The organism is Pseudoxanthomonas sangjuensis (assembly GCF_010211755.1).
In the GTDB taxonomy this organism is placed as follows: domain Bacteria; phylum Pseudomonadota; class Gammaproteobacteria; order Xanthomonadales; family Xanthomonadaceae; genus Pseudoxanthomonas_A; species Pseudoxanthomonas_A sangjuensis.
Genome location: NZ_PDWR01000007.1, coordinates 1 through 56,925, shown reverse-complemented (window position 1 = coordinate 56,925; position 56,925 = coordinate 1). Strand labels below are relative to the sequence as shown.

At 70.1% G+C, this 56,925-nt stretch carries 50 protein-coding genes, 2 pseudogenes and 1 riboswitch (1 of these 53 only partly in view); of the genes and pseudogenes, 39 read left to right on the top strand and 13 right to left on the bottom strand.

All coding sequences use genetic code 11. The features are described 5' to 3' along the window. The 5 genes from CSC71_RS05185 to CSC71_RS05165 all read right to left on the bottom strand — a co-directional run. A protein-coding gene (locus tag CSC71_RS05185; protein WP_162373289.1) for a LacI family DNA-binding transcriptional regulator crosses the window boundary here: on the bottom strand, window positions 1-348 show its 5' portion. 702 nt of this gene lie to the left of the window's left edge; only the first 348 of its 1,050 coding nucleotides appear in the window; its start codon is at window positions 346-348; the stop codon falls past the left edge of the window. A gap of 73 nt (window positions 349-421) precedes the next feature. After that, window positions 422-1,705 carry a TRAP transporter large permease gene (locus CSC71_RS05180; RefSeq protein WP_162373288.1) on the bottom strand — a complete coding sequence of 428 codons (1,284 nt, stop codon included), beginning with the start codon at window positions 1,703-1,705 and terminating at the stop codon, window positions 422-424. Window position 1,706: 1 nt separating this feature from the next. Next, window positions 1,707-2,222 carry a TRAP transporter small permease gene (locus CSC71_RS05175; RefSeq protein ID WP_162373287.1) on the bottom strand — a complete coding sequence of 172 codons (516 nt, stop codon included), beginning with the start codon at window positions 2,220-2,222 and terminating at the stop codon, window positions 1,707-1,709. A gap of 8 nt (window positions 2,223-2,230) precedes the next feature. Further along, complete coding sequence (locus CSC71_RS05170) at window positions 2,231-3,232, bottom strand: TRAP transporter substrate-binding protein (RefSeq protein WP_162373286.1); 1,002 nt, start codon at window positions 3,230-3,232, stop codon at window positions 2,231-2,233. Window positions 3,233-3,266: 34 nt separating this feature from the next. Then, on the bottom strand, window positions 3,267-4,085 hold the full coding sequence (locus CSC71_RS05165; RefSeq protein ID WP_162373366.1) for a 2-keto-4-pentenoate hydratase: 819 nt from the start codon (window positions 4,083-4,085) through the stop codon (window positions 3,267-3,269). Window positions 4,086-4,245: 160 nt separating this feature from the next. On the opposite strand from CSC71_RS05165, the gene CSC71_RS05160 reads away from it, so the two are divergent. After that, window positions 4,246-5,607, top strand: a complete 1,362-nt coding sequence (locus tag CSC71_RS05160) for a pectate lyase family protein (protein ID WP_211367874.1) — start codon at window positions 4,246-4,248, stop codon at window positions 5,605-5,607. Further along, entirely contained in the window at window positions 5,607-7,196 is a 1,590-nt protein-coding gene (locus CSC71_RS05155; protein WP_162373285.1) for a carboxylesterase/lipase family protein, read from the top strand. Before CSC71_RS05160 ends, CSC71_RS05155 begins: the two co-directional genes overlap by 1 nt. A 20-nt stretch (window positions 7,197-7,216) precedes the next feature. Here the strand turns inward: CSC71_RS05155 and CSC71_RS05150 are convergent, their stop codons facing one another. Beyond that, entirely contained in the window at window positions 7,217-8,563 is a 1,347-nt protein-coding gene (locus CSC71_RS05150; protein WP_162373284.1) for a pectate lyase family protein, read from the bottom strand. A gap of 173 nt (window positions 8,564-8,736) precedes the next feature. Further along, window positions 8,737-11,505, bottom strand: a complete 2,769-nt coding sequence (locus CSC71_RS05145) for a TonB-dependent receptor (protein WP_162373283.1) — start codon at window positions 11,503-11,505, stop codon at window positions 8,737-8,739. 240 nt (window positions 11,506-11,745) lie between these two features. Between CSC71_RS05145 and CSC71_RS05140 the strand changes: the two genes are divergently transcribed. Together CSC71_RS05140 and CSC71_RS05135 are read left to right on the top strand one after the other, a co-directional pair. Next, a complete protein-coding gene (locus tag CSC71_RS05140; protein WP_162373282.1) occupies window positions 11,746-12,765 on the top strand; it encodes a sugar kinase in 1,020 nt (339 codons plus the stop codon). A gap of 10 nt (window positions 12,766-12,775) precedes the next feature. After that, window positions 12,776-13,663: a ribokinase gene (locus tag CSC71_RS05135; RefSeq protein ID WP_162373281.1), complete on the top strand. Its 888-nt coding sequence runs from the start codon at window positions 12,776-12,778 to the stop codon at window positions 13,661-13,663. Window position 13,664: 1 nt separating this feature from the next. Here the strand turns inward: CSC71_RS05135 and CSC71_RS05130 are convergent, their stop codons facing one another. Next, entirely contained in the window at window positions 13,665-15,059 is a 1,395-nt protein-coding gene (locus CSC71_RS05130) for a M28 family peptidase (protein ID WP_246192003.1), read from the bottom strand. A gap of 85 nt (window positions 15,060-15,144) precedes the next feature. Then, window positions 15,145-16,983, bottom strand: coding sequence for a dihydroxy-acid dehydratase (ilvD, locus tag CSC71_RS05125; RefSeq protein WP_162373280.1), 1,839 nt, complete (start codon window positions 16,981-16,983; stop codon window positions 15,145-15,147). A gap of 397 nt (window positions 16,984-17,380) precedes the next feature. Here ilvD and ilvC point away from each other — a divergent pair. The 10 genes and pseudogenes from ilvC to glpK form a co-directional block, all read left to right on the top strand. Next, window positions 17,381-18,412: pseudogene (gene ilvC / locus CSC71_RS05120) on the top strand (ketol-acid reductoisomerase); the annotation flags it as partial. Then, window positions 18,409-20,133, top strand: a complete 1,725-nt coding sequence (ilvG, locus tag CSC71_RS05115) for an acetolactate synthase 2 catalytic subunit (RefSeq protein ID WP_162373278.1) — start codon at window positions 18,409-18,411, stop codon at window positions 20,131-20,133. The pseudogene ilvC and the gene ilvG, both read left to right, overlap by 4 nt. Next, entirely contained in the window at window positions 20,117-20,380 is a 264-nt protein-coding gene (locus CSC71_RS05110; RefSeq protein ID WP_162373277.1) for an ACT domain-containing protein, read from the top strand. The genes ilvG and CSC71_RS05110 overlap by 17 nt, the downstream gene beginning before the upstream one ends. Before the next feature lie 72 nt (window positions 20,381-20,452). Then, window positions 20,453-21,586 carry a threonine dehydratase gene (locus CSC71_RS05105; protein ID WP_162373276.1) on the top strand — a complete coding sequence of 378 codons (1,134 nt, stop codon included), beginning with the start codon at window positions 20,453-20,455 and terminating at the stop codon, window positions 21,584-21,586. Beyond that, the gene (locus tag CSC71_RS05100) at window positions 21,583-23,154 is read left to right on the top strand and encodes a 2-isopropylmalate synthase (RefSeq protein ID WP_246192001.1); all 1,572 of its coding nucleotides are present in this window, start codon (window positions 21,583-21,585) and stop codon (window positions 23,152-23,154) included. Before CSC71_RS05105 ends, CSC71_RS05100 begins: the two co-directional genes overlap by 4 nt. A 149-nt stretch (window positions 23,155-23,303) precedes the next feature. Then, window positions 23,304-24,722, top strand: coding sequence for a 3-isopropylmalate dehydratase large subunit (leuC, locus tag CSC71_RS05095; protein WP_162373275.1), 1,419 nt, complete (start codon window positions 23,304-23,306; stop codon window positions 24,720-24,722). After that, window positions 24,722-24,895, top strand: coding sequence for a hypothetical protein (locus tag CSC71_RS05090; RefSeq protein ID WP_162373274.1), 174 nt, complete (start codon window positions 24,722-24,724; stop codon window positions 24,893-24,895). The genes leuC and CSC71_RS05090 overlap by 1 nt, the downstream gene beginning before the upstream one ends. Continuing rightward, window positions 24,892-25,467, top strand: a complete 576-nt coding sequence (gene leuD / locus CSC71_RS05085) for a 3-isopropylmalate dehydratase small subunit (RefSeq protein WP_162373273.1) — start codon at window positions 24,892-24,894, stop codon at window positions 25,465-25,467. Before CSC71_RS05090 ends, leuD begins: the two co-directional genes overlap by 4 nt. 50 nt (window positions 25,468-25,517) lie before the next feature. Continuing rightward, on the top strand, window positions 25,518-26,564 hold the full coding sequence (leuB, locus tag CSC71_RS05080) for a 3-isopropylmalate dehydrogenase (protein WP_162373272.1): 1,047 nt from the start codon (window positions 25,518-25,520) through the stop codon (window positions 26,562-26,564). A 70-nt stretch (window positions 26,565-26,634) separates the two neighbouring features. Next, window positions 26,635-28,131, top strand: coding sequence for a glycerol kinase GlpK (gene glpK / locus CSC71_RS05075; protein ID WP_162373271.1), 1,497 nt, complete (start codon window positions 26,635-26,637; stop codon window positions 28,129-28,131). A gap of 155 nt (window positions 28,132-28,286) precedes the next feature. Here glpK and CSC71_RS05070 read toward each other — a convergent pair whose 3' ends face one another. Both CSC71_RS05070 and CSC71_RS05065 read right to left on the bottom strand, forming a co-directional pair. Next, window positions 28,287-31,451: an efflux RND transporter permease subunit gene (locus CSC71_RS05070; RefSeq protein WP_162373270.1), complete on the bottom strand. Its 3,165-nt coding sequence runs from the start codon at window positions 31,449-31,451 to the stop codon at window positions 28,287-28,289. A gap of 4 nt (window positions 31,452-31,455) precedes the next feature. After that, complete coding sequence (locus CSC71_RS05065) at window positions 31,456-32,538, bottom strand: efflux RND transporter periplasmic adaptor subunit (RefSeq protein WP_162373269.1); 1,083 nt, start codon at window positions 32,536-32,538, stop codon at window positions 31,456-31,458. 76 nt (window positions 32,539-32,614) lie between these two features. Here CSC71_RS05065 and CSC71_RS05060 point away from each other — a divergent pair, with 76 nt between their 5' ends. The 25 genes and pseudogenes from CSC71_RS05060 (at window position 32,615) to CSC71_RS04945 (ending at window position 55,578) form a co-directional block, all read left to right on the top strand. Beyond that, window positions 32,615-33,265, top strand: a complete 651-nt coding sequence (locus tag CSC71_RS05060; protein WP_162373268.1) for a TetR/AcrR family transcriptional regulator — start codon at window positions 32,615-32,617, stop codon at window positions 33,263-33,265. Between the two features lie 151 nt (window positions 33,266-33,416). Next, a complete protein-coding gene (locus CSC71_RS05055) occupies window positions 33,417-34,073 on the top strand; it encodes a protein-L-isoaspartate O-methyltransferase family protein (protein ID WP_162373267.1) in 657 nt (218 codons plus the stop codon). A gap of 29 nt (window positions 34,074-34,102) precedes the next feature. Further along, window positions 34,103-35,464: pseudogene (locus tag CSC71_RS05050) on the top strand (TolC family outer membrane protein); the annotation flags it as partial. 19 nt (window positions 35,465-35,483) lie between these two features. Then, complete coding sequence (locus tag CSC71_RS05045; RefSeq protein ID WP_343037673.1) at window positions 35,484-36,383, top strand: beta-ketoacyl synthase chain length factor; 900 nt, start codon at window positions 35,484-35,486, stop codon at window positions 36,381-36,383. Further along, the gene (locus CSC71_RS05040; RefSeq protein WP_162373266.1) at window positions 36,376-37,170 is read left to right on the top strand and encodes a lysophospholipid acyltransferase family protein; all 795 of its coding nucleotides are present in this window, start codon (window positions 36,376-36,378) and stop codon (window positions 37,168-37,170) included. The genes CSC71_RS05045 and CSC71_RS05040 overlap by 8 nt, the downstream gene beginning before the upstream one ends. Further along, complete coding sequence (locus tag CSC71_RS05035) at window positions 37,151-37,429, top strand: phosphopantetheine-binding protein (RefSeq protein WP_162373265.1); 279 nt, start codon at window positions 37,151-37,153, stop codon at window positions 37,427-37,429. Before CSC71_RS05040 ends, CSC71_RS05035 begins: the two co-directional genes overlap by 20 nt. A gap of 6 nt (window positions 37,430-37,435) precedes the next feature. After that, a complete protein-coding gene (locus tag CSC71_RS05030) occupies window positions 37,436-37,690 on the top strand; it encodes an acyl carrier protein (RefSeq protein WP_162373361.1) in 255 nt (84 codons plus the stop codon). A 19-nt stretch (window positions 37,691-37,709) separates the two neighbouring features. Next, complete coding sequence (locus CSC71_RS05025) at window positions 37,710-38,276, top strand: COG4648 family protein (RefSeq protein WP_162373264.1); 567 nt, start codon at window positions 37,710-37,712, stop codon at window positions 38,274-38,276. Next, a complete protein-coding gene (locus CSC71_RS05020; protein WP_162373263.1) occupies window positions 38,269-39,930 on the top strand; it encodes an ApeI family dehydratase in 1,662 nt (553 codons plus the stop codon). The genes CSC71_RS05025 and CSC71_RS05020 overlap by 8 nt, the downstream gene beginning before the upstream one ends. Next, on the top strand, window positions 39,923-40,696 hold the full coding sequence (locus CSC71_RS05015) for a glycosyltransferase family 2 protein (protein WP_162373262.1): 774 nt from the start codon (window positions 39,923-39,925) through the stop codon (window positions 40,694-40,696). Before CSC71_RS05020 ends, CSC71_RS05015 begins: the two co-directional genes overlap by 8 nt. Then, a complete protein-coding gene (locus CSC71_RS05010; protein WP_162373261.1) occupies window positions 40,693-41,640 on the top strand; it encodes a lysophospholipid acyltransferase family protein in 948 nt (315 codons plus the stop codon). Before CSC71_RS05015 ends, CSC71_RS05010 begins: the two co-directional genes overlap by 4 nt. Continuing rightward, window positions 41,621-43,174 (top strand): HAL/PAL/TAL family ammonia-lyase, encoded by a 1,554-nt coding sequence (locus CSC71_RS05005; protein ID WP_162373260.1) that lies wholly within the window; start codon window positions 41,621-41,623, stop codon window positions 43,172-43,174. The genes CSC71_RS05010 and CSC71_RS05005 overlap by 20 nt, the downstream gene beginning before the upstream one ends. Then, window positions 43,164-43,583: an acyl-CoA thioesterase gene (locus CSC71_RS05000; protein ID WP_162373259.1), complete on the top strand. Its 420-nt coding sequence runs from the start codon at window positions 43,164-43,166 to the stop codon at window positions 43,581-43,583. The genes CSC71_RS05005 and CSC71_RS05000 overlap by 11 nt, the downstream gene beginning before the upstream one ends. Before the next feature lie 8 nt (window positions 43,584-43,591). Then, window positions 43,592-44,203: an outer membrane lipoprotein carrier protein LolA gene (locus tag CSC71_RS04995; RefSeq protein WP_246191996.1), complete on the top strand. Its 612-nt coding sequence runs from the start codon at window positions 43,592-43,594 to the stop codon at window positions 44,201-44,203. Further along, entirely contained in the window at window positions 44,196-46,571 is a 2,376-nt protein-coding gene (locus CSC71_RS04990; protein ID WP_425501922.1) for an MMPL family transporter, read from the top strand. The genes CSC71_RS04995 and CSC71_RS04990 overlap by 8 nt, the downstream gene beginning before the upstream one ends. Then, window positions 46,568-47,803 carry an NAD(P)/FAD-dependent oxidoreductase gene (locus tag CSC71_RS04985; RefSeq protein ID WP_162373256.1) on the top strand — a complete coding sequence of 412 codons (1,236 nt, stop codon included), beginning with the start codon at window positions 46,568-46,570 and terminating at the stop codon, window positions 47,801-47,803. The genes CSC71_RS04990 and CSC71_RS04985 overlap by 4 nt, the downstream gene beginning before the upstream one ends. Continuing rightward, window positions 47,791-48,366: a DUF3261 domain-containing protein gene (locus tag CSC71_RS04980; RefSeq protein WP_246191994.1), complete on the top strand. Its 576-nt coding sequence runs from the start codon at window positions 47,791-47,793 to the stop codon at window positions 48,364-48,366. Before CSC71_RS04985 ends, CSC71_RS04980 begins: the two co-directional genes overlap by 13 nt. After that, complete coding sequence (locus CSC71_RS04975) at window positions 48,363-49,553, top strand: beta-ketoacyl-ACP synthase (RefSeq protein WP_246191992.1); 1,191 nt, start codon at window positions 48,363-48,365, stop codon at window positions 49,551-49,553. The genes CSC71_RS04980 and CSC71_RS04975 overlap by 4 nt, the downstream gene beginning before the upstream one ends. A 14-nt stretch (window positions 49,554-49,567) precedes the next feature. Beyond that, complete coding sequence (locus CSC71_RS04970) at window positions 49,568-50,026, top strand: hotdog family protein (RefSeq protein WP_162373253.1); 459 nt, start codon at window positions 49,568-49,570, stop codon at window positions 50,024-50,026. Then, window positions 50,023-50,754: a 3-ketoacyl-ACP reductase FabG2 gene (locus tag CSC71_RS04965; RefSeq protein ID WP_162373252.1), complete on the top strand. Its 732-nt coding sequence runs from the start codon at window positions 50,023-50,025 to the stop codon at window positions 50,752-50,754. The genes CSC71_RS04970 and CSC71_RS04965 overlap by 4 nt, the downstream gene beginning before the upstream one ends. Beyond that, the gene (locus CSC71_RS04960; RefSeq protein WP_162373251.1) at window positions 50,751-52,010 is read left to right on the top strand and encodes a beta-ketoacyl-ACP synthase; all 1,260 of its coding nucleotides are present in this window, start codon (window positions 50,751-50,753) and stop codon (window positions 52,008-52,010) included. Before CSC71_RS04965 ends, CSC71_RS04960 begins: the two co-directional genes overlap by 4 nt. Window positions 52,011-52,051: 41 nt before the next feature. Further along, window positions 52,052-52,573 (top strand): hypothetical protein, encoded by a 522-nt coding sequence (locus tag CSC71_RS04955; RefSeq protein WP_211367871.1) that lies wholly within the window; start codon window positions 52,052-52,054, stop codon window positions 52,571-52,573. Between the two features lie 57 nt (window positions 52,574-52,630). Continuing rightward, window positions 52,631-52,728: riboswitch (TPP riboswitch) on the top strand. A 72-nt stretch (window positions 52,729-52,800) separates the two neighbouring features. Further along, window positions 52,801-54,678 carry a phosphomethylpyrimidine synthase ThiC gene (gene thiC, locus CSC71_RS04950; RefSeq protein ID WP_162373249.1) on the top strand — a complete coding sequence of 626 codons (1,878 nt, stop codon included), beginning with the start codon at window positions 52,801-52,803 and terminating at the stop codon, window positions 54,676-54,678. A 50-nt stretch (window positions 54,679-54,728) separates the two neighbouring features. Further along, window positions 54,729-54,899: a hypothetical protein gene (locus CSC71_RS15395; RefSeq protein ID WP_170295386.1), complete on the top strand. Its 171-nt coding sequence runs from the start codon at window positions 54,729-54,731 to the stop codon at window positions 54,897-54,899. 1 nt (window position 54,900) lies between these two features. Further along, complete coding sequence (locus CSC71_RS04945; protein ID WP_162373248.1) at window positions 54,901-55,578, top strand: ion channel; 678 nt, start codon at window positions 54,901-54,903, stop codon at window positions 55,576-55,578. Window positions 55,579-55,631: 53 nt separating this feature from the next. On the opposite strand, the gene ppa is transcribed toward CSC71_RS04945, so the two are convergent. Together ppa and CSC71_RS04935 are read right to left on the bottom strand one after the other, a co-directional pair. Then, entirely contained in the window at window positions 55,632-56,165 is a 534-nt protein-coding gene (gene ppa / locus CSC71_RS04940; protein WP_162373247.1) for an inorganic diphosphatase, read from the bottom strand. A 70-nt stretch (window positions 56,166-56,235) separates the two neighbouring features. Further along, window positions 56,236-56,898, bottom strand: coding sequence for a murein L,D-transpeptidase catalytic domain family protein (locus CSC71_RS04935; RefSeq protein WP_246192011.1), 663 nt, complete (start codon window positions 56,896-56,898; stop codon window positions 56,236-56,238). Window positions 56,899-56,925 lie beyond the last annotated feature (27 nt).

Sequence of the window (56,925 nt, the reverse complement as noted above, 5' to 3'; positions counted from 1 at the left end):
GCTGTCGCAGGGGTGCACCACCAGCTCGAAGCCGGAGCCGCGCAGGTGGTCGAGCGCGCCGTACTGCATGTCGACGATGAACTGCGCGGTCGGGTTGTCGTAGACCATGCCGATCAGGAACGACTTGCGGAACGCCAGCGCGCGCGCCATCGGGTCGGGCGCGTAGCCGACCTCGCGCATCAGCGCCTCGACCCGCTCGCGGGTGTCCTTCCGCACCAGCGGCGAGTTGTTGATGATCCGCGAGACGGTCTTCTTCGACACCCCGGACAGGCGCGCGATGTCGTTGATCGTGGCGGCCTTGCCGGAAGCGGCGGTGGCGGGCGTCGTGGTCTTCTTGCGTCCTGGCATGGTCGTCGCGCCGTGGGTATGGGGGGGATTCTAGAGCCTGCGGCCTACCGGGGGACAACCCGCCCCGCCCGTCCTACGACTTCAGCAGCGCCGGCAGCCACAGCGACAGCTGCGGGAAGAACGCCACGACCAGTAGCACGGCCAGGCCGGCCAGCCAGAATGGCCAGATCGTGCGCAAGGCCTGGCCGATGCCGATCTTGCCGATCGCGGCGCCGATGAACAGCACGCTGCCCACCGGCGGCGTGACCAGGCCGAGGCCGCCGGCCAGCACCAGCACCAGGCCGAAGTGGATCGGGTCGATGCCGTAGGCCTTCGCCACCGGCAGGAAGATCGGCGTGCAGATCAGGATCAGCGGCGCCAGGTCCATGAAGGTGCCCAGCAGCAGCAGCGAGACCACGATCAGCAGCAGCACGGCGGCCTTGTCGTCGGCGACCGACTGCAGCGCCTGCACCGTCGCCGCCGGCACCTGAAGGTAGGCCAGCAGCCAGCCGAACGCCGCCGCCGCCGCGATCACGAACAGGATCGCGCCGGAGGTGCGCGCGGCGTGGGTTACCGCGGCGATGAATTCGGCGCCGCGCAGTTGCCGGTACAGCAGACCGGTGACGGCGAGCGCGTAGACCACGGCGATCGCCGCGCTTTCCACCGCGGTGAAGATGCCGGCGCGGATGCCGACGAAGATCAGCGCGACCAGGCCCAGGCCGGGCAGCGCCGACACCAGGCGCAACAGCAGCGCGCGCATGCCGGGAAAGGGTTCGACGCCATAGCCGCGGCGGCGCGCGACCAGGTAGCCGGTGAGCATCAGCACCACGGTCATCAGCAGCGCCGGCACGATGCCGGCGGCGAACAGGTCGGCGATCGACAGGCCGCCGCCGGCCGCGGCTGAGTACAGGATCAGGTTGTGCGAGGGCGGCACCAGCAGGGCGACCAGCGCCGCGGTGATGCTGACGTTGACGGCGAAGTCGCGGTCGTAGCCGCGCTTGACCATCTGCGGGATCATCGTGCCGCCGACCGCGGACACGTCGGCGATGGCCGAACCCGACACGCCGCCGAAGAACAGCGACGACAGGATGCTGACCTGGCCGAGGCCGCCGCGCAGGCGGCCGACCAGCGACGCGGCGAGCGCGATCAGGCGTTCGGAGATGCCGCCGCGCAGCATCAGTTCGCCGGCGAACACGAACAGCGGAATCGCAATCAGCGAAGCCGAGCCGGTGCCGGCCGCGAGCTGCTGCACCAGCACCACCGGCGGCAGGTCGAGGTAGAACAGCGTGGCCAGCGCCGCCGCGGCCAGCGCGAACGCGACCGGCACGCCGATCGCCAGCAGGACCGCGAAGACGAGGAACAGGATCGCGATGCCCATGTCAGTGCGCGCCCCCGTCGCCGCGAAATTCGCCCGCCAGCTGCACGGCGGCGAACAGCGCCATCAGCGCGCCGCCGACCGCCATCGGCAGGTAGTTCGCGCTCTGCGGCAGCGCCGCGCCGGCGGCGCGGATGCCGAGGCCGTCGGCGAACAGCACCGTGCCCCACCAGGCGAGCACCGCGCCGATCAGCACCACGGCCAGCTGCGCCAGCAGGTGCATCGCGTGGCGCAGGCCGGGCGACAGCGCTTCGGCGAGCAGCGCGAAGCTGAAGTGGCGGCGCTCGTGCACGCCCGCGGCGGCGCCCAGGCTCATCGTCGTGCTCAGCAGCAGCACGGTGACCGGCTCGGTCCAGCTCGGCGAATCGTTGAGCACGTAGCGCGCGATCACCTGCCAGCCCTGCACCAGCACCAGGCCGAGCAGCGCGGCCGCGGCGAGGCCGACGACGATGCGGGAAAGCCGGTCCATCGCGCCTTGCAGCGACGAAGCCGGGGCCGTGGGCGTGGTGGCGTCCGACATGGGGTTCCTCAGGCCAGTTCGCGGATGCGCCGGTACAGCGCGTCGATGGCGGCATCGCGGCGGTATTCGTCCAGCAGCGGCCGCGCGGCCGCGCGGAACGCGGCGAGGTCGACGTCGTTGAATTCCACGCCGTGCTCCCGCACCGCCTGCAGCGCCTTGCTTTCCGATTCGTCCCACAGCCCGCGCATCACCTTGACCGACTCGCGCGCGGTTTCCACCAGCAACCCGCGCTCGCGCGGCGAGAGCGCATCGAAGCTGCGCCGCGACACCAGCAGCACGTCCGGCGCGTAGGAATGCTCGCTGCGCGACCAGTAGTGCGCGGCCTCGAAGTGGCGGCTGGAATGGAAGCTGCGGATGTTGTTCTCGGCGCCGTCGATCATGTGCGTCTCCATGCCGCTGAACACCTCGCCCAGCGACAGCGGGGTCGGATTGGCGCCGAAGTCGCGCAGCATGCGGATGAAGATGTCCGAGACCGGCACGCGGATCTTCAGCCCGTGCAGGTCGTGCGGCTCCACGATCGGGCGCCGGGTGTTGTAGAAGCAGCGCGCGCCGGAGTCGTAGATCGCCAGGCCGACCAGGCCGCGTTGCTCGAAGCCGCGCAGCACCGCGTCGCCCACGCCTTCGTCCATCGCCCGGCGCATGTGCGCGACCGAGTCGAACGCGTACGGCAGGCACAGCGCCCGGGTCAGCGGGAAGGCGTTGTTCAGCGCGCCGGAATAGACCCGGGTGATGTCGATGGCGCCGAAGCGGGCCATGTCGATGGCCTCGGATTCGCGCCCCAGCTGGCCGGAGTGGTACAGCCTGATGCCCAGCGCGCCGCCGGTTTCGCGCTGCAGCGTCTCGCCGATCCAGCGCACCGCGGCGACGGTCGGGTAGTCGCTGACGTGCACGTCGGTGGCGGTCAGCACGCGCGCGCCGCCGGCCTGCGCCGCGCCGCGCGCGCACGCCGCCAGCGCGGTCGTTGCGGCGGCGCCGACCGCGGCGCCGAGGAAGTGCCTGCGAGTGATCATCGCGCCCTCCCGCGCGTTCCTTTCCGTCGCCGCGTCAGGGCGCGGCGGCCGCGGTGCAGGAAATTTCGCCATGGCCGTCGAAGCGGACGGTCGCGGTCTGCCCGACCGCGATGTCGTGGATGCCGGTGGCGTTGCCGGTGGCGACCAGGTCGCCGGCCTTCAGCGGGCGCCCGCGCCGGGCCGAACGCGCCAGCGCGAACGCGAACGCCGCGCGCAGCCCGCCGGGCAGGGTGGTGGCGCCGCCGCTGCCGACTTCGACGCCGTCGATGAAGGTCCGGCAGGTCAGCGCGGTTTCCGGGATCGCCTGCCAGCCCGGGATCTCGCTGCCGAGGACCAGGCCGTTGTGGTTGCCGAAATCCGAGACCACCACGCACGGCCCCAGCCGGTTGATCGTGGCCAGCGGGCTGCTGGCGATCTCGATGCCGGTGAACAGCGTGGACGGGAAGGCGCCGGCCTCGTCGTCGCTCCAGTCGAGCTTGTCGGCCGGCGCGTCGGCGTCGAGGCGCAGCACGTATTCGGCCTCGACCGCGCCGAAGCCGCCGACGTAGACCGGGAATTCGAGCCCGGGCGCGGCCGGCCACAGCGCCTTGGCGAACACCGGGCCGAGCAGGCGCTCGTCGCCGGACGCGTCGCGGCGTTCCGGCGCGATGTAGCCGACCTTCCAGCCGACCACCGCGTCCGGCCACTGCGCGATGGCGATGTCCTGCACCGCGTACGCGGAAACCAGGTCCGGCGGGATCGCACCGGGGAAATCCGGCAGCGCTTCGCCGCGCAGGCGCGCCTGTACGAAGCGCTCGGCGATGGCGTGCCGTTCCTTTGCGGTCTGTGCTGCCTGCGCAGCGCCGTCGCGGATGCTCAAACGGTTTCTCCCGGTTCTTTTTGCTGCGGCGCCGATGGACACCGGCGTGGCGATCTGTATATGGTAAACCGGTGTCATTGGCAATACGCGCCGCCGCAAAAAACCCGCCGGCACGGCCTCCACCGTCGAAAATCCGCTCCTGGGAGGGAGACGCATGCGAATCACCCGTTCGATCCGCGGCCTTGGCCGCCTGCTGTCCGCATTCGCCGCCGCCGGCCTGCTGCTGGCGGTCCCGCTCCGGCCCGCGGCGGCGCAGGACGCGCAGGCGCTGGCCTTCCCCGGCGCGCAGGGCTGGGCCGCGCATACGCCGGGCGGCCGTGGCGGACGGATCATCCGCGTCACCACGCTGGCGGCCGACGGCCCCGGCTCGTTCGCCGAGGCGGTCAACGCCGGGGGGCCGCGCACCGTCGTGTTCGAGGTCGGCGGCGTGATCGACCTCGGCCTGAAGACGATCACCATCAGGGAACCGTTCCTGACCATCGCCGGACAGACCGCGCCGCACCCGGGGGTGACCCTGATCCGCGGCGGCATCGACATCGCCACCCACGACGTGATCGTGCGCCACGTCCGCGTCCGCCCCGGCGACGGCGGCCTGGGCCGCTTCGCCGGCCACGATTTCGACGCCATCTCGACCGTGCGCGCGCACGACGTGATCGTCGACCACTGTTCGCTGACCTGGGGCACCGACGAAGGCCTGTCCGCCTCGGGCACGCGCTTCGCCGAAGGGCCGAACACGGCGGAGAATTTCCGCAACGGCACGTCGCGCCGCATCACGTTCAGCAACAACCTGGTCGCCGAGGGCCTGGCCTACGCCAACCACGCCAAGGGCGAGCACTCGAAGGGCTCGCTGATCCACGACCACGTGCAGGACGTGCTGATCGTCGGCAACCTGTACGCGCACAACTACGAGCGCAATCCGCTGTTCAAGGGCGGCGTGCGCGGCCAGGTCGTCAACAACCTGATCTACGACCCCGGCGCGCGGGCGATGCACTACAACCTGATCGCGGAGGAGTGGATCGGCCACGACTACGAGAAGGGCGAGATGGTCATCCGCGGCAACGTGCTGCGCGCCGGCAAGGACACCCGCAAGCTCGCCCTGCTGATGGTCGGCGGTTCCGGCGACCTCGACGTGTTCATGCAGGACAACCTCGCCGTGGACCTGCTGGGCGAGCAGACCATCCCGATGGTCGGCCGCTACACCACCGCGCCGATCAAGGTCACCGAGTTGAAGCAGGCGCCAACGCTGCCGTTCGGGGTGAAGCTGCTGCCGTCGGCGCGGGTGCAGGACGCGGTGGTCGCCGAGGCCGGCGCCACGCCGTGGGACCGCGACCCGGTCGATCGCCGCATCGTCGCCGACGTGATCGAGGGTCGCGGCGAGATCATCGACAGCCAGGACGAAGTCGGCGGCTATCCGAAGTACGAGCCGACCCGCAAGGCCTTCGTCGAGGCCGAATGGAACCTCGAGACGATGGAGCCGAAGTCGGGCGTGTATCCGCGCGGCGAGCCGCTGCGCTGATGGACGCCATGCGCCGCCGCTTGCTGAAGGGCGGCAGCGTCGCGCTCGGCGCCGCCATGCTGGCCCCGGGCGCGCATGCGGCCAGCGGCGAGGCCGCGTCGTTCGCACGCACGCGCAGCGGCCGCATCGCCGGCGCGCGCCACGACGGCGTGCATGTGTTCAAGGGCATCCGCTACGGCGCCGACACCGCGCCGCGGCGTTTCCGCCCCGCGCTGCGCGAGGCAGCGTGGCGCGGCGTGCGCGAGGCGCTGGAATACGGCGCGGCCGCGCCGCAGAACGGCGAAGACCGCCCCGGCAGCGAGGATTGCCTGTTCCTCAACGTGTGGACGCCGGGCCTGCGCGACGGCGGCAGGCGCCCGGTGCTGGTCTACATCCACGGCGGCGGCTACAACAACGGCTCCGGCAGCGCGCCGCTGTACGACGGCACGCGCCTGTGCCGGCGCGGCGATGTCGTCGTCGTCACGCTGAACCACCGGCTCAACGCGTTCGGCTACCTGTACCTGGGCGAATTGCCCGGTGGCGGCGCATTCGCCGATTCGGGCAACGTCGGCCAGCTCGACCTGGTCGACGCTCTGCAATGGGTGCGCGAACACGCCGCGGAGTTCGGCGGCAATGCCGGCAACGTCACCGTGTTCGGCCAGTCCGGCGGCGGCGCCAAGATCGCCACGCTGATGGCGATGCCGGCGGCGCGCGGCCTGTTCCATCGCGCCTGGACGATGAGCGGGCAGCAGGTCACCGCGGCCGGGCCGCGCGCGGCGACGCAGCGCGCGCGGCTGCTGCTCGACGAACTCGGCGTCGGCGACGACCTCGCGGAACTGGCGGCGTTGCCGGCGCAGCGGATCCTCGAGGCGATCCGCATCCGCGATCCGTCGCGGGTCGAGGACAGTTCGCTCTACTTCGGCCCGGTGATGGATTCGCGCAGCCTGCCGCGGCATCCGTTCCACCCGGACGCGCCGCCGCAGTCGGCGTCGGTCCCGATGGTGATCGGCAACACCCGCGACGAAACCCGCGCCTTTCTCGGCAAGGACGCGGCCAATTTCGCGCTCACCTGGGAGACGCTGCCGGCGAAGCTGCGCGAGCAGCAGTATTCCGACCTGTCGCCAGGCATCGTCGTCGCCGAATACCGTCGGCTCTACCCGGATTACACGCCATCGGAAGTGTTCTTCGCCGCGACCACCGCCGGGCGCTCGTGGCGCGGCGCGGTGCTCGAATGCGAGGCGCGGGCAAGGCAGGGCGACAACACCTGGGCCTACCAGCTCGACTGGCCTTCGCCGCTCGAAGGCGGCAGGCTGCGCGCGCTGCACACGCTGGACATCGCGCTGGTGTTCGACAACATCGCGCAACCCGGCTCGCTGGCCGGGAACTCGCCTCGAGCGCAGCGCATCGCCGATCGCATGAGCGCATCGCTGCTGGCCTTCGCCCGCACCGGCGATCCGAACCACCCCGGCATCCCGCAGTGGGCGCCGTACTCGCTCGGGAACCGCGAGACGATGGTCTTCGACGACGCAACCCGCCTGGAGGACGATCCGCGCGGCGGCGAGCGCCGCCTGTACGAGCGCGTGCCGTTCGTGCAGCGCGGGACGTTCTAGCGTCCCGCGCCGCAGCCGGCTTACTTGAACGGCCCGGCGCCCCGGATCACCGACACCGGGACGTCTTTCGTCGGCTCGATCGGGCCGTGCAGGGTCGGTGCCCAGTCCACGTCGTCGACCAGCGCGTCGCCGTTGGCCGCGTTGAACGCCGCGACCGGATCCACCGCGCTGTTCGGCGAGACGCCGTCGAGCAGGGTGCCCTCGACGTGGATGCGGCTGCCGTTGAAGCGATCGATGAAGAACTCCGGCGGCACCAGCCCGTCGACGCGGAAGTGGTTGTTCCGGGCGACGATCTGCGACTCCACGCCGACGCCCCAGCTGTAGCCGTAGCCGGCGGCGGCTTCCGGGCCGGTCACCTTGTAGTGGTTGTTGTACACGTGCACGCGGCCGTAGCGCACCCGCGGCGCGCGCTGGCCGAGGTCCTCGAACAGGTTGTGGTGCAGGGTGATGCGCAGCTTGTCGCGGTCGGCGCTGGCGCTGTCGGACGATCCGACCAGCATGGTCTTGTCGTGGTGCTCGAAGCGGTTCCACGAGATCGTCACCAGGTCCGAGGCGTTGGTGACGTCGAGCAGTCCGTCGTGCACCTGGTAGTGGCGGCCGAAAAGCGTCGGCAGGGTCCCGTCGGCGGTGGCGACGTCGGCGAAGCGGTTGTGGTCGATCCACACGTGGGTGGCGTTGCGCACCGAGATCGCGTCGTACTGCGAATTCCAGTTGCCCAGCGCGCCGTCGGTCGGATCCCACTGCGGGAAGCAGTCGAAGGTGTCCTCGAAATTCAGGTTGCGCACGATCACGTTCATCGGCGTGTTGCCGCTGGTGCTGCTCGGGCGGATGTCGAACCAGGCGCCGCGCACGGTCGCGCCGCGGCCGACCCCGACGATGGTGGTGTTGGCGGGAATGCGGATGCGCACCCGCGACTGTTGCGCGCTGGCCGACGCGGCGCGCGCGCGTTCCTGCGGGCCGCTCGGATCGGCGCGGCCCCAGGTGGCCGGGTCGTAGGCGGCGAGGTAGGCGTCGAGTGAGTAGATCTCGCCGGTCTGCGGGTCGGGTCGCGCGTAGTCGGCGCAGGCCAGCGGATGGCCGTCGGCGTCGACGTTGGCGTCGATCACGCCCTCGATCTCGATGATCTTCGGCGTGGCGTCGGGGAAGGCGAGCGCGGCGACCAGCCCGTTGCGGTCGCGGACGCGATGCACGCGGTCGGCGGTGGCGGCGGAACCGCCGGTGGTGCCGTCCGGCAGCGCGGTCGTGGGCAACGAAGCCCAGCCGTCGTTGGCGGGCAGGGGTTCGCGGCCCAGGTCGGCGGCGGCGGCGGGCAGCGGCAGCGCGCAGGCGACGAGAACGGGAAGGACGCGGTAATGCAGGCGTTGCATGGGATGCTCCTTCTGGTAGGGCGCGGCGCGAAGCCGGGCGGAAGGGTGGCCAGACGGATCGCAAACCGCGGCGCGGGGAAGGCTTGCCGCATCGGTCGCATCTGCGCGCGGCGCGGAGAAGATCGGGGAAAAAAGGGCCCGGGCGGACGCGCCGCCCGGGCCAGAGGGAAAAATCAGAACTTGAAGCGTGCGCCGAGCATGATCTGGCGGCCGGTGTGGGTGTACGAGATCGAATTGTCGCGGGCGGTGTCCATCCACATGTCCTTCCACTCGTCGGTCAGGTTCAGGCCTTCCAGCGACATTTCCCAGTGGTCGTTGATCTTGTACGACACCGATGCGTCGATCGTGGTGCTGTCGCTGGTCGCCTCGACGTCGCTGCCCTCGCGGCCCGGGATGGTGTCGACGTACTCGTCGCGATAGGCGGCGGAGACCCGCGCCGAGAACTTCTGGTCGTCGTAGTAGAGCGTGGCGTTCCACGCGTTCTTCGACAGGCCGACCATCGGGCCTTTCGCCGACGGCGCGCCGGACGAGCTCAGGTACTGGATGTCCGAATCGGCGTAGGTGTAGTTCAGTTGCACGCCGAAGTTCTTCCAGAGGCCGGGCAGGAACGAGAACGGCTGCTGGTAGTTGACCTCGTAGCCCTTGAGCTTGCCGCCGGGGGTGTTGAGCGGCTGGGTGAAGTCGAAGTTGTCGTTGACGGTGACGCCGGTGCCGGCCGGGATCAGCGAGGCGGGCAGGCCGGAGGTGTAGTACGGGCGGCTTTCGCGCGAGGTCTGGATGTAGCTGTCGATGTTCTTCTGGAACAGGCCCAGCGACAGCAGCGCGCCTTCGCTGAAGTACCACTCCAGGCCCAGGTCGAAGGTGTCGGCGCGGAACGGCTCCAGCTTCGGGTTGCCGGTGTTGACCGTGCGCGAACCGCCGCTGACCGAGACCGTGGCGCCCGGGGCGAGGAAGCCCAGGTTCGGCCGGGTCATCACCTTGGCCGCGGCGGCGCGCAGCAGCAGGTCCGGGGTCAGTTCGAAGGTCAGGTTCAGCGAGGGCAGGGTATCGGCGTAATCGTGGGTGACCACGGTGCGCACCGCGACGCCGCCCAGCGAGGACCAGCCGTCGCTGACCAGTTCGGTTTCCACCCGGCGCACGCCGAAGTTGCCGCGCACCGGCACGTTGCCCAGGTCGAAGTTGAAGTCGCCCTGCAGGTACAGGCCGTTGCTCTTCTCGTTGATCGTGCGGTTGTTGGCGATCAGGTTGGTCAGGTCGTTGCGGACCTCGTAGATGCCGCTGTTGCTGTAGATGTCGAGCAGGTCGTCGAACGCGCCGACGTCGGGCACCAGCGCGCTCGCGGCATCGACGCCGTAGAAGCTGAACTGGCGCAGCAGCGTGGCCAGCGTCGCGCTGTCCATCTCCGGTACGGCGGTCTCGGACACGCGCCGCCATTCCTTGCTGGTGTAGGTGTAATCCTTGTGGTGCGCGCCGAACTTCAGGGTCAGGTATTCGTCGACGTTCCAGGCGAAGTCGACCTGGCCGGCGTCGTATTCGTTGCGCACCCATTGCGGGCGCAGGCGGACCTCGGCCAGGGTCCAGCCGTTCGGGTCCAGCGGGTCCATGTTGCCGTAATTGAACACCGGCAGCCGGCTGTTGCCGCGGTAGTCCCACGAATAGCCATCGACGTCGAACTTGTCCATGATGATCGTGGTCTGCACCGGGTTGTCGTAGGTCGAGCGCACGTTGCCGACCAGCGCGCTCATCCTGAACGTGTCGCTGAACTCGTGGTCCATCGACAGGCCGAGCTGGGTGAATTCGGTGGTCTGTTCGTCGTAGCGGCCCTCGGAACGGATGTCGACGTTGTCGAACACGCCGTAGACCAGGTTGCCGTTGGCGTCGATTTCGCCGTCCAGCACCTGGGTCGCCTGCTTGCCGCTGGCGTTGGTGCGGCTGAACGACACCGCGTTGATGTTGTCCTGCACGCGGTTGGCGTCGAACTTGGCGTACAGCGCGTCCAGGTTGATGTTGGTGCGGTCGCTGGCCTTGAACTGCAGCGCGCCGGTCACGCCCAGGCGCTTCTGCTCGTGGGTGAACACGTTGTAGCGCGGGATGCGCGGATGGTAGACGTCCGGATCCAGCGCCGCCTGGAACGGCGAGCTCTGGTCGAAGAAGTTGGTCGTGCTGTTCTGCGCGGTCCACCAGCGCACCGAGTCCGAGCCTTCCTCGATGATCTTGCGGTCGGTGTAGGCCACCGACAGCAGCGCGCCGAACCTGCCGTCGGCGAAGGTATTGGCGATCAGCGCGGTGGCGCGCGGCTTGGTTTCCTCCAGCAGGTCGTTGTAGCTGGCCTGCGCGCCGGCGGCGAAGGTGAAGCCGTCGTAGTCGAACGGGCGCGCGGTGCGCAGGTCGACGGTGGCGCCGAGCGAGCCTTCCTCGATTTCCGCCGACGAGGTCTTGCGCACCAGCAACTGGCTGAACAGTTCCGAGGCGAAGGTGTTGAAGTCGAAGCTGCGGCCGCGGTTGACGCCGCCGGAAGTGTCGGTGCCGCCGCCGGTGGCCAGCGCCTCGATGCCGTTGATGCGCACGCGGGTGAACTGCGGGCCGAGGCCGCGCACCGAGATGTTGCGGCCCTCGCCGCCATCGCGGGTGATCGACACGCCGGGGATGCGCTGCAGCGATTCGGCCAGGTTCAGGTCGGGGAAGTCGGCGATGTCCTCGGCGACGATGGCATCGACGATGCCGGCCTCGCCGCGCTTGATGTCGATCGCCTTCTCCAGGCTGGCGCGATAGCCGGTGACGGTGATGGTGTCCAGCTCGGTCGCCTGCCCGGCGGCCGGCGCGGTCGTCTGGTCCTGCGCGGCCGCCTGTTCCTGCGCCTGGGCGTTGGCTTGCAGGGCCAGGCCGATGCACAGGGCGAGCGTGGTAACCGGTGTCTTCCTGCGGTTGTTGCGAGTGTGCATGTCTTCCCCTCCCAAGGGCGCATGGTTGCTCTGTGATGACGGATTTCTAGCGGTTTTCGTCGACTCGGATCACCGTTGCAAGGTTCCAGCTGGTAAAATGACACCGCTGGTCAAACGCAAAGCTAACAGAGTGTGCGCTGCAACAACAACTATCCTTGGACGATTATTTTCTTGTCCCGGGACAAGCTTGCGGCCCACGGATGCCGGGTCCGGATAGACGAATTCGAAGGGGAAGCAACGATGGCGGGACGGGTGGTCTGTTTCGGGGAACTGCTGCTGCGCCTGGGCGCGCCGGGCCGGCAGCTCTTGCTGCAGTCGCCGCAACTGGAAGTGCACGTCGGCGGTGCCGAGGCCAACGTCGCGGTGTCGCTGGCGAAGCTCGGCCACGACGCGGCGATGGTCGGCGCGGTCGCCGACAACGCGCTCGGCGAGGCGGCGCTGGGCGAATTGCGCCGCCATGGCGTCGACACGCGCGGCGTGCAGAAGGCCGACGGGCGCATGGGCCTGTATTTCCTGACCCCCGGCGCGGGGCAGCGGCCGAGCGAAGTGCTGTACGACCGCGCCGCATCGGCCTTCGTCGTCGCCGGCGGCGGCGAACACGACTGGCCGGCGCTGCTGCGCGGCGCCGGCTGGCTGCACGTGTCCGGCGTGACCCCCGCGCTCGGGCGGAACACGGCGGACGCGACGCTCGCGGCGATGCGCGCGGCGCGGGCGGCCGGCGCGAAGGTCTCGTTCGACGGCAACTTCCGCCCGAAGCTGTGGCAGGCCTGGGCGGGCGATGCGGCCGGCATCCTGCGCGGCCTGTTCGCCGAAGCCGACCTCGCCTTCGCCAACGAACGCGACATCGAAATCGTGCTCGGGCGGCGTTTCGGGCAGGGCGATGCGAAGCAGCGCTTCCGCGCCGCGGCCGAAGCGGCTTTCGCCGCGTTCCCGAACCTCCGGCGCATGGCCGCGACCGTGCGCGGGCAGGTCAACGTCGACCACCACGTGTTGTCGGCGCTCGACGCTTCCCGCGATGGCGCCGGGCACGAGACGCCGCGCCACGAAGTCGGGCCGATCGTCGACCGCATCGGCACCGGCGACGCCTTCGCCGCCGGCGTGCTGCACGGCGTCCTCGCCGGCATGGACGACGGCGCGGGCCTCGAATTCGGCCTCGCCGCGGCGTGCCTGAAGCATTCGGTGCCCGGCGACTTCAGTCCGCTCGGCGAAGCCGACATCCGCGCCTACGCCGCCGGCGAAGGCTTCGGCGTGCGTCGCTGAGGTTCGCGGCATGGACACGATCGTCCTCGTCGCCGGTTCGGCCAACCTCGACTTCGTGGTGCGCGCGGCGCACGTGCCGGCACCGGGCGAAACCGTGCTCGGCCGCGACTTCGCCACCTTCCCCGGCGGCAAGGGCGCCAACCAGGCGGTGGCCTGCGCGAAGGCCGGCGGCGCCGGCACGCGGATGCTGCTGGCGCTGGGCGACGACGACTTCGCCAGGCCGCTGGAACGGTCGCTGCGCGAGGCCGGCGTGGAACTGCGCATCGTCCGCAGCGCGAAACCCACCGGCGCCGCCTTCATCTGCGTGGCCGACAGCGCCGAGAACGCGATCACCGTCGCGCCCGGCGCGAACGCCACGCTCGCGCCCGAACACCTGCCGTCGCTCGAGGGCGTCGGCTGGCTGTTGCTGCAACTCGAGACGCCGCTGGCGTCGGTCGCCGCCTACGCCATGCGCGCGCGCGCGGCCGGCGTGCGGGTCGCGCTCAACGCCGCGCCCGCGCGGGCGCTGCCCGACGAACTGCTCGATGCGCTCGACCTGCTGGTCGTCAACGAAGGCGAGCTCCTCGCGATCGCGGGCGGCGAGGACGGCATCCGCGAAAAACTCTCGCGCCTGCGCGTGCCCTCGGTCGTCGTCACCCTCGGTTCGCGGGGCTGCCTCGCGAAGCACGAAGGCGGTTTCCTCGAACAGCCGGCGTTTCCGGTCGATGCGGTCGACACCACCGCGGCCGGCGACACCTTCTGCGGCACGCTGGTCGCGGCGCTGAACCGCGCCGCATCGATGGCCGATGCCTTGCGCGAGGCAAGCGCCGCCGCCGCGCTGGCCTGCACCCGGCTCGGCGCGCAGGCCAGCATCCCCGCGCGCGATGAGGTCGAGGCTTTCCTGCGCGAGCGCGTCTGATTCAGTAGCCGCCGAAACTGCCGGCCGCGCCGGGGAACACCACCGGGCTTTCGCTGCCGTCCTTCGCCACCGCGGCGACGCCGAAGAACCAGTTGTCGATCACGACGTTCTCCAGCGTGTGGCTGTCGACGTCGCCGACATAGGCGGAATGCGTCCACTGCGGATCGGTGGTGAGGCGCCAGTAGACCTTGTACCCGGCCAGGTTCGAGGCCTGCCTGCCGGTCGGGCGCTGCCAGCGCAACGTGGTGTCGGGGCCGACCGCGCCTTCGATCTTCACCTGCGCCGGCGGCGGCGGCGCCGAGGCCAGCGCGGCGAGCGCGACCGCGTTGAGCGCGGTCAGCCTGGCGGCGAAGGCGAAATCGACGCCGTCGATGGTGTCGCCGTAGACGCGGCGGCGCCCGTGCGCGTCCGTTTCGGTGCGCAGGTCCTGGTGCTGGCGGTCGTAGTGCTCGTGCGTTTCCATCACCCGCACCGCCGGGAAGCCGGCCTCGTTGAACGGGCGGTGGTGGCCGCCGCGGCCGAAGCGGTCGAGCCGGTAGACCTGCATCACTTCCAGGTTCGGCACGTATTCGCCCATCTTCGCGATGTAGCGGCCGAGGTTGCGCGACGGCGAATCCAGCTCGCCGCCGGTGAAGCGGCGCGCGTTCGCCTCCTCGGCGGTCTCGACCGCGCGCGTGCCTTCGGAGAACACCCGCGCGGTGCGGTTGTCGCAGATGCCGTCGATGCCGCAGCTGTTGCCGATCATGTCGTTGTTGAGCACGGCCTCGATGCGCCAGCCGTCCTTCTTCGCTTCGGCCGCGAGGATCTTGCCGCCGAACAGGCCCTGCTCCTCGCCGGACAGCGCGGCGTAGACGATGCTGCCGGGGAACCTGTACTTCGTCAGCACCCGCGCGGCCTCCAGCGTGCCGGCGATGCCCGAGGCGTTGTCGTTGGCGCCGGGCGAATCGGATGTCGCATTCATCACGTCGGACACGCGCGAGTCGATGTCGCCGCTCATGATGGCGTAGCGGTTCGGGTCGCTGGTGCCGCGTTGGATCGCGATCACGCTGACCACTTCGGTCGGCTCGGGGATGCGTTTCTCGCCGGAAACGATGTCGCTGGAGTAGCGCACTTCCAGGCAGCCGCCGCAGTCCTTCGAGATGCGCTGGAACTCGTCGAAGATCCAGCGTCGCGCGGCGCCGATGCCGCGGGTGTCCGATTTCGTGTCCGACAGCGTGTGCCGCGTTCCGAACGACACCAGCTTGCGGATGTCGGCCTCGATCCGCGAAGCCTGCGGCGCGGTGCCGATGGCCTGCAACCGGGGGTTGTAGGCCGGTGGCGGGGTTTGCGCCGCGGCGGCGGCAATGGGCAGGGCCAGGAGGGCGGGCAGGTAGCGGCGCATGGCGAGGCGGCTCATCGGAAGATGCCGGCGATTATGCCGAAGCGCCGGAGGCGTTTGCCCTTCGCATCCTCCGCCGAGAAAAGTGCGGCCGGCAGGGGACTCAGCCTTCCAGCAGCGCCTTGTCGCGCACCGCACCCTTGTCGGCGCTGGTCGCGAGCAGCGCGTAGGCCTTCAGCGCGGTGCTGACCTTGCGCGGGCGCGGCTGCGCCGGCTTCCAGCCGCGCTGGTCCTGCGCGGCGCGGCGCGCGGCGAGTTCGTCGGCGGAGACCAGCAGGTCGATCGAACGGTTGGGAATGTCGATGCGGATGCGGTCGCCGTCGCGGACCAGCCCGATCGCGCCGCCGCTGGCCGCCTCCGGCGAGACATGGCCGATCGACAGCCCCGACGTGCCGCCGGAGAAACGGCCGTCGGTCAGCAGCGCGCATTGCTTGCCGAGCCCTTTCGACTTCAGGTACGACGTCGGGTACAGCATCTCCTGCATGCCGGGTCCGCCCTTCGGGCCCTCGTAGCGGATCACCACCACGTCGCCGGGCCGCACTTCGTCGCCGAGGATGCCGCGCACCGCCGCGTCCTGGCTCTCGTACACGCGCGCGGGGCCCTCGAACACGTGGATCGACTCGTCGACGCCCGCGGTCTTCACCACGCAGCCGTCGAGCGCGATGTTGCCGTGGAGCACCGCCAGCCCGCCTTCCTGCGAATACGCATGCGCCACGTCGCGGATGCAGCCCTCGCCACGGTCCAGGTCCAGCGTCGGCCAGCGCGTCGACTGGCTGAAGGCGACCTGCGTGGGAATGCCGGCCGGTCCGGCCTTGTAGAAGGCATGGACCGCTTCGTCGGTCGTCGTCGCCGCGTCCCACCTGGCGATGGCCTCGCCCATCGTCTTCGCGTGCACGGTCGGCACGTTCGTGTGCAACAAGCCGCCGCGCGCCAGTTCGCCGAGGATCGCGACCACGCCGCCGGCGCGGTGCACGTCCTCGACGTGGTACTTCGGCGTGTTCGGCGCGACCTTGCACAGCTGCGGCACGCGCTTCGACAGGCGGTCGATGTCGCGCATCGTGAACGGCACCCCCGCCTCCTGCGCCGCGGCCAACAGGTGCAGGATCGTGTTGGTCGAGCCGCCCATCGCGATGTCCAGCGCCATCGCGTTCTCGAACGCCTCGAACGTCGCGATGCCGCGCGGCAGCGCGCTCGCGTCGCCGGCGCCGTACCAGCGGTGGCACAGTTCGACCGCGGTGCGCCCGGCGCGCAGGAACAGCTGCTCGCGGTCGGCGTGCGTCGCGACCACGGTGCCGTTGCCCGGCAGCGACAGGCCCAGCGCCTCGGTCAGGCAGTTCATCGAGTTGGCGGTGAACATGCCGCTGCACGAACCGCAGGTCGGGCAGGCGCTGCGTTCGAACTCGGCGACCTTCTCGTCCGGGGCCTTGTCGTCGGCGGCGATCACCATCGCGTCGATCAGGTCGAGGTTGTGCTCGGCGAGTTTGGTCTTGCCGGCTTCCATCGGCCCGCCGGAAACGAACACGGTGGGGATGTTCAGCCGCAGCGCGGCCATCAGCATGCCCGGGGTGATCTTGTCGCAGTTGGAGATGCACACCAGCGCGTCGGCGCAGTGCGCGTTGACCATGTATTCCACCGAGTCGGCGATCAGCTCGCGGCTCGGCAGCGAATACAGCATGCCGTCGTGGCCCATCGCGATGCCGTCGTCGACGGCGATGGTGTCGAACTCGCGGGCGACGCCGCCGACGCGCTCGATTTCGCGCGCGACCAGCTGGCCCAGGTCCTTCAGGTGCACGTGGCCGGGCACGAACTGGGTGAACGAGTTGGCGATGGCGACGATGGGCTTGCCGAAGTCGCCATCCTTGAGGCCGGTGGCGCGCCACAGCGCGCGGGCGCCGGCCATGTTGCGGCCGTGGGTGGAAGTCTTCGAGCGGTATTCGGGCATCGGGCGAGGAATGCGCGGGCACGTGCCGCGCATTGCAGCTTGTCTGGAAAGGGCCGGAATTTTGCGGGGTTTTCTCGGTTTCAGTGGAAACCATTTCGCCGGCAACCGACGTTCGTCGCATTTCGTCGGAACGCGCTTGACAACGCCGACGACGCGGGTTTAGTTTGCCCTAATGCTGCAACGCCACACGCCACTCGCGAACGTTCCGACCGCGGCCGAAGCCGCGTCGCTTGCGCTCGTACTCGTCCTTATTACCAAGCCCACAGGTGCGGGACGGACCGGCGCGTAACTGCAAAACACGCCAGATTCTCGAAACCCCGCACCGCAAGGCGCGGGGTTTTTTGTTTGAAGACTTCCCGACACCACTCACTCCCCGACCTCCCTCCGAAACTGGAACCTTCGCACCATGACCCAGCAGCAGAATCTTCCCAACATCAAGATCGCCATCGTCGGTTACGGCAGCCAGGGCCGCGCGCACGCGCTGAACCTGCGCGAATCCGGTTTCGACGTGACCGTGGGCCTGCGCCCGGGCGGCCCCACCGAGGCCAAGGCGCAGGCGGATGGTTTCGTGGTGAAGCCGCCGGCCGACGCGGTGAAGGACGCCGACCTGGTCGCGGTGCTGACCCCCGACATGGTGCAGAAGAAGCTGTACAACGAGGTGCTGGCGCCGAACATGAAGCAGGGCGCGTGCCTGCTGTTCGCGCATGGCCTGAACGTGCACTTCGGCATGATCGTGCCGCGCGACGATCTCGACGTCGTCCTCGTCGCGCCGAAGGGCCCGGGCGCGCTGGTCCGCCGCGAATACGAGATCGGCCGCGGCGTGCCGTGCATCTGGGCGGTGTACCAGGACCGCAGCGGCAAGGCCAGGGAGCTGGCGCTGGCCTACGCCGCCGGCCTCGGCGGCGCGCGCGCCAACCTGATCGAGACCACGTTCAAGGAGGAGACCGAGACCGACCTGTTCGGCGAGCAGGCGGTGCTGTGCGGCGGCGCCTCGTCGCTGGTGCAGGCCGGTTTCGAAACGCTGGTCGAGGCCGGCTACCAGCCGGAGATCGCCTACTACGAAGTGCTGCACGAACTGAAGCTGATCGTCGACCTGTTCTACGAGGGCGGCATCACCCGCATGCTCGAGTTCGTTTCCGAGACCGCGCAGTACGGCGACTACGTCAGCGGCCCGCGCGTGATCGATGCCTCGGTGAAGGCGCGGATGAAGGACGTGCTGACCGACATCCAGGACGGCACCTTCACCAAGAACTGGGTCGCCGAGTACGAAGCCGGCCTGCCGAACTACAAGAAGTTCAAGCAGGCCGACCTCGACCACCCGATCGAGCAGGTCGGCAAGCAGCTGCGCGCGAAGATGGTGTGGCTGCAGGCCGGCGCTTCGCAACCCGACACGGACGAGCAACCTTCCGAGAAGCAGGCCGCCGCATGAACGCAACCGCCGCCACTGCCCCACGCAATGGCGCCCGCTGGATCGCCCATGCCCTCGAAGCCGAGGGCGTGGACACGCTGTTCGGTTATCCCGGCGGCACCATCATGCCGTTCTACGACGCGCTGGTGGATTCGAAACTCAAGCACATCCTCGTCCGCCACGAGCAGGGCGCGGCGCTGGCGGCGAACGGCTACGCGCGCGCCAGCGGCAAGGTCGGCGTCTGCGTCGCCACCTCGGGCCCCGGCGCGTCCAACCTGGTCACCGGCATCGCCGACGCGATGCTCGACTCGGTGCCGATGGTCTGCCTGACCGGGCAGGTGGCGACGCCGCTGATGGGCACCGACGCGTTCCAGGAACTGGACGTGTTCGGTCTGACGATGCCGATCGTCAAGCACAGCTTCCTGGTCAGGAAGGTCGGCGACCTGCCCGAAGTGCTGCGCGAAGCCTTCCGCATCGCCCGCGAAGGCCGTCCCGGCCCGGTGCTGGTCGACCTGCCGAAGGACGTGCAGATGGCCGATGCCTCGCACCTGCCGGACCACGTCCCCGCCGCGGTCGAAGCGCCGCCGGCGCCCGACGCGGCGAGGCTGGCCGAGGCGCTGGCCGCGATCGCCGGCGCGGAGAAGCCGGTGGTCTACGGCGGCGGCGGCATCGCCCTGGCCGACGCGGTCGACGCGTTCCGCCAGTTCGTCGAGGCCACGCGCATCCCGACCGTGCTGACCCTGCGCGGGCTGGGCGCGCTGCCCGGCAACCATCCGCAGTTCCTCGGCATGCTCGGCATGCACGGCACGCGCGCGGCGAACATGGCGGTGCAGGAATGCGACCTGCTGGTCGTGGTCGGCGCGCGCTTCGACGACCGCGCCACCGGCAAGCTGGCCGAGTTCGCGCCGTTCGCGCGCGTCGTCCACCTCGATGCCGATGCGTACGAGATATCCAAGCTGCGCACCGCCGACATCGCGATCCCCGGGGACGTCGCCGCGGGCCTGCGGGCGCTGGGCGGCGCGCGCGCCACCTGCGACGACTGGCGGCAGACCTGCCAGCAGCGCCGCGAGCGCTTCGCCGCGCGCTACGACGCGCCGGGCGGCGACATCTACGCACCGGCGCTGCTGAAGCGGTTGAGCGAAGTCGCGCCGGACGACGCGATCATCGCCTGCGACGTCGGCCAGCACCAGATGTGGGTGGCGCAGCATTGCAAGTTCGACCATCCGCGCAACCACCTGACCAGCGGCGCGCTGGGCACGATGGGCTTCGGCCTGCCGGCGGCGATGGGCGCGCAGTTCGCCTGCCCGGAGCGCACGGTGGTCCTGGTCAGCGGCGACGGCAGCTTCATGATGAACGTGCAGGAGCTGGCGACGATCGCGCGCACGCGCATGCCGGTGAAGATCGTGCTGCTGGACAACAACGCGCTGGGCATGGTGCGGCAGTGGCAGGAGCTGTTCTTCGCCGAGCGCTACAGCGAGATCGACCTGTCCGACAACCCCGACTTCGCCGCGCTGGCGCAGGTGTTCGGCATCCCGGCCCGGCGCATCGAGCGGCGCAGCGAGGTCGACGACGCGCTGGCCGCGCTGCTGGCCCAGCCCGGCCCGGCGCTGCTGCACGTGGCGATCGACGTGAAGGCGAACGTGTGGCCGCTGGTGCCGCCGAACAGCGCCAACAGTTCGATGCTGGAATCCAACCCGGCCAAACCGAACCCGGAGCCCTCGAACCATGCGATACCGGCTTGACCTGGTGCTGAAGCCCGCCGAAGGCGCGCTGGTGCGCGTGATCGGCATGGCCGAGCGCCGCGGCTTCACCCCGTGCGAGATCAGCGGCCGGCCCGACGGCAGCGGCGGCCCGTGGCGGCTGCAGCTGGTCGTCGACGGCCAGCGCCCGGCGGAAACCCTGCGCCTGCAGATGCAGAAGGTCTACGACTGCGAGTCGGTCGAGGTCACGCCGCTGGACGAAACCGCCACGCTGGAGGCGGTCGCGTGATCGCCGCCCGGACCGCCATCGGATCCGCTGTTCGGAGGCGTCTTCTTCCAGCTGGGACGTTCGCCGGCCGCCATGCCTGATTCCCGCGCCAGCTCCAGCGTCGAAGGCGACGTAGGCGTCGGCGTCGCCGACGTGCTGGCCGCGCAGGCGCGGCTGCGCCGCTACCTGCCGGTGACGCCGATGCACCGCGCCGAACGTTTCGGCACGATGCTGAAGCTGGAAAACCTGCAGCGCACCGGCTCGTACAAGGTGCGCGGCGCGTTGAACGCGTTGCTGGCCGCGCGCGAGCGCGGCGACCGCCGCCCGGTGATCTGCGCTTCGGCCGGCAACCACGCGCAGGGCGTGGCCTGGGCCGCGTACCGGCTCGGCGTGCCCGCGATCACGGTGATGCCGCACGGCGCGCCGCGGAACAAGGTCGCCGGCGTCGCCCATTGGGGCGCGGCGGTGCGCCAGCACGGCGACAGCTACGACGAGGCGTTCGCGTTCGCGAAGGAGCTGGCCGCGCAGAACGGCTACCGCTTCCTGTCCGCGTTCGACGACCCGGACGTGATCGCGGGGCAGGGCACCATCGGCATCGAAATCGCCCCGCATGCGCCGGACGTGGTGATCGTGCCGATCGGCGGCGGCGGGCTCGCTTCCGGCGTCGCGCTGGCGTTGAAGTCGCAGGGCGTGCGCGTGGTCGGCGCGCAGGTCGAGGGTGTCGACGCGATGGCGCGCGCGCTGAAGGGCGACGCCACGCCGATCCCGCCGGCGCCGACGCTGGCCGACGGGGTCAAGGTCAAGGTGCCGGGGTTCATCACCCGCCGGCTGTGCGCCTCGCTGCTCGACGACGTGGTCATCGTGCGCGAGGCCGAACTGCGCGAAACCCTGGTGCGGCTGGCGCTGGAGGAAAACCTGATCGCCGAAGGCGCCGGCGCGCTGGCGCTGGCCGCCGGCCGCCGCGTCGCCGGCAAGCGCAAGTGCGCGGTGGTTTCCGGCGGCAACATCGATGCCGGCGTGCTGGCGCAACTGTTGTCCGAGGTGCGCCCCGCCGCGCCGCGCAAGCCGCGCCGGCGCGCGCCGGAACCGGAGCCGGGCCGACTTACGCGCTCCGTCGCGAATCCGCCGGATGCCGCGACTTCCGCCACTCCCCCCATCACCCCCGCCGTGCGCGAAAATGAACGCCAAGCGCGCGCCGCTGCAGTAACCGAGGAACCCGTCTGGTGAACACGTCCACTTCCCCCAACAACGTCCGCATCTTCGACACCACGCTGCGCGACGGCGAGCAGTCGCCCGGCTGCAGCATGACCCCGCCGCAGAAGGTGGTGATGGCGCGCGCGCTGGCCGAGCTCGGCGTCGATGTCATCGAAACCGGCTTCCCGGCCAGTTCGCAGTCCGACCGCGAGGCGATGGCGCTGATCGCGCGCGAACTGCGCGACACCACGCTGGCGGTGCTGTCGCGCTGCCTCGAGGCCGACATCGACACCTCGCTGCGCGCGCTGGAGGGCGCGGCCAGGCCGCGCCTGCACGTGTTCCTGTCGACCAGCCCGCTGCACCGCGAGTACAAGCTGCGCATGAACAAGGCGCAGGTGCTGGACTCGGTGCACAAGCACGTCGCCTACGCGAGGCGCCACATCGACGACGTCGAGTTCTCCGCCGAGGACGCGACCCGCACCGAAATCGACTTCCTGGCGCAGGTGGTCGAGGCGGCGATCGCCGCCGGCGCCACCACGATCAATCTGCCCGACACGGTCGGCTTCACCACGCCGGAGGAAATCCGCGAGATGTTCCGCAAGCTGATCGCGGAAGTGCCGGGCGCCGGGAACGTGGTGTTCAGCGCGCACTGCCACAACGACCTGGGCCTGGCCGTGGCCAATTCGCTGGCCGCGATCGAGGGCGGCGCGCGCCAGGTCGAGGGCTCGATCAACGGCATCGGCGAGCGCGCCGGCAACTGCGCGATCGAGGAACTGGTGATGGCGCTGAAGGTGCGCAACGCCTTCTACAACTTCGATACGAACATCGACGCGCGGCGCATCGTGCCGACCTCGCAGCTGCTGTCGCGGCTGGTCGGCATGCCGGTGCAGCGCAACAAGGCGGTGGTCGGCGCGAACGCGTTCGCCCACGAGTCCGGCATCCACCAGCACGGCATGCTGCGCCACCGCGGCACCTACGAGATCATGCGCCCGCAGGACGTGGGCTGGCCGGACACGCAGATGGTGCTGGGCCGCCACAGCGGCCGCGCCGCGGTCGAGGCGCGCCTGCGTGCGCTCGGCTACTGGCTGGAGGACGACGAACTGGCCGCGGTGTTCGAACAGTTCAAGGCGCTGTGCGAGAAGCAGCGCGTGGTCACCGACAGCGACCTGCAGTTGCTGATGCACGACGACGCCAGCGGCAACCAGGGCTACCGCCTCGCCTCGATGACGATCAACGACGGCGGCGCGCGCACCGGCGACATCCGCGCCAGCGCCACGGTCGAACTGTCCGATCCGAACGGCGAGCGCTTCACCGAGACCGCCAACGGCGACGGCCCGGTCGATGCGCTGTTCTCGGCGCTGGCCGCGGCCACCGGCGTCGACCTGGTGCTGGAAAGCTACCAGGTGCACAGCGTCGGCCTCGGCGCCGACGCGCGCGGCGAGGCCAACCTGAGCGTGCGCTACGGCGACGAGGAATACGACGGCACCGGCACCAGCAAGGACGTGATCGAGGCCAGCGCGCTTGCCTGGCTCGACGTGGCCAACCGCATCCTGCGCGAACGCAACGCCGTCCGCGCCGGCGGCGTGATCGCCGCCGCCTGACTTCCGCTCCCTCCTCCGTTCCGCGGGGAGGGCAGGGGTTGGGGGTGCGTGGCCGGCGATGGAAACCATCGTCCCCGCCTGTCCCCGTCCCGGCCTTCCCCCGCAAGCGCGGGAAGCGACGTAAACCATCACCCATCCAGACCTTTTCCATGACTTCCGCCCCACGCACCCTGTTCGACAAACTCTGGGACGCCCACGTCGTCGTCCCCGAAACCGACTCCGCCCCGGCGGTGCTGTACATCGACCTGCACCTGATCCACGAGGTCACCTCGCCGCAGGCCTTCGCCGAGCTGCGCGCGCGCGGGCTGAAGCCGCGCCGCCCGGACCGCACCAAGGCGACGATGGACCACTCGACGCCGACGCTGCCGGCCGGCCCGGACGGCCGGCTGCCGTACTACACCAAGGCGTCGGAGACGCAGGTCGAGACGCTGGCGCGGAATTGCGCCGAGTTCGGCATCGAGCTGTTCGACATGGGCTCGGCCGGCCGCGGCATCGTCCACGTGATTGCGCCGGAGCAGGGCTTCACCCGGCCGGGCATGACCATCGTCTGCGGCGACAGCCACACCAGCACGCACGGTGCGTTCGGTTCGCTCGCGTTCGGCATCGGCACCAGCGAGGTCGGCCACGTGCTGGCCACGCAATGCCTGCTGCAACGCAAGCCGAAATCGATGTCGATCACCGTCGAAGGCGAGCTGGCCCCGGGCGTCGGCGCCAAGGACGTGATCCTGCACGTCATCGGCGCCATCGGCGTCAACGGCGGCACCGGCCACGTCATCGAGTACCGCGGCTCGACGATCCGCGCGATGGACATGGAACAGCGCATGACCCTGTGCAACATGTCGATCGAGGCCGGCGCCCGCGCCGGCATGGGCGCGCCGGACGAAACCCCCTTCGAATACGTCCGCCGCACCCCGCACGCGCCGGCGGATTTCGACGCGGCGGTGGCGGGGTGGAGGCGGCTGCGCACGGACGATGGCGCGAAGTTCGATGCCGAAGTCGTCATCGACGCGAAGGACATCCGCCCGACCCTGACCTGGGGTACGCACCCGGGTACCGCGATCGCGGTGGACGAGCCGATTCCCGCGGCCAGCGACGCGGCGGCGAAGAAGGGCCTGGACTACATGCATTTCGACGCGGGGCATCCGCTCGAAGGCACCCCGGTCGACGTGGTCTTCGTCGGCTCCTGCACCAACGGCCGCCTGCGCGACATGCGCGAGGTCGCGGTGGTGCTGAAGGGCCGCAAGGTCGCGCCGAACGTGCGCATGCTGGTCGTGCCGGGCTCGGAGATCGTCAAGCGCGAGGCCGAGGCCGAGGGCATCGACCGCATCGTCCGCGAAGCCGGCGCCGAATGGCGTGAGCCGGGCTGCTCGATGTGCATCGCGATGAACGGCGACCTGGTTGCGCCGGGGCAGCTGGCGGTCAGCACCAGCAACCGCAATTTCGAGGGGCGCCAGGGCCCCGGTTCGCGCACGCTGCTGGCCTCGCCGCTGAGCGCGGCGTGGGCGGCGGTCAATGGCAAGGTCAGCGATCCGCGCGAGTTGTTCGCCGGAAAGAAGGCGGTGGCGTGATGGCCCAGCACCACAGCGATACGGCCGCCGCGGTGGCCTTCCAGTCCGACATCGCCCGCGCGCTGTCGCGCCGCGCCGCCGACATGCCGCTGCATTCGCAGGTGCAGGCGAATAAGGGCGGTTCGGCATCCGTTCCGCCGAAGAAGAAAAAGGCCAAAGGAAAGGTTAAATGAGCGGCTTCCGCGAACTGAAATCGAAGAGCGTCGTGCTGGCGCAGACCAACATCGACACCGACCAGATCATCCCCGCGCGCTTCCTGTCGACGACCGAACGCGCCGGCCTGGGCAAGAACGCGTTCAACGACTGGCGCTGGCAGGCCGACGGCTCGCCGAACCCCGACTTCCCGTTCAACCAGCCGCAGAACCGGGGCCGCTCGATCCTGCTCGCCGGCCGCAACTTCGGTTGCGGTTCCTCGCGCGAGCACGCGCCGTGGGCGCTGACCGACCTCGGCCTGCGCGCGATCGTGTCCAGCGAGATCGCCGACATCTTCCGCAGCAACTCGCTGAAGAACGGCCTGCTGCCGATCGTGCTCGACGAGGCCGACGTGCAGGCGCTGATGCGGCGTCCCGACGACGAGCTGACCGTGGACGTGGCCGCGCGCGAACTGCGCACGCCTGATGGCCGCGTGTATTCGTTCCCGCTCGACAGCTTCTCGCAGACCTGCCTGCTGGAAGGCGTCGACGAACTGGGCTACCTGCTCGCGCGCGCCGACGCGATTTCGCAATACGAACAACAACGCCAATAACCGGCTCCCCCCCTGCATCCGCAGGGGAGGAGGCAAGAACGGGAAGCCACATGCAAGCCAACATCGTCGTACTGCCCGGCGACGGCATCGGTCCGGAAGTCACCGCTGCCGCGATCGCCGTCCTCAACGAAGTCGCCAGGCGCCGCGGCCACGGGTTCGCCTTCGCCGAACACGACATCGGCGGCATCGCCATCGACCGCCACGACGATCCGCTGCCGGCCGCGACGCTGGAAGCGTGCAAGCGCGCCGACGCGGTGCTGCTCGGCGCGGTCGGCGGGCCGAAGTGGTCGGACCCGAACGCGAAGGTTCGCCCGGAACAGGGCCTGCTCGCGCTGCGCAAGGGCCTGGGCCTGTACGCCAACCTGCGTCCGGTCAGGCCGCACCCGGCCGCGCTCGGCGCCTCGCCGATCAAGGCCGAACTGCTGCAGGGCGTCGACATCGTCGTCGTCCGCGAACTGACCGGCGGCATCTACTTCGGCGACAAGACCCGCACCGCGACCGCCGCCAGCGACCTGTGCGCGTACTCGGTCGCCGAGATCGAGCGCGTGGTGCGCAGTTCGTTCCGCCTCGCGGAACGGCGCAAGGGCCGCGTCACCTCGGTCGACAAGGCCAACGTGCTGGAAACCTCGCGGCTTTGGCGCGACGTCGCCGCGCGGATCGGCCGCGTGGAATTCCCGGGCGTGGAGCTGGAGCACCAGCTGGTCGATTCGATGGCGATGCACCTGCTGGCCAAGCCGCGCGAGTACGACGTGATCGTCACCGAGAACATGTTCGGCGACATCCTGACCGACGAGGCTTCGATGCTGGCCGGCTCGCTCGGCCTGCTGCCGTCGGCCTCGCTCGGCGACGGCAGCATCGGCGTGTACGAGCCGATCCACGGCTCGGCGCCGGACATCGCCGGCAAGGGCGTGGCGAATCCCTACGCGACGATCCTCAGCGCGGCGCTGCTGCTGCGGCATTCGCTCGACCTGCACGACGAAGCCGGGCAGGTCGAGGACGCGGTGGGCAAGGCGCTGGACGATCGGCAGTTCACCGCCGACCTCGGCGGCAGGCTCGGTACCGCCGAGGCGACGCAGGCGGTGCTGCAGCGCCTGTAACCGCGGGGGCGCGTCGCGCCCCACGGTGTCGCGTATGCGATGATTCCGCGCGCATCCGTGGAGGGACGCGATGGAAAAGCGCTACATCCTGGCCATCGACCAGGGGACGACCAGCTCGCGCGCGATCCTGTTCGAACGCGACGGCACGGTGGCCGGCGTCGCCCAGCGCGAGTTCACGCAACTGTTCCCGCAACCGGGCTGGGTCGAGCACGACCCGCGCGAGATCCTCGCCAGCGTGCACGCGACCATCGCCGAGGTGCTGACCCGCGCGCAGGTCGCTTCCGCGCAGATCGCCGGCATCGGCATCACCAACCAGCGCGAGACCACGGTGGTCTGGGACAGGAACACCGGGCAGGCGATCCACAACGCGATCGTCTGGCAGTCGCGGCAGACCGCGGGCATCTGCGAGCAGTTGAAGGAGGACGGGTACGACGGACCCGTGCGCGACCGGACCGGCCTGCTGGTCGACGCCTACTTCTCCGGCACCAAGGTCAAGTGGATCCTCGACCACGTGCCGGGCGGGCGCGGAAAGGCCGAACGCGGCGAACTGCTGTTCGGCACCATCGACAGCTGGCTGCTGTGGCACCTGTCGGAAGACCGCACGCACGCGACCGATTACAGCAACGCTTCGCGCACACTGATGTACGACATCCACCGGCGCGAATGGAGCCCGCAGCTGCTCGACATGCTCGGCGTGCCGGCATCGATGCTGCCGGAAGTCCGCGCCAGCAGCGGCGTGTTCGCGCACACCGCGAGCGACGGCGTGCTGTCGCGCCGCGTGCCGATCTGCGGCATCGCCGGCGACCAGCAGGCGGCGCTGTTCGGCCACGCCTGCTTCGAGCCGGGCATGGCCAAGAACACCTACGGCACCGGCTGCTTCCTGCTGATGAACACCGGCGACAAGGCGGTGCGCTCGGACAACGGCCTGCTGACCACGCTGGCCTGGGGCATCGGCGGCGAGGTCGAGTACGCGCTGGAGGGCAGCATCTTCGTCGCCGGCTCGGCGGTGCAATGGCTGCGCGATGGGCTGCGCATGCTCGGCCGCGCCAGCGACACGCGCGACTACGCGGAACGCGCGCCGTCGAACGAAGGCGTGTATTTCGTGCCCGCCTTCGTCGGCCTCGGCGCGCCGTACTGGCGCAGCGACGTGCGCGGCGCGATGTTCGGCCTGACCCGCGGCACCACCAAGGAAATCTTCATCCGCGCGGTGCTCGAGTCGATGGCCTACCAGAGCCGCGACGTGCTCGACGCGATGCAGGCCGACGCGGGCATCCGGCTGAAGGCGCTGCGCGCCGACGGCGGTGCGATCCGCAACGACTTCGCCGCGCAGTTTCAGGCCGACATCCTCGACGTCGCGGTCGAGCGGCCGAAGAACGCCGAAACCAGCGCGTGGGGCGCGGCTTGCCTGGCCGGGCTGGCGGCCGGTTTCTGGGAAAGTCGCGAGGAACTCGCGGCGCAGCGGCAGGTCGAGCATCGCTTCGAGCCGCAGATGGATGCCGGGAAACGCGAAGCGTTGTATGCCGGCTGGAAGCGTGCGGTGCAGGCGACGCTGGCTTTCACGGTCTGATCCGTGCCGCCGTTCTTCCTCTCCCCTTTGCGGGAGAGGGAAAGCGCGCGGCATACGAGGAAGAGGGGACGGCTTCTCACGCGAAGCTCACTGCGTTCGCGTCCCCCCATCCGGCGCTACGCGCCACCTTCTCCCGCAGGGGGAGAAGGGGAAAATCAACCGCCGCGCTCTTCCGGCTTCACCCTGAACCACGCCGCGTACAGCGCCGGCAGGAACAGCAGGGTCAGCAGGGTCGCCACGGTCAGGCCGCCCATGATCGCCACCGCCATCGGCCCGAAGAACGCGCTGCGCGACAGCGGGATCATCGCCAGGATCGCGGCGAGCGCGGTCAGCACGATCGGGCGGAAGCGGCGCACGGTCGCCTCGATGATCGCGTGCCAGCGGTCGTGGCCGGCGTCGATGTCCTGCTGGATCTGGTCGACCAGGATCACCGAGTTGCGCATGATCATGCCGGCCAGCGCGATCGTGCCGAGCATCGCCACGAAACCGAACGGCACGCGGAACACCAGCAGCGCCAGGGTCACGCCGATCAGGCCCAGCGGCGCGGTCAGCAGCACCAGCGCCACCCGCGAGAAGCCGCGCAGCTGCAGCATCAGCAGCGTGGTCACCACCAGCACGAACAGCGGCAGGCCGGCCTTGATCGAATTCTGCCCGCGCGCCGAGTCCTCGACCGTGCCGCCGGTTTCCAGCAGGTAGCCTTCCGGCAGCGCGGCGCGGATGCCGTCCAGCGTCGGCAGGATCTGCGCGGCCACCGTCGGCGGGGTCAGTTCGTCGCGGATGTCGGCGCGCACGGTGACCGTCGGTAGGCGGTCGCGGTGCCAGATCACGCCGTCCTCGAACGCGTATTCCAGCCGCGCGACCTGCGACAGCGGCACGCTGCCGTTCGGGGTCGGCACCGCCAGGCTGCCGAGCAGGCCCAGCTGCAGGCGTTCCTGTTCCGGACCGCGCAGCAGCATCTCGATCAGTTCGTTGTCCTCGCGGTAGGTGCTGACGTGCAGGCCGGACAGCGAGCCGGCGAGGAAATGCGCGACGTCGCTGCTGCTGACCCCGAGCGCGCGCGCGCGTTCCTGGTCGATGTCCAGCCTGACCACCTTGCTTGGCTCGTCCCAGTCCAGGTTGACGTTGGCCACGTGCGGGTTGGCGCGGACCTTGTCGGCGACCTGCCGCGCGATCGCCTGCACGCGGTCGATGTGCTCGCCGGACACGCGGAACTGCACCGGGTAGCCGACCGGCGGGCCGTTCTCCAGCCGGGTCACGCGCAGCTGCAGTTCGGGGAATTGCGGCGCGACTTCGTCGATCAGCCAGCTGCGCAGCGCCTCGCGCGATTCGATGTCCTCCGCCAGCACCACGAACTGGCTGAAGTGGGTCTGCGGCAACTGCTGGTCCAGCGGCAGGTAGAAGCGCGGCGAACCGGTGCCGACGTAGGCGACGTAGTTGTCGATGCCCTCCCGCTTCGCCAGCAGCGCCTCGAGCTTGCGCGCCTGCGCGTCGGTCGACTTCAGCGACGAGCCCTCGGCCAGCTCCATGTCGACCATCAGCTCGGGGCGGGTCGAATCCGGGAAGAATTGCTGCGGCACGAAGCGGAACAGCGCGATCGACGCGACGAAGGCGGCGATGGTGATGCCGATCACCAGCCAGCGCCGGCGCAGGCAGGCGTCGAGCAGCACGCGGAAGCGCCGGTAGAACGGCCGCTGGTACGGATCGTGGTCGTGCGCGGGGTGCGAAGCCGGCGCGATCCAGCCGGCGAAGGCGGGGAAGCGGTCGGCGAGGCCTTGCCGGAACGCGCGCCAGCGTGCCGCCGGCGAGCCCGGCTTCGGCGCCTGCGGCGTCAGGTGCAGGTCGGGCAGCATCTTGTCGCCGAGGTAGGGGATGAACAGCACCGCGGCGATCCACGACACCACCAGCGCGATCGTCACCACCTGGAACAGCGAGCGGGTGTATTCGCCGGTGCTCGACGCCGCGGTCGCGATCGGCAGGAAGCCGGCGGCGGTGACCAGGGTGCCGGTCAGCATCGGGAACGCGGTTGTCCGGTAGGCGAAGCTGGCCGCCTTCATCCGGTCGAAGCCCTGTTCCATCTTGATCGCCATCATCTCCACCGCGATGATCGCGTCGTCGACCAGCAGGCCCAGCGCCAGCACCAGCGCGCCCAGCGAAATCTTGTGCAGGCCGATGCCGAAGTAGTGCATCACCGCGAAGGTCATCGCCAGCACCAGCGGGATGCTGACCGCGACCACCAGGCCGGTGCGCAGGCCGAGCGAGAAGAAGCTGACCAGCAGCACGATGCTGACCGCCTCGGCCAGCACGCGCACGAACTCGCCGACCGATTCGCGCACCGCGTGCGGCTGGTCGGAAACCTTGCGCAGTTGCATGCCGGCCGGCAGCGTGCGCTGCAGGCGCTGAAATTCGCCTTCCAGGGTGTCGCCGAGGCGGATGATGTCGCCGCCATCCTTCATCGACACCGCTATGCCGATCGCGTCCTCGCCCATGAAGCGCATCTTCGGCTGCGCCGGGTCGGAGAAGCCGCGCTTGACCTCGCCGATGTCGGCGATGCGGAAGCTGCGCCCGCCGGCGCGGATCGGGAAGTCGCGGATCGCCTCGACCGAGTCGAGCTTGCCGCTGACCCGCAACTGCACGCGGTCGGTCGCGGTCTCGAAGAAGCCGGCCGACGCCACCGCGTTCTGCGCCTCCAGCGCCTGCTGCACCGCGGCCAGCGGGATGCCGAGCGTGGCCAGCTTGGTGTTCGACACCTCGATCCAGATCTTCTCGTCCTGCAGGCCGACCAGCTCGACCTTGCCGACGTCGGGCACGCGCTGCAGCGCCAGCTGGATGCGTTCGGCGTAGTCCTTCATCACCGCGTAGTCGAAGCCCGGCGCGGTCAGCGCGTAGATGTTGCCGAAGGTGTCGCCGAACTCGTCGTTGAAGAACGGCCCGACCACGCCCTCCGGCAACGTCGCGCGGATGTCGCCGACCTTCTTGCGCACCTGGTACCACAGGTCGGGGACCTCCTTCGAGCGCATCGAATCGCGCGCCATGAAGATCACCTGCGATTCGCCGGGGCGCGAGTACGAGCGGATGAACTCGTACTTGCCGGTGGTCATCAGCGCCTTCTCGATGCGTTCGGTGACCTGCTTCGACACTTCCTGCGCGGTCGCGCCCGGCCACACGGTGCGCACCACCATCGCCTTGAAGGTGAACGGCGGGTCCTCGGACTGGCCGAGGTGGCGGTACGACCAGGCGCCGATCAGCGCCAGCACGATCATCGCGTACAGCACCAGGCTGCGGTGGGTCAGCGCCCATTCGGAGAGATTGAAGCGGCGCATGGCGTCACTCCGCCTTCGCGACGGCGGCGGGCGCTGGTAGTACCGGCTTGTTGCTGCGGTCGACCGCGACCACCTGCTGGCCTTCGCGCAACAGGTGGCCGCCGGCGGCGACGACCCAGTCGGCGGCGGTCAGGCCCTTCAGCACCGGCGCTTCGGTTTCGCCGTACGGCCCCAGTTGCACCGGTTGCGCGCGCAGCCGGCGGGTCTTCGCGTCGACCACCCATACCGAGGTCGCGCCGCCGTCGCCGCGCTGCACCGCCGACAGCGGCACGCCCAGCGCGGCGGACAGGCCGTTGCGCTGCACGAACACGCGCGCGCTCTGGCCCAGGTCGACCGCCTGCGCGGCGTCGCCGTCGAGCGCGACCCGCGCCAGGTAGGTGCGGGTCTGCGCGTCGGCGGCGGGGGCGATCTCGCGGATGGGGCCGGGCAGGCGCCGGCCGGGCGCGCTCCACAGTTCGACCTGCGCCGGCTGGCCGACGCCGAATTCGCGGATATGCGCCTCGGGCAGGGCGATGACGACCTCGCGGCCGCCGTCGGCGGCGAGGGTGAACACGGTCTGCCCGGCGGCTACCACCTGGCCGGCCTCGGCCAGGCGGCTGGCGATGACGCCGTCGCGCGGCGCGCGCAGCTGCGTGTATGCGGTCTGGTTGCGGGCGACCTCGTACTGCGCGCGCGCGGATTCGTAGGCCGCCTGCTGGGCGTCGAACGCCGACTGGCTGACCAGCTTCTGCGCGACCAGCTTGCGGTAGCGGTCCAGGTCGCCCTGCAGGCGGACCAGCTCGGCCCGCGCGGCCCGCGCCTGCAGGCTGGCGTCGCCCGGGTCGAGCACTGCGAGCACGTCGCCGCGGTGGACCCGCGCGCCGGCGTCGACGTCGCGGCGGACCAGGTTGCCGCCGATGCGGAACGACAGCGGGCTTTCCTCGCGGGCATGCACTTCGCCGGCGAAGGTGGCCAGCGCGGCCTGTTCGCCGCCGCCCGGATGCGCCACCAGTACCGGCCGCGGCGCCTCGGCCGCCTGTTCGCCGCCGCAGGCGGCCAGCGCCGCACACAACACCGTCAGAACCCATCCCGCGTATGCGCCGCGCATGCCCGACTCCGCCGTCGAATAAATGGACTTTCCGGTATAGTATATTTATCGAACCGGTTGGTCTAGTATTCGAAACATGAGCAGTATTCCCGCACCCACCAGCCGCAAACCCGCCGCCGGTCCCGGCCGGCCCAAGGACCTGGGCAAGCGCACCGCGATCCTCGAGGCGGCCAAGAACCTCTTCGTCAACGAGGGCTATGGGGTCAGCATGGACCAGATCGCCGCCGCCGCCGGCGTGTCCAAGCTGACCGTGTACAGCCATTTCGGCGACAAGGAAGCGCTGTTTTCGGCGGCGATCCGCAGCAAGTGCGACGAGATGCTGCCGAAGGACCTGTTCCAGCCCGACCTGAAGGGGCCGCTGCGCGAGCAGCTGCTGGCCATCGCCCGCGCGTTCTTCGCCCTGGTCAGCAGCGACGAGGCCCTGTCGATGCACCGGATGATGCTGTCGTCGGCGCAGACCGACGCGCCCCTGCGCGAGATGTTCTGGAACGCCGGGCCGCAGCCGACCATCGACGCGCTGGTCGCGTTCCTGCGCGCGCGGGTCGAGGCCGGCGAACTGGCGATCGACGACATCGACCGCGCCGCGCACCAGTTCTTCTGCCTGACCAAGGGCGAGCTGCACAACCGGCTGATGTGCGGGCTGGGCGGCAGGCCCGGCCGGGCCGAAATAAACGTCCATTTGCAGTCCACCGTGGATTTCTTCCTGCGCGGTTATGCGCCGCGCTGAGGGGGGATCCCGGTGAAACACGGCGTGACCAAGGTGTCGGTGACTTCCGGCACTGAGGAAAATCGCCCCGCGGCGGCGATCCTGTCGGCCTGCGGACCCGTCGTTCGTCGCTAGAATAGCGACCCCGCGTTCCTTGCCGATACCCCCCGCCATGACGATCGATTACCCCAGTGCCCGCGAAAAGATGGTCGAGCAGCAGGTCCGCCCGTGGGACGTGCTCGACCTGCGCGTGCTCGAAACCCTGTCCGCGCTGCCGCGCGAGGCCTTCGTGCCGCCGGCGCACCGCGCCCTGGCCTACGCCGACATCGAACTGCCGCTGGGCCACGGGCAGAAGATGATGAAGCCGGTCATCGAGGGCCGCACCCTGCAGGCGCTGGCGCTGCAGCCGGGCGAGGAAGTGCTGGAGATCGGCACCGGCAGCGGCTTCCTGTCCGCCTGCCTCGGCGCGCTGGCGCGCGAAGTGCTCAGCCTCGAGATCGTGCCCGAACTGGCCGCAGGCGCGCGCGCCAGCCTCGACGCCGCCGGCCTCGGCAGCAACGTGCGCATCGAAACCGCCGACGCCTTCGCCTGGGACACCGAGCGCCGTTTCGACGCGGTGGTCGTGACCGGCGCGTGCGCCGAACTGCCGGTGCGGTTCGCGCGCTGGCTGCGCCCGGGCGGCCGCCTGTTCGCCGTGCACGGCCATTCGCCGGTGATGGAAGCGGTGCTGGCGCACAACGATGTCAACGGACTGCGCCTGGAGTCGTTGTTCGAAACCGACCTGCCGTACCTGGCCGGTGCCGCCCCCGCGCCGCAATTCGTGTTCTGAACGAAAAGCCCCCCAAGGAAACAGACCGCATGAGCCGCCGTCCCCTCGTCCTCGCGCTTGCCCTGCCGCTGTCGCTGCTCGCAGCCAACGCCGGCGCCACCGACCTGCTGCAGACCTACGAGCTGGCCCGCACCGGCGACACCACCCTGTCGATCAGCGAATCCAACGCCGCGATCGACAAGGAAGGCAAGGTGCAGGCGCGCGCCGCGCTGTTGCCGTCGATCAACGGCAGCGCCAGCTACGACCTCAACCACAGCAGCCGCCCGGGCAGTCCGGTCGGCAACACCAAGAGCCGCGGCTACGGCGTCAACGTCAACCAGACCCTGTTCGACTGGAGCAGCATCGCCAACCTGCGCGCCAGCCAGGCCGTCGCCCGGGCCGCCGACTACGACCTGGCCTCGGCCAACAGCAGCCTGATCGTGCGCACCTCGGCGGCGTATTTCGACGTGCTGATCGGCATCGAGTCGCTGGCCGCGGCCGAGACCAACGAAGCCGCGTCGAAGAAGCAGTACGACTACGCGCAGAAGCGCCTCGACGTCGGCCTGGCGCCGATCACCGACGTGCACGAAGCGCGCGCCCAGTACGACAGCGCACGCGCCAACACCATCCTCGCCCGCAACGCGCTGGACGACGCCTACCGCGCGCTGACCGAACTGACCGGCCAGCCGGTGGCCAACCTGCAGGGCCTGCCCGACGACTTCCGTCCGGAACTGCCGCCGGAACAGTCGGCACAGGCCTGGGTGGACCGCGCGCTGGAGCAGAACCCCGACCTGAAGTCGGCCGAACTGGGCCTGAAGTCGGCCGAGTTCGGCGTGTCCGGCGCCCGCGCCGGGCACTATCCGCGCCTCGGTTTCAGCGGCGGCTACAGCAACGGCACCGCCTGGGATTCCGTGCACGGCCCGCTGTCGCCCGGCATTTCCAGCGACAGCGAAGGCTACAGCTGGGGCCTCACCCTGACCGTGCCGATCTTCTCCGGCGGCGCTACCCAGTCCAGGGTGCGCCAGGCCATTTCCCGCCGCGACATCGCCCAGGACCAGCTGGAAGCGACCAAGCGCGCGCTGATGCGCAACACCAGCAACGCCTACCAGGCGCTGGTCGCCGGCGTCAGCGAGGTCGAGGCGCGCCGCCTGGCGGTGGTCTCGGCGCAGAGCGCGTACGACGCCTCGCAGGTCGGCCTCGAGGTCGGCACCCGCACCGTGCTCGACGTGCTGCAGAACCAGCGCACGCTGTTCCAGGCGCAGGTCGAATACGCGCAGGCCAAGTACCAGTACCTGCAGAACCGCCTGCTGCTGGAACAGGCCGCCGGCTCGCTCGACGTGCAGGACGTGCAGGACGTCAACCGCCTGCTGACCGTCGCCGCCGACGCCAAGCTGTCGAGCGGCGTGATGACGCCGTACCCCGAACCGGAACGTGCGACCGGGAAACGGCGGGCCTTGCCCGCCGTTTCCGTTTCCGGCCTCCCCCTCAGGGGCCCCGTGCCGGGCGGATGGGTGTTCCGGCGCGGCATGGCATGGGCGAAAATGGCCGCACTGTCCCTCGGGACGGCTAACGGATGGCGGTTCTGGGGGGGGCGTGGTCGGTTTTTCGGTAGTGGATTGGGCGGCATGGGCGCCGGGCCTGCAGGAACGCACGGCCTGGGAAGCCTGGGCGCGCGCGCCGTGGGCGCCACGGGGCGACGAGGTTCCCGCGCTGGCCGAAGTGCCGGCGATGCAGCGGCGGCGCATCGAACGGCTCGGACGCATGGCGATCCAGGCCGCGTGCTGGTGCGATGCGCAGGGTGCCGATGCCTCGGCGCCGCTGGTGTTCGCCTCGCGGCACGGCGACGTGGCGCGCTCGGTGGTGCTGCTGAAGTCGCTGGCGGCCGACGAGGCGCTGTCGCCGACCTCGTTCGGCCTGTCCGTGCACAACGCCATCGCCGCGTTCCATTCCATCGCTACCGGCGGGCACGGCAACTACCTGGCCATCGCCGGCGGGCGCGGCACCGCCGAGGCCGCGTGCGTGGAAGCGGCCGGCCTGCTCGCCGACGGCGCGACGGAGGTGCGGGTGGTCTGCTACGAGGCGCCGCCGCCCGCCGAATACGCCGGTTTCGCCGACGAGGCCGAGGTGCCGTTTGCGTGGTGCTGGCGGATCGTCCCGGCCGCGCGCGACGGCATCCGCATCGAACTCGACTGGGATGCCGGCATCGCGACGGATGCCGGCGCTGCCGCATTGCCGCACGCGCTGGACGTGCATCGCTTCCTGCTGTCGGGCGACGCCGAACTGCGTTTCGGCGACGGCGATCGCCGCTGGCGCTGGCGACGCCATGCGTAGCCGCTTCGACCGCGCCTGGCGCGTGCTCGCGACCGGGATCAGCTTCGCTGCGTTCGGCATCGGCGGGCTGTTGCTGCGCGTGCTCGCGTTCCCGCCGCTGCAGTGGTGCGTGCGCGACCCGCGCCGGCGCCGGCGCATCGCCCGGCGCTGGGTGCAGTGCGGCTTCGCCGCGCACATCGAACTGATGCGCCGCCTCGGCGTGCTGACTTACGAAATCCACGGCCGCGAGCGGCTGCAACGCGACGGGCTGCTGGTGCTGGCCAACCATCCGACCCTGATCGACGTGGTGTTCCTGGTGTCGCTGCTGCCCAACGCCGACTGCGTGGTGAAGTCGGCAGTGGCTCGCAATCCGTTCATGCGCGGGCCGGTCCGCGCCTGCGGCTACATCGCCAACGACGACGGCGCCGGCCTGGTCGACGACTGCATCGCCGCGGTCCGTGCCGGCGGCGACCTGGTGATCTTCCCCGAGGGCACGCGCACGGTGCCGGGGCGGCCGCCGCGGCTGCAGCGCGGCGCGGCCTACATCGCCGTGCGCGGCGGGCTGGACGTCACGCCGGTCCGCATTTCGTGCACGCCGCCCACGCTGATCAAGGGGCAGAAATGGTACTGTGTGCCGGAACGCCGCTTCCACGTGAAGATCGAGGTGGGCGAGGATCTGCCGGTGCGGCCGTTCCTGGGGGAACACGACGACGCGACGGGCCGGGAGAACCTGGCGGCGCGGCGTTTGACGGAACATCTGGCGGGTTATTTTTCCGAAGGGGCGATGCGTGCAGGCACTCGAGCTTGAAATCAAGGAACTGATCATTTCGTCGCTGTCGCTGGAGGACATCGCCCCGGACGACATCGACAGCGCCGCGCCGCTGTTCGTCGAGGGGTTGGGCCTGGATTCGATCGACGCGCTGGAGCTGGGCCTGGCGCTGCAGAAGCGCTACGGGGTCAGTTTCGCGGCCGAGGCGGACGATCCGAAGCGGCATTTCGCCAGCGTCAACGCATTGGTGGCATACGTGTCCGCGCACGCCGGTGCGGCGGCCGCGCAGCAAGGGTAAGTGGAAATGACGAAAGACGAGTTGTTCGAACGGATCGCGACGATCCTGAACGAGAGTTTCGAGATCGAGCGGGCGCGGATCGTGCCCGAGGCGAAGCTGTACGACGACCTCGACATCGACAGCATCGATGCGGTCGACCTGATCGTGCAGCTGAAGCCGCTGCTCGGCCGCGGCCTGCAGCCGGACGCGTTCAAGTCGGTGCGCACGGTGCAGGACGTGGTCGATGTGCTGCACGGGCTGACCGTCGCGCAGAACGCCTGAGCCCCATGCGGTGCGCACGATGAAGCGTGCCTGGGCTTTCCTGCTCGCGGCCGTCACCGTCGCGTACCCGCTGCTGGTCTACGCCGCATTGGGCAGGTTCGAGCCGCGCTGGCTTTCGCTGTTGCTGCTCGGCGTGGCGTTGCTGCGCGCGGCGACGGCGCGGCAGTCGTGGTGGTGGGTGGTCGCCGCCTGCGCCGCGGTGCTGGCGCTGCTGTCCACGGCGTTCAATGCGGCATTGCCGTTGAAGCTGTACCCGGTGCTGGTTAACGCGACCCTGCTGGCTGTGTTCGCCGCCAGCCTGCGCTGGCCGCCGAGCGCGATCGAGCGCATCGCGCGGATCCGCCATCCCGACCTGCCGCCGCGCGGCGTGGCCTACACGCGCAAGGTGACATGGACGTGGTGCGGTTTCTTCGCGCTCAACGGATCGATCGCACTGGCCACCGCGCTGTGGGCCGGCGAGCGTGTCTGGGCGCTGTACAACGGCCTGGTCGCCTACGTGCTGATCGGCCTGCTGTTCGCCGGCGAATGGTGGGTGCGCCAGCGCGTTATGCGGGGCGCGCCGACAGGGAGCGGGGCGCATGGCTGAGTGGATCGGCCTGGAGCGGATCGCGTTGGCGCCGCACCGCGAGCGCGCCGGGCACGCGCGATTCGTGCAGCGCGCCCGCGATTGGCACGCGGCCTTCGCCGCGCGCGCGGAAAGCGATTGGGCGCTGTTCTTCGAAGACGCGGGCGAGTTCGCCGCCGCGCTGTTCGGCGCCTGGCATGCGGGCAAGCGCGTGTTCCTGCCCGGCGACGCGCTGCCGGCCACGCTGGAAAGCATCGCAACGCAGGCGCAGGGCTTCGCCGGCGACATCCCCGCAGCGCATGCGCCGCTGGCCGCACCCGGAAGCAGCGGCGACGGCCGCGGCATGCAGGCGCTGGACAGCCGTGCGACGCGACTGGTCGTGTTCACCTCCGGCAGCACCGGCACGCCGGCCGCGCTGGAGAAACAGCTGTGCCAGCTCGAACGCGAGGTCGAGGCGCTGCAATCGGCGTTCGGCGACGGCCTCGACGGCGCGGTCGTGCACGGCACGGTCTCGCACCAGCACATCTACGGCCTGCTGTTCCGCGTGCTGTGGCCGCTGGCGGCGGGGCGCGAAGTGGCGCCACGCAGCTTCTTCCACGAAGAACTGCTGGCAATTCCCGGCGACGGTCCGCTGCTGCTGGTCAGCAGCCCCGCGCACCTGAAGCGCCTGCCGGAACGCTTCGACGCAACGCCGCTGCATGGCCGCCTGCGCGCGGTGTTCTCGTCCGGCGGCGCGCTGCCGGCGCAGGCCGCGATCGAGGCGCGGCGCGTGTTCGGCGTGGCGCCGACCGAGATCTTCGGCAGCAGCGAGACCGGGGGCATCGCCTGGCGGCGCTGGGACGACGACGTGCCGGCGTGGCGCGCGCTGCCCGGCGTGCAATGGCGGCTCGCCGGCGACGCACTCGAGGTCGATTCGCCGTACCTGCCGCCGGCCACGGGCTGGTGGCGGACGACGGACCGCGCCGAAAGCGATGGCCATGGTGGCTTCCGCCTGCTCGGCCGCGCCGACCGCATCGCCAAGATCGAGGAGCGCCGCGTTTCGCTCGACGCACTCGAGCGCGCGCTCGCCACGCATCCGTTCGTGCGCGAGGCGCGCGTGGTGGTGCTCGAGGGCGCGCGCAGCGTGCTCGCCGCGGCGGTCGCGACCAGCGACGAAGGCAAGGCGCAATTGCAGGCGCTCGGTCGCCGCGGGTTCGCGAAGCAGCTCGACGCGCACCTGTCGGACAGCCAGGACGCGGTCACGCGGCCGCGGCGCTGGCGCTTCGTCGACGGGCTGCCGGTCGACGCGCAGGGCAAGACCACGCAGGCGGCGCTGCTTGCGCTGTTCCGGCCGGCGCAGCCGCAGCCGCGTTGGCTGCAGCGCGATGCGCGGTCGGCCGAACTCGCGCTCGAACTCGATCCGCGGCTGCTGGCGTTCGATGGGCACTTCCCGCAGGCGCCGATCCTGCCCGGCGTGGTGCAAACCGACTGGGCGATCCGCTTCGGCCGCGAGGCCTTCGCGCTGCCGCCGCGCTTCCTGCGGCTGGAGGCGCTGAAGTTCCAGCAGGTCGCGCGGCCGGGTCAGGTCCTGCGCCTGCGCCTGGACTGGAACCCGGAAGGCGGCGTGCTGTCGTTCCGCTACGATTCGGAAGCCGGCGCGCACGCCGGCGGACGCGCGGTGTTCGGCGATGGATAAGGAAGCCGCCCGTCGGATACCCGGATTCGACCCGCTGGTGCTGATCCCGGTCTACGACCACGAGCACGCGATCGGCGGGGTGGTGGGGCGCGTGCTCGCCCACGGCCGGCGCTGCCTGCTGGTCGACGACGGCTCGCACGCGGCCTGCGCCGCCGTGCTCGACGAACTCGCGCGCCTGCCCGGCGTGCAGCTGCTGCGTCTGCCGCGGAACCTCGGCAAGGGCGGGGCGGTGATGGCCGGCTTTCGCGAGGCCGCGCGGCTCGGCGCGACCCATGCATTGCAGATCGACGCCGACGGCCAGCACGACGCCGGCGACATTCCCGCCTTCCTCGACGACGCGCGGCGCAACCCGGACGCGGTGGTCTGCGGCGTGCCGCGCTACGACGCGAGCGTGCCGAAGTCGCGGCTGTACGGTCGCTACCTGACCCACGTCTGGGTCTGGATCAACACGCTGTCGCTGGACATCCGCGACACGATGTGCGGCTTCCGCGTGTACCCGCTGGCGCCGGTACTGGCGCTGCTCGACGCGGAACGGCCCGGCAGCCGCATGGACTTCGACACCGAGATCCTCGTGCGGCTGTACTGGCGCGACGTGCGCATCGTCGAACGCGGGACGCGGGTGACCTATCCGGCCGACGGCGTCTCGCACTTCGATGTGTGGCGCGACAACCTGCATATCAGCCGCATGCACGCGAAGCTGTTCTTCGGCATGCTGCGGCGCGCGCCGCGGCTGCTCGCGCGGCGCTGGCGCGGAGGCGCGCGATGAGCGGCGCGACGGCACGGCACTGGGCCGAGATCGGCGAGACCACCTCGGTCGCCGGCATCCGCCTGCTGTGCGCGGTGCGGCGCCTGCTCGGCCGTGGCGTGTTCCGTTTCTGCCTGTCGCCGGTGGTGCTCGTGCACTGGCTGCTCAACGGCGAAGCGCGCCGCGCGTCGCTGCAATACCTGCGCCGCCTCCACGGGCACGCGGGCGCGTTCGCGAAGGCGCCCGGATGGCGGGAAAGCCTGCGCCATTTCCGCGTGTTCGCCGAAACCCTGCTCGACAAGATCCTCGCGCTCGGCGGCGAATATCCGCTGCACCGGGTCCGCGTGCACCGGCAGGGCGTGCTGGAACTGCTCGCCGCCGGCCGCGGCGGCGTGATCGTGACCGCGCACATCGGTTGCCTCGAGCTGTGCCAGGCGTTGGCCGACGAAGTGCCGGGTTTCCGCATGACCGCGCTGGTGCACACGCGCCACGCCGAGCGCTTCAATCGCCTGCTGAACCGGCTCGACGGCCACGGGCGCATCCGCCTGCTGCAGGTCGACGAGATCGACCCGGCGACCGCGGCGCGGCTCGGCGAACGGGTCGCGCGCGGCGAGTTCGTCGCCATCGCCGGCGACCGCGTGCCGGTGCGCGGCGGCCGGCACGCCGTCGTCGACTTCCTCGGCTGCCCGGCGCCGTTCCCGATCGGCGCCTACGTGCTCGCCGCAGCGCTGCATTGCCCGTTGTTCACGATGTCGTGCCTGCATGCCGGCGACGGCTACGAAGTGCGTTTCGACGAATTCGCCGCCCGCGTCGAGTTGCCGCGCCGCACGCGCGATGCCGCGCTGGCCGGCCATGCCGCGCGCTTCGCGCAATGGCTCGAGGCGCAACTGCGCGCCTCGCCCTACGATTGGTTCAATTTCTTCCCCTTCTGGGACCAGGTGGCCGATGTCCGCAATTCCCCATGACCCGCCCGCGGCCGTGTTCGGCGCGGCCCCGTTGCGCATCGAGGACGTGGTCGCGCTGTCGCGGCGCCGGACCGAGGCGCGGCTGTCCGCCGATGCGGGGTTCCGCGCGCGCATCGACAAGGGCGCCGCCTTCCTCGATCGCGTGCTCGGCGAGGACGGGGTGATCTACGGCGTCACCACCGGCTACGGCGATTCGTGCACCACCAGCATTCCGGCGGAGCTGGTGCGCGAGCTGCCGCACCACCTGTTCGCCTACCACGGCTGCGGCCTCGGCCGCTTCCTCGATGCGGAGGAAACCCGCGCGGTGCTCGCCGCCCGCCTCGCTTCGCTGTCGCTGGGCATGTCCGGGGTCAGCCTGGCGTTGCTCGAAGGCCTCGAGCGACTGCTGCGCCACGACGTGCTGCCGCTGATCCCGGCCGAGGGTTCGGTCGGCGCCAGCGGCGACCTCACGCCGCTGTCCTACGTCGCCGCGGTGCTGTGCGGCGAGCGCGAAGTGCTGCACGGCGGCGTGCGCCGCCCGGCCGGCGCCGCGCTCGCCGAAATCGGCATGGCGCCGCTGCGGCTGCGGCCGAAGGAAGGCCTGGCGATCATGAACGGCACCGCGGTGATGACCGGCCTCGCCTGCCTGGCGTGGAAGCGCGCCGACTACCTGTCGCGGCTGGCGACGCGGGTGACGGCGTACAACGTGCTGGCCAGCGCCGGCAACGCGCACCACTTCGACGAGGTGCTGTTCGCGGCCAAGCCGCACCCGGGGCAGGGCCGGATCGCGCGGCGCCTGCGCGAGGACCTGCACAGCGACCGCCCGCCGCGCAACGAGCAGCGCCTGCAGGACCGCTATTCGCTGCGCTGCGCGCCGCACGTGATCGGCGTGCTCGAGGACGCCCTTCCGTTCCTGCGCCAGCTGATCGAAACCGAGCTCAACAGCGCCAACGACAATCCGTTGATCGACCCGGAGCAGGAAAAGATCCTGCACGGCGGGCATTTCTACGGCGGCCATATCGCACTGGCGATGGACACGCTGAAGAACGCGGTGGCCAACGTCGCCGACCTGCTCGACCGCCAGCTCGCGCTGCTGGTCGATACCCGTTACAACCACGGCCTGCCGGCCAACCTGTCCGGCGCCGACGGCCCGCGCGCGGCGATCAACCACGGGCTGAAGGCGCTGCAGATCAGCGTGTCGGCGTGGACCGCCGAGGCGCTGAAGCAGACCATGCCGGCATCGGTATTCTCGCGCTCGACCGAGTGCCACAACCAGGACAAGGTCAGCATGGGCACGATCGCCGCGCGCGACTGCCTGCGCGTGCTCGAGCTCGCCGAACAGGTCGCCGCGGCGATGCTGGTCGCCGCGCGCCAGGGCGTCGAACTGCGCCGGCGCGCCGACCCGCAGGCGCAGCTGACCGGCGCGCCGGCGCGGATGCATGCGGACCTGTGCGGACGCATCGCCCTGGTCGGCGAGGACCGCGCGCTGGACGGCGAGCTGCGCGCGCTGGTCGATGCGATCCGCGCCGAAGAGTGGGTGCTGTATGCCGACTGATCTTTCCATCGAGATCGAGCTGAGCCCGGCCTTCCACGACTGCGACCCGATGCAGGTGGTCTGGCACGGCAACTATTTCCGCTACCTGGAGCTGGCGCGTTGCGCGCTGCTGCAGCGCTTCGACTACGACTATCCGCAGATGCAGGCCTCCGGCTGGCTGTGGCCGGTGGTCGACGCGCGGATCAAGTACCTGCGCCCGCTGCGTTACGGGCAAAAGCTGCGGGTGCGCGCGGAAATCGTCGAATGGGAGAACCGGCTGCGCCTGGAATACCGGATCCACGACGCCGGCAGCGGCGAGAAGCTGACCAGCGCGTGCACGGTGCAGGTCGCGGTCGACGCCGCTTCGGGCGAGATGCAGTACGTATCGCCGCCGGTACTGTGGGAAAGATTGGGAGTGAAGCCGGCATGAGGAAGCGGATGGCGAAATTCGCGATCGTCGCGGCGTGCCTGCTCGGCCCCGCTCCGGCGTTCGCCGCCGACGGGCTGGACATCGTCCGCCAGCGCGTCGCGCAGGTCGCGGTGCTGCGCGGCGGCTTCGAGCAGGAGAAACAGGTCGCCGGATTCAGGAACCCGCTGCGCTCGCAGGGCCGCTTCGTGCTCGCCCGCGGCAAGGGCGTGGTCTGGACCACGCTGCAGCCGTTCCCGTCCGAACTGGTCGTCACCCGCGACCGCATCCTCAGCCGCCAGCGCGACGGCAGCCTGCGCGTCGAGGTCGACGCGCGCCAGCAGCCGGCGATGCGCTCGGTCAACGCGGTGATGTTCTCGCTGATGAGCGGCGACGTCGGCGCGCTGGCCTCGCGCTTCGACCTCCAGGCGCAGGCGCTGCCGGGCGATGCATGGAAACTGACCCTGAAGCCGAAATCGGCGGCGCTGGCCCGGTCCTTCGCCAGCATCGAACTGCAGGGCGACCGCTACGTGCGCGAGGTCGGCGTCGTCGAAGGCAACGGCGACCGTACCCGGCTCAGGTTCGTCGAACTGAGCGAAACCCCGGCGCAGCTCGATGCGGACGAGGCGAGGAAGCTTGACTGATTCGCCGGCCAGCGACGGCAAGCCGGAACGCGGCTGGCGCTGGCTGGCGCTGGCGTGGCTGCTTGCCGTCGCCGCGGTCGGCTGGCACCAGTGGCGCTTCTGGCACGCGCCGCGGATCGACAGCGACGTGCTCGCGTTGCTGCCGCAGGAAGCCGGCGAGCGCGAACTGTCGGAAGTCGCGCGGCGCATCGCCGACGCCAGCGCGCGGCAGATGGTCGTGCTGCTCGGCGCGCCGGCGCCGGAACAGGCGCAGCGGGCCGAGGCGGCCTTCGTCGCCGAGCTGCAGCGGCTTCGCGAGGCGGATGCGACCGCCGTTCCGTTCGCGGCGAACGGGTCGGCGCGCGACTGGTTCGCGCAGGCGCAAGCCTTCTACGCGCCGTACCGCGACCGCCTGCTGACCGATGCGCAGCGCGAAACGCTGCAACGGGAATCGACCGATGCGCTCGCCGAACAGGCGCTCGCCGCGCTGTACGGGCCGATCGGCGCGCCGAGGCTGACCGCATGGCAAGCCGACCCGCTCAACCTGTGGCCGCAGTGGTGGCAGCAGCGCGCCGCCGGGTCCGGTCTGCGCATGGGCGAGGATGGATTGCTGCAGGGCGAAGGCCATTACTGGGCGGTACTGCAATTCGGCACGCAGGCCTCGGCGTTCCGCCTGGACGGCACGCGCCGCATCGCCGATGCGCTCGATGCCGCGACGGCGGCGGCCCGCGGCGAAGTGCCGGGATTGCGCGAACTGCGCGCCGGCGTGCCGCTGCATGCGGAAGCCGCGGCGGCGCAGGCCAACCGCGAAATCAACACCATCGGCTGGGGCTCGCTGGCGGCGGTGCTGCTGCTGGTGTGGCTGGCGTTCCGTTCGTTGCGGCCGATCGTGCTGGTCGCCGCATCGTTGTTGATCGGCGTCGCGACCGCGCTGTCGGCCACCGTCGTCGTGTTCGGCAAGGTGCACCTGCTGACGCTGATCTTCGGCGCCAGCCTGGTCGGCGTGGCCGAGGACTACGGCATCCACTGGTTCGCGTCGCGGCAGGGGCAGGCGGCGGACGCGCGCTGGAAGCTGTTGCGCCACCTGCTTCCCGGCCTGTGGCTGGCGCTGGCGACCAGCGCGGCGGCCTACCTGGCGCTCGGCCTCGCGCCGTTCCCCGGCCTGCGGCAGATGGCGCTGTTCTCGGTGGTCGGCCTGGCCGCGGCGTTCCTGACCGTGGTGTGCTGGTTCCCGTGGCTGGATCGCGGCGAATTGCGCGCAACGAGGTTCTCGCGGTGGCTCGGCGCAACGCTGCGGCGCTGGCCGCGCGCGCTGGCGAACGGGAAGTGGTGGGTCGCCGCCGCCTTCTTCGCTTTCGTCGTCGCCGGCGGCCTGTGGCGGTTGCAGAGCGACGACGACCTGCGCAGCCTGCAATCGTCGCCGCGCGCGCTGCTCGAACAACAGGCTGGAATCGGCAAGTTGATGGGCCTGCCGAGCCCCGCGCAGTTCTACCTGGTGCGCGGCGCCGACGCCGAGCAGACGCTGCGGCGCGAGGAAGCCCTGCTCGAACGCCTGCGCGGGCTCGAACACCAGCGACGCATCGCCGGCCATCGTGCGCTCTCCGACTGGATCCCGTCGCGCAAGCGGCAGGCGGAGGATGCGGCGCTGAGCGCGCGCATCGAGAACGAAGTGCTGGCGAAGGTCGGCGCCGCGCTCGGCGAAACGCCGCGGCGCGGCGAATTCTCCACGCGGCCGCTGGAACTCCGGGCCGTCCTCGACTCGCCGGTATCGCAACCGTTCCGCCAGTTGTGGCTCGGCCGGCTCGGCGATGGCGTGGCCACGGTGGTGATGATCGATGGTCTGTCGAAGGAGGCAGTAGGCGCCATGCCGGCGCAGGCCGAAGGCCTGCCCGGCGTGCGCTGGGTCGACCGCACCGCCGACTTCTCGCGCCTGCTGCGCCACTACCGCCGGCTGATGACCGGCCTGCTCGGGGTCGGCGCGGCGCTGGTGTTCGCGCTGCTGTACTGGCGCTATCGCCGCGATGCGTGGCGCGTGCTGCTGCCGACGCTGCTCGCCGGCCTGCTCGCCGTCGCCTTGCTCGGCTGGCTCGGCCTGCCGCTGCAGCTGTTCAACGTGCTGGCGCTGCTGCTGCTGCTCGGCATGGGCATCGACTACGGCATCTTCCTGCTCGAACACCGGGGCGACGCCGGCGCATGGATGGCGGTCTGCGTCGGTGCGGCCAGCACCTGGCTGTCGTTCGGCCTGCTCGGCCTGTCGGCGACGCCGGCGCTGCGCGCCTTCGGCCTGACCCTGCTGTTCGGCATCGGCGCGGTGTGGCTGCTCTCGCCGCTGTTCCGGCCCGGGCAGGCCGCGCATCCCCAATCCGAAAACCAAGGCAGTACGCGATGAAAACCGAACGCACGGAAATACTGATCGTTGGCGCCGGCCCCGCCGGTTCGATCGCTGCGGCGCTGCTGCGCAAGCAGGGACGCAAGGTGCTGATGCTGGAACGCGAGCAGTTCCCGCGCTTCTCGATCGGCGAGAGCCTGCTGCCGCAGAGCATGGAATACATCGAGGCCGCCGGACTGATGCAGGACGTGGTCGAGGCCGGCTTCCAGTACAAGAACGGCGCCGCCTTCGAATGGAACGGCCGGCGCACGCAATTCGACTTCCGCGACAAGTTCTCGCCGGGCTGGGGCACGACCTACCAGGTACAGCGCGCCGACTTCGACCACGTGCTGGCGAAGGGTGCCGAGCGAATGGGCGCGGAAGTGCGCTACCGCCACGAAGTGCTGTCGGTCGAACCGGGCGCGACGCCGCGGGTGGTCGCGCGCGCGCCGGAAGGCGGGGAGTACGCGATCGAGGCCGACTTCATCCTCGACGCCAGCGGCTTCGCGCGCCTGTTGCCGCGGATGCTCGGCCTCGAGTCGCCATCGGACTTCCCGGTGCGCGGCGCCATCTTCACCCACGTGCGCGACCATATCGCGACGGGCAGCGGCTTCGACCGCGACAAGATCCTGATCACCACGCATCCGCAGCACATCGACGTATGGTTCTGGACCATCCCGTTCTCGAACGGCTGCTGCTCGCTCGGGGTGGTCGCAGGGCGCGAATTCCTCGATCGCTACCCGGGCAGCGGCCTCGAGCGCCTGCAGGCCATCGTCGGCGAAGTGCCGAACCTGCGCGAACTGCTGAAGGACGCCGAGTGGGAAATCATGCCGGCGCGGCAGATCGTCGGCTATTCGGCCAACGTGTCGTCGCTGTGGGGGCCGGGCTACGCGCTGCTCGGCAACGCCGGCGAATTCCTCGATCCGGTGTTCTCTTCCGGCGTGACCATCGCGTTCAAGTCGGCGCAGCTGGCCAGCGACTGCCTCGCGCGCCGGTATGCCGGCGAAAGCGTGGACTGGGAAACCGGGTTCGCCGCGCCGCTGCGCTACGGGGTGAAGGCGTTCCGCCGCTTCGTCGAGGCGTGGTACGAAGGCGGCTTCCAGCGGGTCATCTTCCACCGGGACCAGCAGCCCGAGGTCCGGCGGATGATCTGCTCGATCCTCGCCGGCTACGCATGGGACGAGAAGAACCCGTACGTCAACGACCCGAGCGGCCGGCGCATGCGCGCGCTGGAGGAACTGTGCGGCGCCTGATCGCCATCGCGTTCGCCGGCTTGCTGCTCGCCGCCTGCGCATCGCGCGGGCCGGCGGCGAAGCCGCCGGTCGAATTGCCGAGGCTGCATCTCGCGCCGGCGGCGTTGGGTCGCGAGATTTCCGAACAGCAGCAATTGACATTCAGGCATGGAACAAAAGAGCGAGAACTCGATGCATTGCTCGAAGTGGATGCCGGCGAAGTGCGACTGCTGGTGCAGGCAATGGGCCAGTCTGGCGTCAGGTTGAGCTGGGACGGGAAGAAACTGGCCGAGCAGCGCGCGCCGTGGTTGCCGCCGGCCGTGCGCGGTGGACGCGTGCTGGACGACCTGCAGTTCGCGTTATGGCCGCTGGATTCCATTCGCAAGGCACTGCCGGCGGGATGGCATGTCGAGGAGATCGATGGGGAGCGCCGTCTGTCCGATGCCGAATCCAATGTCTGGCTGACATCGAAGCTCGAAAGTTCTTTGGGATGGATAGTGTTGGACAACCGGGCGGAAGACTACGAGCTTATAGTTCACTTTCCGCGCACCGACCTCCCGCCCATGCCGGAAGCGTCGCCGTGAACCCCGCGCCGGTCTATCTCAACGAACTGGGCATCGTCTGCGCGCTCGGCAACGGCGCCGACGCGGTCCGCGCGAACCTGTTCGCCGCCGATGCGCCGCGCGGCGTGGCCGACGACGACACGCTGGTCCCGGGCCGCAACCTCGCGCTCGGTTCCGCCGGCGCGACGCTGCCCGACCTGTCCGATTGCGCCCCGATCCTGCGCAGCCGCAACAACGCGCTGCTGCGGCTGGCCTGGCTGCAGGTCCGCGCCGCGGTGCAAGACGCGATCTCGCGCTTCGGCGCGCAGCGCGTCGCCATCGTGCTCGGCACCAGCACCTCGGGGATCGGGGAAGCCGAACGGGCCTTCCTGCACCGGCGCGAAAGCGAGGTGTTCCCCGGCGGATTCCACTACGCCCAGATGGAGATGGCGGCGCCGTCGCATTTCCTCGCCCGCGAATCCGGCGCGCGCGGTCCGGCGTGGACGGTGTCCACCGCGTGCTCGTCCAGCGCCAAGGCGATGGCCTCGGCGGCGCGCCTGCTGCGCGCCGGCATCGTCGACGTGGTGGTCGCGGGCGGCGTCGATTCGCTGTGCCGCTTCACCGTCGCCGGCTTCGGCGCGCTCGAGGCGGTGTCGGCGAAGCGCTGCAATCCGTTCTCGCGCAACCGCGCTGGCATCAACATCGGCGAGGGCGCGGCGCTGTTCGTGATGAGCCGCGAGCCCGGCCCGGTGCGCCTGTCGGGCTGGGGCGAAAGCTCCGACGCCCATCACATGTCGGCGCCGGACCCGGAAGGCGCCGGCGCGGCTGCGGCGATCCGCGAGGCGCTGGCGCGCGCGCAACTGCTGCCGGCGCAGATCGGTTACGTCAATCTGCACGGCACCGCCACGCCGCACAACGATGCGATGGAAAGCCGCGCGGTCGCGGAAACGCTGGGCCGCGAGGTCCCGGCCAGTTCGACCAAGCCGCTGACCGGGCACGCGCTCGGCGCGGCCGGCGCGATCGAGGCCGCGCTGTGCTGGCTGTCGATGCACGACAATGCGGCGGGCCTGCTGCCGCCGCACTGGTGGGACGGCGCGGCCGATCCGGAATTGCCGCCGCTGCGGCTGGTCGCGCCGGGCGAACGCGCCATTGCGCCGTTGCGCCACGCGCTGAGCCAGTCGTTCGCTTTCGGTGGCAGCAACGCGGCGCTGGTGCTTTCGAGGGAATGATTCCAGAGGACGCAATGAACAGGCCCCTTTACGACATCGAGCAGGTCGTCCCGCATCGCGGGGCGATGCGCCTGGTCGACCGCCTGCTCGACTGGGACGAGGATCGCGCCGTGGTCGGGCTGACCGTGCCGGTCGATGGTCCCTTCCACGAAGCCGGCGGCGTGCCGGCCTGGGTCGGCATCGAGTACATGGCCCAGGCCATCGCTGCCTGGGCGGGATGCCAGGCGCGCGCGCGCGGGGAAGCGCCGAAGATCGGCTTCCTGCTCGGCAGCCGCCGCTACGTGACCGATATTGGCCACTTCGCCGCCGGCAGCGTGCTGCGGGTGGAGGCGGAACGCGAGCTGTTCGGCGACAATGGCCTGGGGATGTTCGCCTGCCGGATCCTGGACGGCGAACGCGTATTGGCCAGCGCCAACGTCTCGGTGTTCCAGCCGGCGGACGCACGGGCCTATCTGGAGAACAAGCCAACATGAGCGGGAACCCGAGCGTCCTGGTCACCGGCGCCAGCCGCGGCATCGGCCGGGCGATCGCCTTGCGTGCGGCGCAGGACGGCTACGACGTGGCCGTGCATTGCCGCAGCCGGGTCGACGAAGCGGAAAGCGTCGCCGGGCAGATCCGCGCGCTGGGCCGGCAGGCGCGCGTGCTGCGGTTCGACGTCGCCGACCGTGCCGTCAGCGCGCAGGCGATCGTCGCGGACATCGAGGCGCACGGCGCCTACTACGGCGTGGTCTGCAACGCCGGCATCGCCCGCGACGCCGCGTTCCCGGCGATGACGGGCGACGACTGGGACGCGGTGGTGCACACCAACCTCGATGCGTTCTACAACGTGCTCAACCCGCTGGTGATGCCGATGGTGCGCCGGCGCGCGCCGGGGCGCATCGTCACCATCGCCTCGGTGTCCGGGCTGGTCGGCAACCGCGGGCAGGCGAACTACAGCGCGGCCAAGGCCGGGATCATCGGCGCGACCAAGGCGCTGGCCATCGAGCTGGCCAGCCGGAAAATCACCGTCAACTGCATCGCGCCGGGGCTGATCGAAACCGAAATGCTCAGCGACGAAGTGATCGAGCACGCGCTGAAGCTGATTCCGGCCGCGCGCCTGGGCAAACCCGAGGAAGTCGCGGCGGTCGCATCGTTCCTGTTGTCGGAGCAGGCCGCGTACGTGACCCGGCAGGTGATTTCGGTCAATGGGGGAATGGCTTGAGCAACAAAGAAGGACATCCGCGCGAAGGCAGGCGCGTCGTCGTCACCGGCATCGGCGGCATCACCCCGCTCGGCCACGACTGGGCCAGCATCGGCGCGCGCCTGCGCGAGTGCCGCAACGCGGTGCGGCACATGCCGGCGTGGGATCGGTACACTGGCCTGAACACGCGCCTGGCGGCACCCGCGCCTGCGTTCGAGCTGTCGCCCGCCTACAACCGCAAGAACACCCGCAGCATGGGGCGGGTGGCATTGATGTCGGTGCGCGCGACCGAGCTGGCGTTGCAGCAGGCCGGCCTGCTCGGCGACCCGTTGCTGGGCAGCGGCAAGGTCGGCGTGTCCTACGGCTCGTCGGCCGGCAGCCACGAGGCGATCGCCGAGTTCGGCCGCATGCTCAACGAGCACACCACCGAAGGCATCAACGCGACCACCTACCTGAAGATGATGAGCCACACCGCGCCGGTCAACATCGGCGTGTTCTTCGGCCTGACCGGGCGCGTCGTCACCACGTCCAGCGCCTGCACCTCGGGCAGCCAGGGCATCGGCTCGGCCTACGAACTGATCCGCGCGGGCAGGCAGGTGGCGATGCTGGCCGGCGGTTCGGAGCAGCTCGACGCCACCGCCGCGGCGGTGTTCGACACCCTGTTCGCGACCAGCGTGCAGAACGATGCGCCGGAAACCACGCCGCGTCCGTTCGATGCGCGCCGCGACGGCCTGGTGCTGGGCGAAGGCGCGTGCACGCTGGTGCTGGAAGAGCTCGGGCACGCGCGGGCGCGCGGCGCGAACATCCTCGCCGAGATCGTCGGCTACGGCAGCAACAGCGACGGCCAGCACGTGACCCAACCGAGCAGCGCGACGATGGCGCAGGCGATGCGCCTGGCGCTGGAGGACGCGGGCGTGGACGCGGCGCAGGTCGGCTACGTCAACGCGCACGGCACCGCCACCGAGCATGGCGACATCGCCGAATCGCAGGCCACCGCGCAGGTGTTCGGCGCGAAGGTGCCGGTCGGCACGCTGAAGAGCTACGTCGGCCACATGCTCGGCGCGTGCGGCTCGTTCGAGGCGTGGGCGACGATCATGATGATGAACGAAGGCTGGTTCGCGCCGAACCTGAACCTGGTCGAGCGCGATCCGCGTTGCGCGGAACTCGACTACATCGTCGGTGGCGGCCGCGAATTGCAGACCGAATACGCGGTGAGCAACAACTTCGCCTTCGGCGGGATCAATACCTCGCTGGTGTTCCGCCGCTGGCGGGATTGAAGCGCGCTTCTTTCGTGCCAAACAGGAAAAGGGAGATGAAAATGGAGAAGTTCCCGGGATACGGGCTGTGGGTGGCCGCTTTCTTCGTCGTGCCGGCCACCGCGATGGCTGCCGACACGATCAAGATTGCCAAAGTCGTTCCGTACCAGGACGTGAAAGCGGTTGAATCCACCAACCTGTCCAAGTGCGACTGGAACCGGAAACTGAGCCAGTTGATCGTGAAGAAGTCCCGCGGTCGGGTCGAGGCCGTCGACGCCGAGCTGGCTTCGGTGGGTGGGAAGACGCTCGAACTGGTCATCACCATGGCGCATACCGCCGGCGGCGGCGGGATATCGGGTCCGAAATTCGGTCGGGTCAGGGGCGAATTGCGCGACGGGGACAAGCTGCTGGGCAACTTCAGTATCAAGCGAGCGACGGCGCGGCCCTTTACCTTCTCGGTCTGCGGTCCGCTGGACAAGGTCGCCGAGGCGCTGTCGGGCGATATCGTCGATTGGCTGGAGAATCCGACGATCGATCCGAATGCCGGCAAGGCCGACGGATCCGACGAAGACGCGCAGTCCTGATGCGGTCGTGCGCGGCGGGTATCTCGGTCGCCTGCCGTGCTTTTGTGGTCTAATTGCGCGCAGAAGCGGGGGTACCGGGCCACGGCCCGGTTGAGACAGACCCTTCGAACCTGATCCGGTTGAGACCGGCGTAGGGAAGCTTCGCGGGACGCGCCCGCCTGCGCGTTCCCGTGCCGCCGCTTCGTCCGCGACGCGAATTCCTCGCGCGCCCGACCAGGACGAACCGCATGAACGCCGTACCCAACGCCCTGCTGCAGCAGACCGAGCAGCTTTCCGAATACGTCACCCGGCCGATCCCCGGCTCGCGCAAGGTCTTCGTCGAAGGCTCGCGCGCCGACATCCGCGTGCCGATGCGCGAGATCGCGCTGACCAGGACCCCGACCCTGTTCGGCGGCGAAGACAATCCGCCGGTCACGGTCTACGACTGCTCCGGCCCGTACACCGACCCGGACGCGCGCATCGACCTGTCGCGCGGCCTGCCGGCGCTGCGCGCGAAGTGGATCGAGGAGCGCGGCGATACGGAACCGCTCGCCACGCTGAGCTCGGAATTCGGCCGCGCGCGCGAAAGCAACCCGAAGCTCGACGCGGTGCGCTTCCCCAACCGGGCGCTGCCCCGCCGCGCGAAGGCCGGCGCCAACGTGACGCAGATGCATTACGCCAGGCGCGGCATCGTTACCCCGGAAATGGAGTTCGTCGCGATCCGCGAGAACCAGCGCCTCGAGGCGGTGCGCGACGCCGGCCTGCTGGCGCAGCATCCGGGCGAAAGCTTCGGCGCGAGCATCCAGGAGCTCATCACCCCCGAGTTCGTGCGCGACGAGATCGCCCGCGGCCGTGCGATCCTGCCGAACAACATCAACCACCCGGAAAGCGAGCCGATGATCATCGGCCGCAACTTCCTGACCAAGATCAACGCCAACATCGGCAACAGCGCGGTGTCGTCAGGGATTGCGGAAGAGGTCGAGAAGCTGGTGTGGGCGATCCGCTGGGGCGGCGACACGGTGATGGACCTGAGCACCGGCAAGCACATCCACGAGACCCGCGAATGGATCGTGCGTAATTCGCCGGTGCCGATCGGCACGGTGCCGATCTACCAGGCGCTGGAGAAGGTCGACGGCCGCGCCGAGGAACTCACCTGGGAGATCTTCCGCGACACCCTGATCGAGCAGGCCGAGCAGGGCGTGGATTACTTCACCATCCACGCCGGCGTGCTGCTGCGCTACGTGCCGCTGACCGCCAAGCGCGTGACCGGCATCGTCTCCCGCGGCGGTTCGATCCTGGCCAAGTGGTGCCTGGCGCACCACAGGGAGAACTTCCTCTACACGCATTTCGAGGACATCTGCGAAATCATGAAGGCCTACGACGTGGCCTTCTCGCTGGGCGACGGCCTGCGCCCGGGCTGCATCGCCGACGCCAACGACGCCGCGCAGTTCGGCGAACTCGAAACCCTCGGCGAATTGACCAAGATCGCGTGGAAGCACGACGTCCAAACCATGATCGAAGGCCCGGGCCATGTGCCGATGCAGCTGATCAAGGAGAACATGGACAAGCAGCTGCGCGAGTGCGGCGAGGCGCCGTTCTACACGCTCGGCCCGCTGACCACCGACATCGCGCCGGGCTACGACCACATCACCAGCGCGATCGGCGCGGCGATGATCGGCTGGTACGGCACCGCGATGCTCTGCTACGTGACGCCGAAGGAACACTTGGGCCTGCCCAACCGCCAGGACGTGCGCGACGGCATCATGGCCTACAAGATCGCCGCGCACGCGGCCGACCTGGCCAAGGGCCATCCCGGCGCGCAGGTGCGCGACAACGCGCTGTCGAAGGCGCGCTTCGAGTTCCGCTGGGAGGACCAGTTCCACCTCGGCCTGGATCCGGAGAAGGCCAAGGAGTTCCACGACGAGACCTTGCCGAAGGAAGCGCACAAGCTGGCGCACTTCTGCAGCATGTGCGGCCCGCACTTCTGTTCGATGAAGATCACCCAGGACGTGCGCGATTACGCCGCCGAACACGGGGTCGACGAGAAGGCGGCGCTGGAAGCGGGCATGGCCGAGAAGTCGGCGCAGTTCCGCGAGCAGGGCGCCGAGGTCTACCGGCAGGGGTGAAGCCTGCTGGGGTAGACTCGGGCGCATTCGCGCAGAGCGGGAGCCGTCGCATGGGTGAAAGAACTTCCACCACCGTGGTCAAGGCGGGCGTCAGCTTCGGCTCCGCCCTGGCCATCGCCATTTCCTGGAGCGCGAACAAGTCGCTGCTGTGGGCGATCATCCACGGCCTGCTGTCGTGGATCTACGTGGTCTACTACGCGCTGGTCTACCATTTCCGCTGAGATGCGGCCGAATGGATTCCGCTGGCTGGCCACCTTGCGCCGGCACCCGGCCGGCCTGCTGCTGGCGGTGCAGCTGCTCGGCGTGCTGCTGTATCCGTTCATGGAGGACACGCCGGCCGGTCGCGCGCTGTTCAACGCCTTCGGCGTCGGCGTGCTGTCGCTGGTCATCTGGGTGGTCCGGCGCGGCCGCACGACGGACTGGGTCGCGTGGGCATTGGCGCTGCCGGCGGTGCTGGCGACGCTGACGGCGAACTTCCTGCACCTGCCGGCGCTGCTGCCGTTCGCGCAGTTGCTGGAATCGCTGCTGTATTTCTACGCGGCCGGCGGCCTGATGTTCTACATGCTCAGCGATCACCACGTCACCACCGACGAACTGATCGCGGCCGGCGCGACCTTCACCCTGCTGGCGTGGGCCTTCGCCTTCGCCTTCGCCGCCTGCCAGGCGTGGTTGCCGGGCAGCTTCGGCATCGGTGTCGATCCCGCCCATCCGCGCAGCTGGCTGGAACTGCTGTTCCTCAGCTTCAGCCTGCTGTCCGGCGTCGGCCTGAGCGACATCGCCCCGGCGACGTCGGTCGCGCGCGGCCTGACCATGCTGGCGATGTTCGCCGGGGTGATGTACATCGCCTTGGTGGTATCGCGCCTGATCGCGCTGGCCGCGGCGCGGCGGCAGGGAAGCTGAAAAAAAACGCCGCTGCAATGCAGCGGCGTTTTCCGTTCGCGGCGGCGGGCCGGTCAGCCCTTGGCGTTGTAGCTGTCGATGCCCTCGGCGATGATCCGCTTGGCTTCGGCGGCGTCGCCCCAGCGGTCCACCTTGACCCACTTGCCCTTCTCCAGGTCCTTGTAGTGCTCGAAGAAGTGGCCGATGCGCTCCAGCCAGTGCGGCGAGACCTGGCCGATGTCGTCGATGTGCGAATAGCCGTTGAAGACCTTGCTGGCGGGCACGGCGAGCAGCTTCTCGTCGCTGCCGGCTTCGTCGGTCATGCGCAGCACGCCGACCGGGCGGCAACGGATCACCGAGCCGGGGATCAGCGGCAGCGGCAGCACCACCAGCACGTCGACCGGGTCGCCGTCGCCGCCGAGGGTGTTCGGCACGTAGCCGTAGTTGCACGGGTAGCGCATCGGCGTGGACAGGATGCGGTCGACGAAGATCGCGCCGCTTTCCTTGTCCACCTCGTACTTCACCGGCTCGGAATCCTTGGGGATCTCGATGATGACGTTGATTTCGTCCGGCGGGTTCTTGCCGGTGGGGACATGGCCCAGGCCCATGGAACGGCTCCAGTAGCGTGCGGTGAGGGGCCGCCATTTTACGCGCTTGTCTGTTGCGGCGCAGCAGGACTCAGTTGGTCGCGGCGGCGGTAGCGGTGTCCGGTTGCGCCGCCACGGCATCGCCGCAGCCGGGTTGCAGCAGGCGCGAATGCCGCAGCCAGTCGGCGTCGGGGTAGTAGGCGAACACGAACGAGCCTTCGCGGATGCTGTCGATCAGCGGCTTGGCCACGGCCGGGCGGACGGCCGGACAGCCCAGGCTGCGCCCCAGCCGCCCCACGCTCTTGATCAGCGCCGGGCTGACGTACGGTGCGCCATGGATGACGATGGCGCGATCGCGGGCCTGGTCGTTGTAGCCCGGTTCCAGCCCGCGCAGGCGCAGCGAATAGCCGTTGTGGCCGACGTAGGTTTCCTCGGTCTCGAAGCCGCCGAGGCTGGACATGTTGCTGCCGCTGCGGTTGGAGAAGCGCAGGGCCAGGTTTTCGCCGGTGCCGCGGCCATGCGCGACCAGTTCCTCGAACAGCAGCCGCTTGCGGGCCAGATCGAACACCCACAGCCGCGGCTGTGTCGAGGGCCGCGAATAGTCGATCACGCTGAGCGTGGCCGGGCGGCGCAGCGGGTCCGGCCGGCGCAGCGCGCAGGACATCGCGCGGGTGGCCAGCGACAGCACCTGCCGGTCCAGCGCCGGCGCGGCGCGGGCCAGTTCTTCCAGCAGCGGGGGCGCGGTGGCCGCCACGGCGGGTGTGCCCGGGGGGTGTCTTTT

Excerpts from the sequence above, each read along its gene's own strand:
- CSC71_RS04955 (WP_211367871.1), top strand. The coding sequence starts at position 52,052 with ATGGAGAAGTTCCCGGGATACGGGCTGTGGGTGGCCGCTTTCTTCGTC.
- ppa (WP_162373247.1), bottom strand. The coding sequence starts at position 56,165 with ATGGGCCTGGGCCATGTCCCCACCGGCAAGAACCCGCCGGACGAAATC.
- CSC71_RS05110 (WP_162373277.1), top strand. The coding sequence starts at position 20,117 with ATGCGATACCGGCTTGACCTGGTGCTGAAGCCCGCCGAAGGCGCGCTG.
- CSC71_RS05020 (WP_162373263.1), top strand. The coding sequence starts at position 38,269 with ATGGCTGAGTGGATCGGCCTGGAGCGGATCGCGTTGGCGCCGCACCGC.
- thiC (WP_162373249.1), top strand. The coding sequence starts at position 52,801 with ATGAACGCCGTACCCAACGCCCTGCTGCAGCAGACCGAGCAGCTTTCC.
- CSC71_RS05145 (WP_162373283.1), bottom strand. The coding sequence starts at position 11,505 with ATGCACACTCGCAACAACCGCAGGAAGACACCGGTTACCACGCTCGCC.
- CSC71_RS05135 (WP_162373281.1), top strand. The coding sequence starts at position 12,776 with ATGGACACGATCGTCCTCGTCGCCGGTTCGGCCAACCTCGACTTCGTG.
- CSC71_RS05150 (WP_162373284.1), bottom strand. The coding sequence starts at position 8,563 with ATGCAACGCCTGCATTACCGCGTCCTTCCCGTTCTCGTCGCCTGCGCG.
- leuC (WP_162373275.1), top strand. The coding sequence starts at position 23,304 with ATGACTTCCGCCCCACGCACCCTGTTCGACAAACTCTGGGACGCCCAC.
- CSC71_RS05005 (WP_162373260.1), top strand. The coding sequence starts at position 41,621 with ATGTCCGCAATTCCCCATGACCCGCCCGCGGCCGTGTTCGGCGCGGCC.
- CSC71_RS05065 (WP_162373269.1), bottom strand. The coding sequence starts at position 32,538 with ATGCGCGGCGCATACGCGGGATGGGTTCTGACGGTGTTGTGTGCGGCG.
- CSC71_RS04970 (WP_162373253.1), top strand. The coding sequence starts at position 49,568 with ATGAACAGGCCCCTTTACGACATCGAGCAGGTCGTCCCGCATCGCGGG.
- CSC71_RS05055 (WP_162373267.1), top strand. The coding sequence starts at position 33,417 with ATGACGATCGATTACCCCAGTGCCCGCGAAAAGATGGTCGAGCAGCAG.
- CSC71_RS05060 (WP_162373268.1), top strand. The coding sequence starts at position 32,615 with ATGAGCAGTATTCCCGCACCCACCAGCCGCAAACCCGCCGCCGGTCCC.
- CSC71_RS05015 (WP_162373262.1), top strand. The coding sequence starts at position 39,923 with ATGGATAAGGAAGCCGCCCGTCGGATACCCGGATTCGACCCGCTGGTG.
- CSC71_RS05180 (WP_162373288.1), bottom strand. The coding sequence starts at position 1,705 with ATGGGCATCGCGATCCTGTTCCTCGTCTTCGCGGTCCTGCTGGCGATC.
- CSC71_RS04985 (WP_162373256.1), top strand. The coding sequence starts at position 46,568 with ATGAAAACCGAACGCACGGAAATACTGATCGTTGGCGCCGGCCCCGCC.
- leuB (WP_162373272.1), top strand. The coding sequence starts at position 25,518 with ATGCAAGCCAACATCGTCGTACTGCCCGGCGACGGCATCGGTCCGGAA.
- CSC71_RS04945 (WP_162373248.1), top strand. The coding sequence starts at position 54,901 with ATGCGGCCGAATGGATTCCGCTGGCTGGCCACCTTGCGCCGGCACCCG.
- CSC71_RS05175 (WP_162373287.1), bottom strand. The coding sequence starts at position 2,222 with ATGTCGGACGCCACCACGCCCACGGCCCCGGCTTCGTCGCTGCAAGGC.
- CSC71_RS05170 (WP_162373286.1), bottom strand. The coding sequence starts at position 3,232 with ATGATCACTCGCAGGCACTTCCTCGGCGCCGCGGTCGGCGCCGCCGCA.
- CSC71_RS05160 (WP_211367874.1), top strand. The coding sequence starts at position 4,246 with ATGCGAATCACCCGTTCGATCCGCGGCCTTGGCCGCCTGCTGTCCGCA.
- leuD (WP_162373273.1), top strand. The coding sequence starts at position 24,892 with ATGAGCGGCTTCCGCGAACTGAAATCGAAGAGCGTCGTGCTGGCGCAG.
- CSC71_RS05155 (WP_162373285.1), top strand. The coding sequence starts at position 5,607 with ATGGACGCCATGCGCCGCCGCTTGCTGAAGGGCGGCAGCGTCGCGCTC.
- CSC71_RS04965 (WP_162373252.1), top strand. The coding sequence starts at position 50,023 with ATGAGCGGGAACCCGAGCGTCCTGGTCACCGGCGCCAGCCGCGGCATC.
- CSC71_RS05105 (WP_162373276.1), top strand. The coding sequence starts at position 20,453 with ATGCCTGATTCCCGCGCCAGCTCCAGCGTCGAAGGCGACGTAGGCGTC.
- CSC71_RS05000 (WP_162373259.1), top strand. The coding sequence starts at position 43,164 with ATGCCGACTGATCTTTCCATCGAGATCGAGCTGAGCCCGGCCTTCCAC.
- CSC71_RS05025 (WP_162373264.1), top strand. The coding sequence starts at position 37,710 with ATGAAGCGTGCCTGGGCTTTCCTGCTCGCGGCCGTCACCGTCGCGTAC.
- CSC71_RS04995 (WP_246191996.1), top strand. The coding sequence starts at position 43,592 with ATGGCGAAATTCGCGATCGTCGCGGCGTGCCTGCTCGGCCCCGCTCCG.
- ilvG (WP_162373278.1), top strand. The coding sequence starts at position 18,409 with ATGAACGCAACCGCCGCCACTGCCCCACGCAATGGCGCCCGCTGGATC.
- glpK (WP_162373271.1), top strand. The coding sequence starts at position 26,635 with ATGGAAAAGCGCTACATCCTGGCCATCGACCAGGGGACGACCAGCTCG.
- ilvD (WP_162373280.1), bottom strand. The coding sequence starts at position 16,983 with ATGCCCGAATACCGCTCGAAGACTTCCACCCACGGCCGCAACATGGCC.
- CSC71_RS05140 (WP_162373282.1), top strand. The coding sequence starts at position 11,746 with ATGGCGGGACGGGTGGTCTGTTTCGGGGAACTGCTGCTGCGCCTGGGC.
- CSC71_RS05070 (WP_162373270.1), bottom strand. The coding sequence starts at position 31,451 with ATGCGCCGCTTCAATCTCTCCGAATGGGCGCTGACCCACCGCAGCCTG.
- CSC71_RS15395 (WP_170295386.1), top strand. The coding sequence starts at position 54,729 with ATGGGTGAAAGAACTTCCACCACCGTGGTCAAGGCGGGCGTCAGCTTC.
- CSC71_RS05130 (WP_246192003.1), bottom strand. The coding sequence starts at position 15,059 with ATGAGCCGCCTCGCCATGCGCCGCTACCTGCCCGCCCTCCTGGCCCTG.
- CSC71_RS05030 (WP_162373361.1), top strand. The coding sequence starts at position 37,436 with ATGACGAAAGACGAGTTGTTCGAACGGATCGCGACGATCCTGAACGAG.
- CSC71_RS05090 (WP_162373274.1), top strand. The coding sequence starts at position 24,722 with ATGGCCCAGCACCACAGCGATACGGCCGCCGCGGTGGCCTTCCAGTCC.
- CSC71_RS05040 (WP_162373266.1), top strand. The coding sequence starts at position 36,376 with ATGCGTAGCCGCTTCGACCGCGCCTGGCGCGTGCTCGCGACCGGGATC.
- CSC71_RS05010 (WP_162373261.1), top strand. The coding sequence starts at position 40,693 with ATGAGCGGCGCGACGGCACGGCACTGGGCCGAGATCGGCGAGACCACC.